Source organism: Planosporangium thailandense (genome assembly GCF_011947195.1).
GTDB classification, from domain to species: domain Bacteria; phylum Actinomycetota; class Actinomycetes; order Mycobacteriales; family Micromonosporaceae; genus Planosporangium; species Planosporangium thailandense.
Genome location: NZ_JAATVY010000015.1, coordinates 1 through 57,671 on the forward strand (window position 1 = coordinate 1; position 57,671 = coordinate 57,671).

Annotated in this window: 45 protein-coding genes and 1 pseudogene; 21 read left to right on the plus strand and 25 right to left on the minus strand. The window is 70.3% G+C overall.

Going from position 1 to position 57,671, the window contains the following annotated elements; all coding sequences use genetic code 11:
- Positions 1-424: 424 nt before the first annotated feature.
- Both HC031_RS19875 and HC031_RS19880 read left to right on the plus strand, forming a co-directional pair.
- Positions 425-970, plus strand: a complete 546-nt coding sequence (locus HC031_RS19875) for a PAS domain-containing protein (protein WP_167926874.1) — start codon at positions 425-427, stop codon at positions 968-970.
- A 5-nt stretch (positions 971-975) separates the two neighbouring features.
- On the plus strand, positions 976-1,929 hold the full coding sequence (locus HC031_RS19880; RefSeq protein ID WP_240942722.1) for a methyl-accepting chemotaxis protein: 954 nt from the start codon (positions 976-978) through the stop codon (positions 1,927-1,929).
- A 70-nt stretch (positions 1,930-1,999) separates the two neighbouring features.
- Here the strand turns inward: HC031_RS19880 and HC031_RS19885 are convergent, their stop codons facing one another.
- From HC031_RS19885 to HC031_RS19905, 5 genes are all read right to left on the minus strand, one after another.
- Positions 2,000-2,968, minus strand: a complete 969-nt coding sequence (locus HC031_RS19885; RefSeq protein WP_167926876.1) for an anti-sigma factor RsbA family regulatory protein — start codon at positions 2,966-2,968, stop codon at positions 2,000-2,002.
- On the minus strand, positions 2,965-3,795 hold the full coding sequence (locus HC031_RS19890; RefSeq protein WP_167926877.1) for an MEDS domain-containing protein: 831 nt from the start codon (positions 3,793-3,795) through the stop codon (positions 2,965-2,967). The genes HC031_RS19885 and HC031_RS19890 overlap by 4 nt, the downstream gene beginning before the upstream one ends.
- A gap of 32 nt (positions 3,796-3,827) precedes the next feature.
- Positions 3,828-4,193, minus strand: a complete 366-nt coding sequence (locus HC031_RS19895) for a ferredoxin reductase domain-containing protein (RefSeq protein ID WP_167926878.1) — start codon at positions 4,191-4,193, stop codon at positions 3,828-3,830.
- 29 nt (positions 4,194-4,222) lie between these two features.
- Positions 4,223-4,996 (minus strand): PHB depolymerase family esterase, encoded by a 774-nt coding sequence (locus HC031_RS19900; protein ID WP_205862985.1) that lies wholly within the window; start codon positions 4,994-4,996, stop codon positions 4,223-4,225.
- Positions 4,997-5,085: 89 nt separating this feature from the next.
- On the minus strand, positions 5,086-5,700 hold the full coding sequence (locus HC031_RS19905; RefSeq protein ID WP_167926880.1) for a CGNR zinc finger domain-containing protein: 615 nt from the start codon (positions 5,698-5,700) through the stop codon (positions 5,086-5,088).
- Between the two features lie 94 nt (positions 5,701-5,794).
- Here HC031_RS19905 and HC031_RS19910 point away from each other — a divergent pair, with 94 nt between their 5' ends.
- The 4 genes from HC031_RS19910 (at position 5,795) to HC031_RS19925 (ending at position 8,337) form a co-directional block, all read left to right on the plus strand.
- A complete protein-coding gene (locus tag HC031_RS19910) occupies positions 5,795-6,223 on the plus strand; it encodes a carboxymuconolactone decarboxylase family protein (RefSeq protein WP_205862986.1) in 429 nt (142 codons plus the stop codon).
- Positions 6,220-7,125 carry a phosphotriesterase family protein gene (locus HC031_RS19915; protein WP_167926881.1) on the plus strand — a complete coding sequence of 302 codons (906 nt, stop codon included), beginning with the start codon at positions 6,220-6,222 and terminating at the stop codon, positions 7,123-7,125. Before HC031_RS19910 ends, HC031_RS19915 begins: the two co-directional genes overlap by 4 nt.
- 158 nt (positions 7,126-7,283) lie before the next feature.
- A complete protein-coding gene (locus tag HC031_RS19920; protein WP_167926882.1) occupies positions 7,284-7,694 on the plus strand; it encodes a (R)-mandelonitrile lyase in 411 nt (136 codons plus the stop codon).
- Between the two features lie 28 nt (positions 7,695-7,722).
- Positions 7,723-8,337, plus strand: a complete 615-nt coding sequence (locus HC031_RS19925; protein ID WP_167926883.1) for a DUF4865 family protein — start codon at positions 7,723-7,725, stop codon at positions 8,335-8,337.
- Between the two features lie 77 nt (positions 8,338-8,414).
- On the opposite strand, the gene HC031_RS19930 is transcribed toward HC031_RS19925, so the two are convergent.
- From HC031_RS19930 to HC031_RS19965, 8 genes are read right to left on the minus strand one after another with little or no spacing between them, the layout of a single operon-like run.
- Positions 8,415-9,683: an FAD-dependent oxidoreductase gene (locus HC031_RS19930; RefSeq protein ID WP_167926884.1), complete on the minus strand. Its 1,269-nt coding sequence runs from the start codon at positions 9,681-9,683 to the stop codon at positions 8,415-8,417.
- Positions 9,680-11,137, minus strand: a complete 1,458-nt coding sequence (locus HC031_RS19935; protein ID WP_167926885.1) for an FAD-dependent oxidoreductase — start codon at positions 11,135-11,137, stop codon at positions 9,680-9,682. The genes HC031_RS19930 and HC031_RS19935 overlap by 4 nt, the downstream gene beginning before the upstream one ends.
- Positions 11,134-12,555 carry an FGGY family carbohydrate kinase gene (locus tag HC031_RS19940; RefSeq protein WP_167926886.1) on the minus strand — a complete coding sequence of 474 codons (1,422 nt, stop codon included), beginning with the start codon at positions 12,553-12,555 and terminating at the stop codon, positions 11,134-11,136. The genes HC031_RS19935 and HC031_RS19940 overlap by 4 nt, the downstream gene beginning before the upstream one ends.
- Positions 12,552-13,412, minus strand: coding sequence for a DeoR/GlpR family DNA-binding transcription regulator (locus HC031_RS19945; protein ID WP_167926887.1), 861 nt, complete (start codon positions 13,410-13,412; stop codon positions 12,552-12,554). The genes HC031_RS19940 and HC031_RS19945 overlap by 4 nt, the downstream gene beginning before the upstream one ends.
- Positions 13,413-13,453: 41 nt before the next feature.
- Positions 13,454-14,482, minus strand: coding sequence for an ABC transporter permease (locus tag HC031_RS19950; RefSeq protein WP_167926888.1), 1,029 nt, complete (start codon positions 14,480-14,482; stop codon positions 13,454-13,456).
- A gap of 35 nt (positions 14,483-14,517) precedes the next feature.
- Positions 14,518-16,011 carry a sugar ABC transporter ATP-binding protein gene (locus HC031_RS19955; RefSeq protein WP_167926889.1) on the minus strand — a complete coding sequence of 498 codons (1,494 nt, stop codon included), beginning with the start codon at positions 16,009-16,011 and terminating at the stop codon, positions 14,518-14,520.
- Positions 16,012-16,070: 59 nt separating this feature from the next.
- Complete coding sequence (locus HC031_RS19960; RefSeq protein ID WP_167926890.1) at positions 16,071-17,084, minus strand: sugar ABC transporter substrate-binding protein; 1,014 nt, start codon at positions 17,082-17,084, stop codon at positions 16,071-16,073.
- Between the two features lie 50 nt (positions 17,085-17,134).
- Complete coding sequence (locus tag HC031_RS19965) at positions 17,135-19,255, minus strand: N,N-dimethylformamidase beta subunit family domain-containing protein (protein WP_167926891.1); 2,121 nt, start codon at positions 19,253-19,255, stop codon at positions 17,135-17,137.
- 392 nt (positions 19,256-19,647) lie between these two features.
- Between HC031_RS19965 and HC031_RS19970 the strand changes: the two genes are divergently transcribed.
- The 5 genes from HC031_RS19970 (at position 19,648) to murA (ending at position 25,992) form a co-directional block, all read left to right on the plus strand.
- Positions 19,648-20,328, plus strand: a complete 681-nt coding sequence (locus tag HC031_RS19970) for a response regulator transcription factor (protein ID WP_167926892.1) — start codon at positions 19,648-19,650, stop codon at positions 20,326-20,328.
- Between the two features lie 14 nt (positions 20,329-20,342).
- A complete protein-coding gene (locus tag HC031_RS19975) occupies positions 20,343-21,815 on the plus strand; it encodes an ATP-binding protein (protein ID WP_338090748.1) in 1,473 nt (490 codons plus the stop codon).
- The gene (locus tag HC031_RS19980; RefSeq protein WP_167926893.1) at positions 21,812-22,363 is read left to right on the plus strand and encodes a hypothetical protein; all 552 of its coding nucleotides are present in this window, start codon (positions 21,812-21,814) and stop codon (positions 22,361-22,363) included. Before HC031_RS19975 ends, HC031_RS19980 begins: the two co-directional genes overlap by 4 nt.
- 213 nt (positions 22,364-22,576) lie before the next feature.
- A complete protein-coding gene (locus HC031_RS19985; RefSeq protein WP_338090749.1) occupies positions 22,577-24,565 on the plus strand; it encodes a transglycosylase domain-containing protein in 1,989 nt (662 codons plus the stop codon).
- A gap of 152 nt (positions 24,566-24,717) precedes the next feature.
- Complete coding sequence (gene murA / locus HC031_RS19990) at positions 24,718-25,992, plus strand: UDP-N-acetylglucosamine 1-carboxyvinyltransferase (RefSeq protein ID WP_205862989.1); 1,275 nt, start codon at positions 24,718-24,720, stop codon at positions 25,990-25,992.
- Positions 25,993-26,076: 84 nt separating this feature from the next.
- On the opposite strand, the gene HC031_RS34440 is transcribed toward murA, so the two are convergent.
- The 5 genes from HC031_RS34440 to HC031_RS20015 form a co-directional block, all read right to left on the minus strand.
- Positions 26,077-27,612 carry a glycosyltransferase family 2 protein gene (locus HC031_RS34440; protein ID WP_205862990.1) on the minus strand — a complete coding sequence of 512 codons (1,536 nt, stop codon included), beginning with the start codon at positions 27,610-27,612 and terminating at the stop codon, positions 26,077-26,079.
- A 354-nt stretch (positions 27,613-27,966) separates the two neighbouring features.
- Positions 27,967-28,992, minus strand: coding sequence for a cellulase family glycosylhydrolase (locus tag HC031_RS20000; RefSeq protein ID WP_167926894.1), 1,026 nt, complete (start codon positions 28,990-28,992; stop codon positions 27,967-27,969).
- 116 nt (positions 28,993-29,108) lie between these two features.
- Positions 29,109-29,750 carry an adenosylcobinamide amidohydrolase gene (locus HC031_RS20005; protein WP_338090750.1) on the minus strand — a complete coding sequence of 214 codons (642 nt, stop codon included), beginning with the start codon at positions 29,748-29,750 and terminating at the stop codon, positions 29,109-29,111.
- A gap of 681 nt (positions 29,751-30,431) precedes the next feature.
- The gene (locus tag HC031_RS20010) at positions 30,432-30,887 is read right to left on the minus strand and encodes a group I truncated hemoglobin (RefSeq protein WP_167926895.1); all 456 of its coding nucleotides are present in this window, start codon (positions 30,885-30,887) and stop codon (positions 30,432-30,434) included.
- A 169-nt stretch (positions 30,888-31,056) separates the two neighbouring features.
- Positions 31,057-31,914, minus strand: coding sequence for an MHYT domain-containing protein (locus tag HC031_RS20015; protein ID WP_240942732.1), 858 nt, complete (start codon positions 31,912-31,914; stop codon positions 31,057-31,059).
- 615 nt (positions 31,915-32,529) lie between these two features.
- Between HC031_RS20015 and HC031_RS33255 the strand changes: the two genes are divergently transcribed.
- On the plus strand, positions 32,530-33,324 hold the full coding sequence (locus tag HC031_RS33255) for a DUF6745 domain-containing protein (protein ID WP_338090751.1): 795 nt from the start codon (positions 32,530-32,532) through the stop codon (positions 33,322-33,324).
- A gap of 196 nt (positions 33,325-33,520) precedes the next feature.
- Here the strand turns inward: HC031_RS33255 and HC031_RS34830 are convergent.
- A pseudogene (locus HC031_RS34830) lies at positions 33,521-34,261 on the minus strand (SMP-30/gluconolactonase/LRE family protein); the annotation flags it as partial.
- A 470-nt stretch (positions 34,262-34,731) separates the two neighbouring features.
- On the opposite strand from HC031_RS34830, the gene HC031_RS20030 reads away from it, so the two are divergent.
- On the plus strand, positions 34,732-37,896 hold the full coding sequence (locus tag HC031_RS20030; RefSeq protein ID WP_167926897.1) for an amidohydrolase family protein: 3,165 nt from the start codon (positions 34,732-34,734) through the stop codon (positions 37,894-37,896).
- Here the strand turns inward: HC031_RS20030 and HC031_RS20035 are convergent.
- Positions 37,893-39,116 carry an ROK family protein gene (locus HC031_RS20035; protein ID WP_205862992.1) on the minus strand — a complete coding sequence of 408 codons (1,224 nt, stop codon included), beginning with the start codon at positions 39,114-39,116 and terminating at the stop codon, positions 37,893-37,895. The genes HC031_RS20030 and HC031_RS20035 overlap by 4 nt on opposite strands.
- A 146-nt stretch (positions 39,117-39,262) precedes the next feature.
- Between HC031_RS20035 and zwf the strand changes: the two genes are divergently transcribed.
- Genes zwf through eda form a run of 3 tightly spaced genes read left to right on the plus strand, consistent with a single transcriptional unit; the run spans position 39,263 to position 43,214 of the window.
- A complete protein-coding gene (gene zwf, locus HC031_RS20040) occupies positions 39,263-40,735 on the plus strand; it encodes a glucose-6-phosphate dehydrogenase (RefSeq protein WP_167926898.1) in 1,473 nt (490 codons plus the stop codon).
- Positions 40,732-42,588: a phosphogluconate dehydratase gene (edd, locus tag HC031_RS20045; RefSeq protein WP_167926899.1), complete on the plus strand. Its 1,857-nt coding sequence runs from the start codon at positions 40,732-40,734 to the stop codon at positions 42,586-42,588. The genes zwf and edd overlap by 4 nt, the downstream gene beginning before the upstream one ends.
- Positions 42,585-43,214, plus strand: a complete 630-nt coding sequence (eda, locus tag HC031_RS20050) for a bifunctional 4-hydroxy-2-oxoglutarate aldolase/2-dehydro-3-deoxy-phosphogluconate aldolase (RefSeq protein WP_167926900.1) — start codon at positions 42,585-42,587, stop codon at positions 43,212-43,214. Before edd ends, eda begins: the two co-directional genes overlap by 4 nt.
- Positions 43,215-43,310: 96 nt before the next feature.
- On the opposite strand, the gene HC031_RS20055 is transcribed toward eda, so the two are convergent.
- The gene (locus HC031_RS20055) at positions 43,311-43,535 is read right to left on the minus strand and encodes a hypothetical protein (RefSeq protein WP_167926901.1); all 225 of its coding nucleotides are present in this window, start codon (positions 43,533-43,535) and stop codon (positions 43,311-43,313) included.
- A 290-nt stretch (positions 43,536-43,825) separates the two neighbouring features.
- Between HC031_RS20055 and HC031_RS20060 the strand changes: the two genes are divergently transcribed.
- From HC031_RS20060 to HC031_RS20070, 3 genes are all read left to right on the plus strand, one after another.
- A complete protein-coding gene (locus HC031_RS20060) occupies positions 43,826-44,656 on the plus strand; it encodes a PIG-L family deacetylase (RefSeq protein ID WP_167926902.1) in 831 nt (276 codons plus the stop codon).
- Between the two features lie 418 nt (positions 44,657-45,074).
- Positions 45,075-45,842 carry a collagen-like protein gene (locus tag HC031_RS20065; RefSeq protein WP_167926903.1) on the plus strand — a complete coding sequence of 256 codons (768 nt, stop codon included), beginning with the start codon at positions 45,075-45,077 and terminating at the stop codon, positions 45,840-45,842.
- A 250-nt stretch (positions 45,843-46,092) separates the two neighbouring features.
- Positions 46,093-47,523, plus strand: coding sequence for a hypothetical protein (locus HC031_RS20070; protein WP_167926904.1), 1,431 nt, complete (start codon positions 46,093-46,095; stop codon positions 47,521-47,523).
- A 57-nt stretch (positions 47,524-47,580) separates the two neighbouring features.
- On the opposite strand, the gene HC031_RS20075 is transcribed toward HC031_RS20070, so the two are convergent.
- The gene (locus HC031_RS20075) at positions 47,581-48,678 is read right to left on the minus strand and encodes a C45 family autoproteolytic acyltransferase/hydrolase (RefSeq protein ID WP_167926905.1); all 1,098 of its coding nucleotides are present in this window, start codon (positions 48,676-48,678) and stop codon (positions 47,581-47,583) included.
- 132 nt (positions 48,679-48,810) lie between these two features.
- Positions 48,811-50,439 carry an alkaline phosphatase PhoX gene (locus HC031_RS20080; protein ID WP_167926906.1) on the minus strand — a complete coding sequence of 543 codons (1,629 nt, stop codon included), beginning with the start codon at positions 50,437-50,439 and terminating at the stop codon, positions 48,811-48,813.
- A gap of 327 nt (positions 50,440-50,766) precedes the next feature.
- Here HC031_RS20080 and HC031_RS20085 point away from each other — a divergent pair, with 327 nt between their 5' ends.
- Positions 50,767-52,218 carry a trypsin-like peptidase domain-containing protein gene (locus HC031_RS20085; RefSeq protein ID WP_167926907.1) on the plus strand — a complete coding sequence of 484 codons (1,452 nt, stop codon included), beginning with the start codon at positions 50,767-50,769 and terminating at the stop codon, positions 52,216-52,218.
- Positions 52,215-52,973, plus strand: coding sequence for a hypothetical protein (locus HC031_RS20090; protein WP_205862993.1), 759 nt, complete (start codon positions 52,215-52,217; stop codon positions 52,971-52,973). The genes HC031_RS20085 and HC031_RS20090 overlap by 4 nt, the downstream gene beginning before the upstream one ends.
- 146 nt (positions 52,974-53,119) lie before the next feature.
- On the opposite strand, the gene HC031_RS20095 is transcribed toward HC031_RS20090, so the two are convergent.
- Both HC031_RS20095 and HC031_RS20100 read right to left on the minus strand, forming a co-directional pair.
- The gene (locus tag HC031_RS20095; protein WP_338090752.1) at positions 53,120-56,038 is read right to left on the minus strand and encodes a M36 family metallopeptidase; all 2,919 of its coding nucleotides are present in this window, start codon (positions 56,036-56,038) and stop codon (positions 53,120-53,122) included.
- A 247-nt stretch (positions 56,039-56,285) separates the two neighbouring features.
- Positions 56,286-57,593 carry a heparan-alpha-glucosaminide N-acetyltransferase domain-containing protein gene (locus HC031_RS20100; RefSeq protein ID WP_167926909.1) on the minus strand — a complete coding sequence of 436 codons (1,308 nt, stop codon included), beginning with the start codon at positions 57,591-57,593 and terminating at the stop codon, positions 56,286-56,288.
- Between the last annotated feature and the right edge of the window lie 78 nt (positions 57,594-57,671).

Consider the following 57,671-nt stretch of genomic DNA (forward strand, 5'->3'; position numbering starts at 1 on the left):
AGCGGCCGGGCGCCACGCCCGGCCGCCGACGCGTACGGCCACCGCCGGCGCCGGCACCGGGACCTAAGACCGGGCCGATGCCCGTACGCCAGAGTCAATGAGGAGGCCGCGTGGGAGCCGATCCGAAGTGCGTCATCGACCGATCGCGACCGTGCGGAGCGTGTATCGCGCCGAGTCCCCACGAATGCCCATACGCCTATCTGCTTGACTCCGATGAGATGACCGAAGTCGTGACGGCTGACCGAGCCCGCCACCGCAAGGTTCCAGACGAGCCGACCGCGGCGGATCCCACCAACGGTTAGGCATCGGGGGTGGCCGCGCCGACCGGCGGTGACCTGCGCCATCACCGCTCCAAGATCACTCATGTGCCGGGCGGCGCCGCCGATGGCATCGGCGACAGCACAGAATCCGGCGTGGAGGCGGGATGCGACAGGGGTTGATACGGCCGAGCGGCGTGGAGCGGACCTTCGCCGACGACGAAATCATCGTCAGCAAGACGGACCCTGCCGGGCGGTTGACGTACGTCAACGACGTCTTCACCCGCGTCTCCGCGTACACCGAGGACGAACTGCTCAGCAAGCCGCACAACGTCATCCGCCATCCCGACATGCCGCGCTGCGTGTTCCACCTGCTGTGGGAGACGATCCGCGGCGGCGACGAACTGTTCGCCTACGTGGTCAACCTCGCCGGCGACGGCGCCCACTACTGGGTCTTCGCCCACATCACGCCGACGTTCTCGGCCAGCGGGCAGATCACCGGCTACCACTCCAACCGGCGGACCGCCGACCGGGCCGCGGTCGCCCGTATCGTGCCTGTCTATCAGCGGCTGCTGGCCGAGGAGCGCCGGCACAGCCGCCCGGCCGACGCCATCGCCGCCTCGGGCGCGCTGCTGGCGGACCTCGTCAGCGCGGAGGCGGGCAGCTACGACGAGTACGTGTGGTCTCTGGAACCGGAGAAGGTGTCCCTGTGAAGCTCATGCGCCGAAACGACAGCAGCCACCCGCGGGGCGGCGAGGGGATGCGCACCGACGAGTTCGGCGAGGCGTTGCGCGCCATCGCCCGCTTCTGTGAGCAGGCGGCAGACGGCGACCTGGAGGTCCGGTTGCCGCGGCTGCCCGGCGAGGACCACCTGGCCGACGTGGCCGCCGCCCGCCAGGGCCTGAACCGACTGATGGACCTGGTCGACGCGTTCGTCCGGGAGTCGACCGGATCGCTGGCCGCCGCGAGCGCCGGTAACTACCACCGCCGGTTCCTCCACCGCGGCATGCGTGGGGCGTTCCGGCGGGGCGCCGAGGTCATCGACGACGCCCGGCGCGCGATCCGACGGGGCGCGCGGACCCTCGAGGAGGCCAACCAGCGCCGGCTGGGGCTGGCCGACGAGTTCGAGACGGCGGTCATGTCGACGTCCGAGCACGTGGCGGCCGCATCCACGGAGCTGAGCGCCTCGGCCGCGAGCCTCGCCGAGTCGACCCGCGCCACCGTCGTGGCGGCCGACCGTTCGGCCGGGGCGATCCGCTCGCTGAGCGAGTCGTCAGTGCAGATCGACGCGGTCGTGCAGCTCATCAACAGCGTGGCGGCCCAGACCCGCCTCCTCGCCCTCAACGCCACGATCGAAGCCGCCCGTGCCGGCGAGGCCGGACGCGGATTCGCCATCGTCGCCAACGAGGTCAAACAACTGGCCGACGCCACCGCCCGCGCCACCGCGCAGATCAGCGAGCAGGTGGCCGGCATCCGCGACCAGACGAGCGAGGTGGTCACCGCGATCGAGACCGTGACAGCCTCGATGCGCGACGTCGAGAGCATGGTCGCCGGCATCAGGGTGGCGGCTGAGGGCCGACCGGAAGCGGGCGGGGCCGACCAGGGACTGTCGCAGATGGCCGAGTCGTTGCAGGCCCGCGCCGGCCAGTTCCTCACCGAGCTGCGCCGCTAGACCCCACAGGGCGCCATGGGTGGTCACGGTGGCCGGGGACGGCGCCACGCGGAGGTGTCGCGGGCATCGATTACGCCCCGGCAATCGAGGAGGTGGACAGTTTCACGGTGAATCCGGCCGGCGTCTGCGCCATCTCGACTCGGTCGCACAGCTGTCGCACCAGCCACAGCCCGGCTCCGGGACCGAACGGATCGCCGTCCGGGCGGAGGTATCCGGCGAGCGGGTCGTCGAAGCCCTCGCCGGCATCGGTGACAGTGCACACCAGCCGCCCGGGTGGGGTCCAGAGTCGTAGCCGTACCGGTGGCCTGCCGTGCATGAGGCCGTTGACGGTCACCTCGTGGATCGCGGCCACGACGTCGGCGGCGATCCGCCGATCCACGCCACGGGCGGCGAGTACGGCCGCCAGCCGCTGACGCAGGGCGTCGACCTCGCGGAGATCGGTGACCGGGGCGAACTCCGTCGGGAGACCGCTCTGCTCCACCGGATCCGGCCCGGTAGCCGTTGCGCGGCGAAGAAACGCCGCGGGGTCGACGTACCGTTCGTTGGGCGCGCGTCGGCCGGTGGGCGTGAGCACGAACGGGTGGGCTTCGGTCAGTCTCCCGGTCACCGACGCGGGCACGACCCGGGCGTCGTAGACGCAGGTGGCCGTCACCGGGAACGCGGACAGCAGGGCGTCGGCGGCCGCCTCGTACCGGCCGCACTCCGCCCAGCCGTCAGGGCCGGTACCGAAGCTCGCCTCGCCCACTATCCGGATCCGCCGGGCGCCGCCGGCCAGCTGCCGGGTTACCAGCCGGCGCAAGGCCTCGACGGCCGTGGCCGCCCGCGGGTACATGGTCGCGGCCCGGGCGCGGAGGATGCGCGGGGCAGGACTGACGGCGTCGGCCAGCAGCGCGTTGTACTCATCGCGGCAGGTCAGGATCACCCCATCGCCGCCGGCCAGCCCCGTCCGCACGGCCGGCACGGCCGCGGTGAGCAGCTCGTCCGGTGAGGCGAAGAACAGCACCTGGTGGACGTAATCGGCCGCGGTCCGCCCGCTCACGGCTCACTCACCCCGGCCAGCTCGATACCGGTGAACTGGTCGACCCCCAGCAGCCGCAGCGTCCAGGACACCATCCATTGGGGCGACGCCAAGACCACGTGCCCGCCAAGCCGTCGGAAGTCATCGGTGGCGTACAGCAGTTGCCGGCAGGCCGCCACGTCCATGAACTCCAAGCCGCTGAGGTCCAGCCGCAGCACCCGCTCCCCACCGGTAACCGCGCTGTCGACGGCGGTGGCGAACACCTCCGCGTTTCGGCGATCGATCTCGCCGCTTACGGTCAAGCCGCGAGGGTCAGCGGCGACGCTGAGGGCAGCGTTGCACAGTCGGTACCGGTGCACCTCGATCAGCTCACGCAGCATCGTCGGCTCGATCTTCGGATGCGCGTACTGGCACACCGCCGACACCGGACCGGTCCGGCACAGCCGGTCGATCGTTCGCTCGATGTCCAGGTGAGCAGGCCAGGGCTGGGTACCGAAGGCGGCGGTGGCGTCGGCGGCCAGCCGTACCGACGGGAAACCCTCGGCGAGGGCCTGCTCGACAACCGCCTCCTGGTCACCCTGCGGGTAGAACCGGTCCGACGGCAGCGCCGCCAACTGGCCGGACGCCACCGCCGCGGCGGCGAGGTCGGCTCCGTGGCCGTCTACGAGGTCAAGTACCGACCCACCCGCCGGCCGAGGTCCTTCGGCACAAATGACCTTGTCCCCGCGGTCCAGCCCACGCCGGATCCATGCCGTCAGGCTGGAGAGTCGCTCAGCCTCCGAGCCGTGCAACAGCAACAGATGCCCGTCCCACTCCGGTCCATAGGACTGAAGGCCGTCGTGCCCCACTAATAGAACGATACCGTGCGTAACGGCCCAGTTCACGCCATCGGCAGCATCCCGGGACCGAACACCGCGTACGCGATGTTCTCGGCCGGGACGCCGCGGGCGATCAGTCCGCTGCGTACCGTCGCCATGAACTCCAGCGCCCCGCACAGGTGCACCCGTACGCCGGGAACCAGGGGAATGTGATCGGGGTCGACCAGTCCGGCCTTGACCTGCGCGCCCGGCAGCCAACAGTCCGAGGAGACCTCCTCGTACCACAGGTTGACCGTGACCCCGGGCAGCTCGTCGATCAGCCGGCCCAGCTCCCCGCGGAGGGCGTGTGCGGACCGGGTGCGGTCAGCGTGCGCCAGGGTCACCTGCCGCCCCGCGTCGGTGACCGCGAGGTGCGTCAGCGCCGACATCGCCGGGGTGAGCCCGATCCCGGCGCTGATCAGCAGCAGCGGTCCGTCCCCGGCGGCGGCGATCTCCGGTGTGACGGCGTCGCCGAGCGGCCGGGACGCGTCCGCGGCGTGCGCGGTAGGCGACGTACGGGCGCCACAGGTAGGCCAGCGGCGCCGGTCACCAGCGCCACCGCACGGCCGTCGGGACACGCGGCGACGGACGTGGTGACCGGGGCGGCAGTGGTTGCCGTGGTCGGACCACAATGATCGACGTCACGCCACATCGCGACGACGTCCGTCACCGCGGGACCGTTGATCCTCGCCGGGCCGTCGCCCTGACCGCCGGCGTACGGGATGGTGTGGTCGGCCGTGCCGTGGACGTGGATGACCGATGTGGGCGCCGGGGAAGGGCACGAGCCGAGCAGGGTCGCCGAGTCCGGTCCGATCGCGGCGAACACCGTGGTGTCACAGGCCAGCCGGTACGCCATGAGGCCGCCGTTGGAGATGCCGGTGGCGTAGACCCGGGCCGCGTCCACCGGTACCTCGCCCGAGACGGTGCGGACCACCTGGGTGAGGAAGGCGACGTCGTTGACGCCGGTACGCCCCGGAGCGCCGCAGCACCCGCCGCCGACCGCCCAAGCCCGGTCGAGGCCGTCGGGGTAGGCGACCAGAAAGTGTCCGGTGTCGGCCTCGGCGTCCCAGCCGTACGACGACTCGGCCTGCAGGCCGGTGCCGAAGCCACCGTGCAGCACCACCACCAGTGCGGCCGGGCTCGCCAGAGCGGCCGGCCGGTAGAGGTGGAAGGTCCGCTTGACACCGTCCACTGTGATCGTATGGGTCCGGTGCTGCTGGGCGGGCGGCCGTCGCACTCGCGTGACGTCGGTTGATCATTGCCTCGCTGATCGTTCAGGCGTCATTGTCGCGTGCGACGGAGCCGCAGGGACTCCGGACCATCGTCCGCCTCAGGGGCGTCGGCGTTTCGGCGGGCGCGGAGCGCGCGGACCCTGCCCCGGCTCGCGCACGCCGGGGACGGGCACCAGCGGCGGCGCCCGGGCGGGTCGATGAAGACGCCCCGGCAGTCCTCTTCCGGGCAGCGCTTGAGAGCCAGCCGGTCCGCGCCCGTCATCTGGTCCACGGCCTGGCGGACGATGCGGGCAAGGGCGTGCGCCGTGGTCGCCGGGGGCTCGCGGCGCAGCTGGTCGGCGGCGGTCAGCCGGACCGGATCGGCGTGCTCGGCCAGGAATGCGGCCACGTCCGCCACAGCGTCCGCGGGCGGTGGCTGCTCGTCGACAGTGGCCAGCGCAAGCGTGCGCAGCGTCTCACGCAGCGCCCGGACCCGCTGCAGGTCGCCTTGATCGGGTGGCTGAACCGGAGACAGCTCGCAATGTCCCAGCCACTCGGCGAGGCGGGCGGGCGTACCCAGCCGCTCTATCGGGGCCGCACTGAACGTGCGGCCCTTGGTGGCGAGGAAGTTCAGCCAGACGGCGCCGCAGTCGAAGCGGAAGGCCAGCTTGTCCTCTTCAGGCATGCAGGAAATGGTAACGCTTCAGGCGTTACGTCTGCTAGCGTGCTTCGTAACGCCTTAACCGTTACGAAGCACGACGAGGAATGAGAGCACGACCATGACGACGAGCCGCGAACTGTCGGAGCAGCTGACCCCGGCGAAGCTGGATCGCGACGAGGGATACCGGATGCTGGACCTACTCCAGGACGAGGCCACCCAGCAGGCGACGCTGCCCGGCCTCGAGCAGGTCGCCCCCGGGTACGCCGACTGGATCATCACAGCCCTGTTCGGCGGCACCTACCTGCGCGACGGGTTGTCGCTACGCGACCGGCAGCTCATCAACCTGGCCGCCCTCACCGCGGTCGGCGGTGTGGACCCGCAACTGTCCGGCCACGTCAAGACCTCGCTGCGGATCGGGATGACGCGCCAGGAAGTCATCGAGGTCTTCGTGCACCTGGCGCCCTACATCGGCGTGCCCAAGGCGCTGGCCGGGCTGCGCGTCGCCGCGGCCGCGCTCGCTGACGCCGACCAGGAAGCCGGACGATGAGAGCGATGGTCCGCACCGTACTCGGGGACATCCCACCCGAGGAGCTCGGTGTCTGTGACGCCCACGACCATCTGTTCGTCAGCTCGCCGACGCTGCCGGGCCAGGAGTTGGACGACGCGCGGGCCGCGCTCGCCGAGCTGGACGCCTTCGCCGCGCTCGGCGGCCGCGCCGTGGTGCAGTGGACGCCATGGGGGTTGAGGCGACGAGTCCACGACCTGCCCGGTCTGTCCCGGCAGTCCGGCGTCCACATCGTCTCCGCCACCGGAATGCACCAGGCCAAGCACTACGGTCCAGGGGAGCTGGAACGTGTCCATGACGGGCTGGCCGACCTGTTCATCCGTGAGCTGACCAACGCTCCGGTGAAGGCGGGAATGATCAAAGTCGCCGGCGGCTATCACCGCCTCGACGACCACGCCCGGCACGTCATGGCCGCCGCCGCCGAGGCGCACCACGCCACCGATGCGCCCGTCGGCGTCCACCTGGAGGTCGGAACCGCCGCCCTGGACGTGCTCGACCTGCTGTGCGGGACCCACGGCGTCGCCCCGCACCGCGTGATCCTCGGACACGCGCACCGATTCCCGGATACGAGAACTCACCGGCAGGCCGCCGAGGCCGGCGTGTTCCTGGCGTTCGACGGCCCGTCCCGTACGCACCACGGCACCGACTGGCGCCTGCTCGACAGTCTCGAGGCCCTCGCCGACAGCGGCTACGCCCACCAGGTCCTGCTCGGCGCCGACACCATCACCCCTACCGCCCGGTCCAGCGCCGAGGGTCCGGGCATGCCGTTCCTGCTCAGCGGCCTGCGCCCGCGGATCGAGCGGGACCTCGGACCCGAACTCGCCTCGGCGATCCTCCGCGAGAATCCGGCCCGCGCGTTCGCGGCGCGATGGCGCCAGCCATGACCCGACACCCCTCGCCCGCGAGGACCTGGGCACCGCCCGCGCGCGGTGCCGCGGGGCGGCTGCCGCCACCGGCCCGTTCGACCGAGCGGTCAACGGCGTGGTGACTCCGCTCGCCTCCCCCAGCACATCTGCAAAGGACGACAAAGAGAGGGGCCAACATGCGAATATCGCGTACGCCGCCATCCACCGCTGTCGCACCTCCGGAGTGGGTCACCGGATCGGCCCGGGTCGGGGAGATCGCCACCCCGGAAAGCCCGTCGCGACTCCGCGTCGATACGGTCCACTTCGCTCCGGGAGCCCGTACCGTTTGGCACCGGCACCCCTTCGGCCAGGTGCTGATCGTCACTGCCGGGACCGGGCTTGTGCAGCGCCGCGGCGGCTCCGTGGAGGTCATTCGCGTCGGCGACAGCGTGCGCGTCGCCCCGGATGAGTGGCACTGGCACGGCGCCGCGCCCGACACCGCCATGACCCATCTGGCCATCCAGGAGGTTGCCGAGGACGGCACCGAAGCCGACCGCGGCGCCCTCGTCACCGACACCGAGTACCACACCCGGCCCCTGTCCCGCTGAGCACCGAACCGGAAAGGAAGCGTCCTTCGTGTACGCGAAACAGTACGAAATCACCCTGCCCGCCGACTACGACATGGAGATCATCCGCGAGCGGGTGGCCAAGGGCGGCCACGTGCTTGACGACCGCGCCGGGCTCGGGCTGAAGGCCTACGTCATCCGTGAACGCGGCATCGACGGTTCGCCGGTCAACCAGTACGCGCCGTTCTATCTGTGGAACGACACCGGCGCCATGGCTCACTTCCTGCTCGGGGGCGGCGGATTCCAGAACATCATCCGTGACTTCGGGCGTCCGGTCGTCCACCACTGGACCGGTGTCGCCTGCCATGCCGGCCCCGACCGGTCGGTGTCCCCCAGGGCGGCCTCGCGCCTGCTCACGTCCATACCTGTCGGGTCCGATCCCGACGCCACCGGTTTGGCCCTGACCTCATGGATCGAGCGGGAGACCGAGGCACTTCGTGAGCTGGCCCGCCGCGACGGCGTCCACACCGCCGCGCTGGCTGTCGACCCCCACCACTGGCAGGCGATGCGGTTCGTCCTGTGGACGAACGCCGTCGCACCGGACACGGCGGCCACCGAACGCTACGAGGTACTCCACGTGTCCGGCCCCGGCGTGAACGCCCTACCAGAGGGATACACCTGGTAGGGCACGGACGTACGCGGACCTCCCCCTCCCGTGGGAGGGGGAGGTCCGCGTACGTCCGGGTCGCTGACCCGACCGGTCTACTGATGCGTGCCGCGTGTCGCCGACTCTATGCGGACGGGTGTTCCGGCTGGGTCGACCCGGGCCAGCCATCCGGTCGGGATCGAGGCCGGGCGGGTGGGCACCAGGTGGCGTACCTGCCCTTCCCACAGACACCGGTCGGCCTGCATGACCCGGACCGGTGCCGAACTCGCGAAAACCCGGGGACGCAGGATGATCTTGTTGCGAGGAAGGTCGGCAGTGGTGCTCGCGCGCTGCGGATGAACCCAGGCGAAGCTCTCGTCGACCTCGATGGGTACGCCCGCCCGCCGCGCCGCGCGACGGCGGTCGGCAAGCCACCCAGCGATGGCGTGGCCGGCCGCGCGGCCGCTGAGGGCCGCCACGTCGGCGGTCTCCACCGGATGGCACACGTTGCCCGCCGCGAACAGACCGTCGATCTCGGTGGCGGCATCGGCGTCCACCGCGGGGCCGAGCGTACCCGGATCCATCACCAGTCCGCGCGCTCGCGCGAGCTCGTGGTCGGGGATCCAGTCACCGGTGAACACGACGGTGTCACACGCGATCGTGCGACGGTGGCCGGTCCTGATGTCCTCGACCACGACGCCGGTCACGCGCGGTCGGCCCTGGACCTCGACCACCCTGGTGTCCGTGTGCAGCGGTACCCGCAGCGCGACGCGGGTAGCCAGGGCGAACGCCGCATAGCTCTGGTGGTGCGGGCGATCGGTGACCATGCCGACGACGTCCACACCAGCGTGGCGCAGCGTCATCACCGCCGAGTAGCTGACGTGCTCCGCGCCGACGACGAGCGCGCGCGTACCGACGGGCTGTCCGAACAGGTACACGGACTGCTGGAGTTGGCCGGTGGTGAAGACGCCGGCCCCCCGGTCGCCCGGCACCATCCGGGCGGTACGCGGCCGCTCCCGGGCGCCGGTGGCTAGCAGCACCGCCGACGCGTGGAGCTCACGCCGCCCGGTCGGCGAGGTCAGCCACATACCGCCGTCGGCCGTCCACCCGGTGACCATGGTGGAGGTGAGCACCCGCGCGCCGGCCGCGGTGGCGCGGGCGACATAGCGCTGCGCGTACCGCGGTCCGCTCATGAAGCGGTGCAGGTCCCGGATGCCGTACCCGGTGTGGTGGCAGTGCCTGGGGATGCCTCCGGCGACGGCCTCGCGTTCAAGCACCGTGACTCCGGCGACGCCGGCCTCTCGCAGGGCGATGGCCGCCGCGAGCCCCGCCGGGCCGGCGCCGATGATCGCCACGTCGGTGTCTACTGGTCCGGTCGAGGTCACTTGGTCCCCTCATTGTTGCGTGCGGTGGGCGCCATGGTGGACGAGTCCGGCGCGGTGAGCAGCTGACGGATCTTGGCACCGCAGAAGAAGCCCTGGCAGCGCCCCATGGTGGCCCGGGTGCGTCGCCGCAGCCCTTCAACCGTGCGGGGCGGTACGTCGCTGTGCAGCGCGTCGCGTATCTCGCCGAGCGTCGTCCGTTCGCAGAAGCACACGATCTCGCCGTACGCGGGGTCCGCGGCGACCCGTGCCGCGTCCGCGTAGGGGCGCAGCGTCGCCTCACCGATGTTCGGCATCCGCGGCGGCTGCGGGTCGGCGTCGGGGTGCACCATGGGCTTGAGCGACAGCCCGAGCGCCTCCGTCATCGATTCGGCGAGGTACTCGGCGATCGCGAGCGACGAGGTGAGGCCGGTGGAGCGGATGCCGCCCGCGCAGGCGTAGCGCAGCTGCGGATGCACGCTGATCTGGTAGTCGTCGTGTTCGGACGCGGCCCGCAGGCCCGCGTAGATGGTCGTCGCCTCTTCGGCGAGCAGGTCAGGCATGATCCGCCGGCCGTGACTCCGCAGAAACGCCAGCCCGTCCTCGCTCGATCCGGTGGCGGTGCGGTCGTCGAGGTTCTCTGACGTGGGGCCGAGCATGATGTTGCCGTACACGGTCGGCGCGACCAGGACGCCCTTGCCCATCTTGGTCGGCACCGGCAACAGCACATGGTTGACCATCGTCCGGGCGAGCTTGTCGAAGACGATGAGCTCGCCGCGGCGCGGCGTGATGGTGAACCCCTCCAGCCCGACCATCGCGTGTACCAGGTCGCTGCCCAGCCCGGCGGCGTTGACGACGAGGCGGGTGGCGACCGGACCGGTCGCGGTCTCGACCACCGTGACGTCGTCACCGATGCTGACGCCGGTGACCGGTGACTCGAGCCGCAGCGCGGCGCCGTGGCGCACGGCCTCCGTGGCGAACGCCAACGAGGTGGTCCACGGGCAGATGATGCCCTCGTCCGGCACTTCCAAGGCGCCGAGCGCACCTGGGCCCAGATGCGGCTCGCGGGCGTAAAGTTCGTCGGCTCCGATCTGCCGGGTCCGGCGGTACCCGTTGGCCTCCGCCCGCGCGGCGAGCACCGGCAGCTCGTCAAGTTGCTCCTGATCCCAGGCGATGAGCAGCGCGCCGGGAACCTCGACCGGGATGCCGGCCCGCGCGGCGTACGCCGAGAGCAGCGTGTAGCCCCGGGCGACGAGGCGGGACTCCAGGGTGCCCGGCTTGGCGTCGAAGCCGGTGTGCAGGATCGCCGTGTTCGCCTTGCTGGTCGCGTCACCGATGTCGCTGCGAGCTTCGATGAGCACCGTACGGGCTCCGCGGATGCTCAACTCGCGCGCGACGGCGCATCCGACGACTCCGGCGCCGATGACGGCGACATCGTAGGGTTCGGCGTCGGTGGCAGGCGGGACAGCAAAGGTCACAAGGTGCTCCAGTTCGAGGTGAGGGTGACCGCGGTGCGCCAGCGCCCGATCAGCTCGGTGGCCCACCCGGCGCGGGCGCGGGGCTCGACCGCGGCCGCCGATGGAACCTCCGCGATGCCGTGGCCGTACGCGGTGCGGGCGGCGAGGTCAGCGACGCCGAAGGCGGTCGCATGCGGTGAATGGCACGCGACGACCGGCACTCCGGCGACATCGGCCTGCAGTTGCAGGAACGCGGGCGAGCGGGTCAGCCCGCCGTCCACCCGCAGCGTGGTCAGCGGTTGGCTCAGCTCTGCGGCCACGGTGCCGGCCAGCTCCGCGACATGCGCGGCGATGCTCTCGCAGACCGCACGGACCAGGTGCTCGCGCGTGGTCGACAGGGACATGCCGAGAAACGCGGCGCGCGCGTCGGGTTGCCAGTGCGGGGCCCCGAGGCCGGCGAGCGCCGGTACGAAGACGACGCCGCCGGAGTGTGGCGTGGCGGTGAGAACGGCCTCGATCTCGTGCGCGCCGGCGAGCAGGCCTAGCCGGTTGAGCCAGGCGAAAGCGGCCCCGACCGCGTACAGCTGCCCGTCGAGGCAGTAGCGGGCCTGCCCGGCCAGGCGCCAGGCGACCGAGGTGGCCAGCCCGGCCAGGCTGCGGGTCGGGGTGTCGCCGGTGTTGGCCAGCAGGAAGGCGCCGGTTCCGTAGGTGCATTTGCTCTGCCCGCGCTCGCGCGCTCCCTGCGCCCACAACGCGGCCTGCTGGTCGACGATGATCCCGCCGACCGGGACGGTGTCGCCGAACGCTCCGGTCGCGCCGATCGTCTCGTCGCTGCGCGCCAACCGGGGTCGCGCCTCGTCGAGGCCGAACAGCTCCCAGGCTTCGTCAGACCATTCGAGGGTGTCCACGTCGAGCAGCATCGACCGGGAGGCGGTGGACACGTCGGTGACGAACTCGCCGGTGAGCCTGTGCAGCAGCCAGGTGTCCGTGGTGGTCACCACGCCGTCGCCGGTCATCCGGTCGCGGATCCAGCGCATCTTCGGAGCCGAGAAGTACGGGTCCAGCCGCAGTCCGCTGATGGCGGCCAGCCGGTCGCCGGCGGGGCGCAGGTCCGCGCAGATCTGCGCGGACCGCCGGTCCTGCCAGACCAGGCAGGGGGTCAGCGCCTCGCCGGTGGTCTGGTCCCAGGCGAGTACGGACTCCCCCTGGTTGGCCAGCCCGACCGCTCGGACTGGTACGCCGGCGCTGGCGAGCGCGGCCCGACCGGCGGAGACCACCGACTCCCAGAGGTCGCCCGGGTGGATCTCGACCGCGCCGTCGCCGGTGGCGTGTACCGGGACGGGCTGTTCGGCATCGGCGAGAACGGTGCCGTCGACCGCGACGACGAGCGCCTTGGTGGCGGTGGTGCCTTGGTCGATGGCCAGGACGGCGTCGCTCACCGGGGTCCACCGCCGTCGTACCGGGTCGGCGACGTCGCCGCGGCCGAATCGCTCGTCGTCTGGTCGGAGACCGACGCGTCCTGGTCGGACGGCCGGCCCTGCAGGACCTCCACGCCGGCTTCCCGGAGCCGGGCCACCTGCGCGGGGTCGGCGGAGGAGTCCGTGATGACGGCGGTGATCCGGCCCCAGTCGCAGACCTTGCGGAGGGCGACATGTCCGATCTTGATGGCGTCCGCGACGACGTAGACCTGCTGGGCCGCGTCGATCATCGCCAGCCGCACCGCGATCTCGTCGAGGTGGTAGTCGGTGAGGCCGGCCTGGGGGTGGACGCCGCCGGATCCGAGGATCGCCTTGTCCGCGTGGAACTGTTTGAGCAGCGCGACGGTGTCCGGCCCCGAGCAGCTCAACTCGTCCGGGCGGACGTGGCCGCCGAGCAGGTGGACGTCCAGTCCGGACCGGGAGGCGAGCCGGGTCGCGACCGGGACGCTGTTGGTGATGACCCGGCCGTGGAAGCTGGGGGCCACCGCTTGTGCGCACATCTCCACGGTGGTTCCCACGTCGAAGATGACCGTGTCACTGTCCTCGATGATCCCCGCGACCAGCGCGGCGATCTCGGCCTTGGCGCCACCCTGAAGCGCGAGCCGTTCGGCACGCGACGGTTCGGTGCTGTGCGACAGCCGGGCCCGGGCGACCCCGCCGTACACGCGGTGCACCGCGCCCTCCTGCTCCAGCGAGACCAGGTCGCGGCGGATGGTCTCCACCGAGACCCCGGCCTGCTCGGCGAGGAAGGCAGGCCTGGCGACCTCGCGTTCTTCCAGCAGACGCAAGATCAGCTCACGGCGCTTGTCGGGGAGCATGTGCCGGCCTCCGGCCTTGTGTGGAAAGGATGGACTGTGGTTCAGCGTCGACGACCGATGGCGCGGATCAGCTGCGAGTGCTGGCTGAGTTCGTCCAGCCCAGCCCCGATGATGAGCGCGGCACCGGTGGCCATCTCCTGAGCGTAGTAAGGAACATTCATCAACGTCATGCCGTTGTTGAGCACGCCCAGGAACGCGACGCCGAGCAGGACTCCGAACATCGTCCCGCGACCTCCGCTGAAGGCGATCCCGCCGAGCAGCACCGCGGTCAGTACGTTGAGCTCGAATCCGACCCCGAGGGTGCCGGGCGGCGCGGAGTCGAGTTGGGCGGAGAGCAGCACCCCACCGATCCCCGCGGCGGCGCCGGTGGCGGCGTAGACGATGAGTGGCAGCGCGCGGGTGGCCACACCGGACAGGAAGGCGGCTTCCTTGTTGACCCCGATGGCGTAGACGTACCGGCCGGACGGGGTGCCGTAGAGCACGATGGCGCCGATGATGAAGACGACCAGCGCGATCCACACCGGAACCGGGACGCCGAGGTAGAGACCCCGCCCGAGCAGCTGCATGCCCTTGCCGAAGTTCGCCGGCGGGTTGCTGCGGAGAAACTGCGTGATGCCCCGGTACAGCTGGAGCGTGCCCAGCGTGACGATGATCGGGCTGAGCCGGGTGAACGCGACCAGCAGTCCGTTGACGAGGCCGGCCACCGCGCCGATGGCGATGCCGATGAGCGCCGCCAGCTGCCAGGCCATGCCGTGGTCGACGATGAGCAGACCGGTGACCACACCCGCCAGGCCGATCACCGATCCGACCGACAGGTCGACGACACCCATGATGACCAGCAGCGCCTGCGGAACGGCCACCACCATCAGTACCGCGCCGGACAGCGCGATGTTCTTGAGGTTGCCCGCCGTCAGGAACAGGTTGCTCTGCGCCGTGAAGAAGATGGTCAGGACGACGAGCCCGATGAGTAGCGCCGAGCGCAGCGCCACCGCGATGGGATCGCGCTTGGCGCCGACCGCAGGCGCCGAAGCCGATGCGGCGCTCGTCGTGGTGGAGGTCGTAGTGGTCATCGGATCAAGGCTCCAAACATCGAGGCACGGGAAGTTCAGGCGGTGACGCCGGTGAACTGGTGCGCGTGGTCCAGCAGCGACTTCTCAGTGATCTCGTCGCCGGCGAGCTCGGCGATGACGCGGCCGGCGTCGATCACGAGCGCGCGGTCGGCCAGCGCGGCCACCTCGTCGGCGTCCGTGGAGGCGAAGACGACGGCCACGCCGCGTTCGGTCAGCTCGCGACAGACGTCGTAGATCTTCCTGCGGGCGCCGACGTCAACGCCCTGCGTCGGCTCGTCGAGCAGGAGCACCGAAAGCTCGTCGATACGTGCCAACCAGCGGCCCAGAACCAGCTTCTGCTGATTGCCCCCGGAGAAGGCGCCACCGGCCCGGCGCGCGTCCGGCGGCTGCAGGTCGAGCGCCGTGGCGGTCCGCTGGAAGAGGCCGCGCTCCCGGCCCGGGCGTCGGAGCGCTCCGGCCGCCAGCCGGCCGAAGGACGGCAGGAGCAGGTTGTCGGAGGCCGACCGGGTGGCCCACAACGCCTGCCGCTGACGGTCGGACGGAACGAGGGCGACGCCGGCGCGCTGCACCCGCGCCGGGGACGTCACCGCCACGCGGGTGCCGTTGACGGTCACCTGACCGGCCGACGGCCGGAAACGTCCGGCCAGGGTCTCCAGCAGCGACGTACGCCCACTGCCGAGGACGCCGTACAGGCCGAGGATCTCGCCGCGGCGCGCCTGCAGGGAAACCGGGCCGAATCGTGGGCCCGCGAGCTGGTCGACGTCGAGGACCACCTCGCCGGCGGTGGCGGTGCGCTTGCCCGCCGCCTCCTCGTTGCCGCCGGAGATCGCCGCGACAAGCCGTTGCGGTACGAGCGACGCGACCGGCTCCTGCAGCGTCACCATGCCGTCGCGCAGGACGGTGACCCGGTCGGCGATCCGGAACACCTCGCCCAGCCGGTGTGTGGTGTAGATGATGCGGGCGCCCCGCTGCTTCATCCGGGCCACCTCGGCGAACAGCCGCTGCGTCTCGCTTTCCGACAGCGATGCGGTCGGCTCGTCGAGCACGATCACCTTCACGTCGGTGCGATGCCACGCCTTGGCGATCTCGAGCAGCTGCTTGGTACCGATGGGCAGGGTGCCGACCTTGGCGTCCAGCGGGACGTCGATGCCGAACTGGTCGAGCAGCTCGCGGGCGACCCGCCGCTGCGCCCGCCGGTTGATCAGGGGTCCCCGTCGCAGCTCGTGCCCCATGAACAGGTTGTCGGTCACGGAGAGCACGTCGACCAGGCTGAGGTGCTGGTGGATCACGGCGATGCCGAGCTCGAAGGCGCGCGTGGGCGTCAGATCTTCGACCGGTGCGTCGTCGAGGCGGATCGAACCGGCCTCCGGGTTGATCGCTCCGGCGATGCATTTGATCAGAGTCGACTTACCGGCGCCGTTCGGTCCGAGCAACGCGTGCACTTCGCCCGGTGCGACGCTCAGGTCGACTCCACGCAGCACTCGGAAGCCACTGTAGGACTTCTCGATACCGACCATCTGCAGGGTCATGGCTCTCCTCTTGGGTAGCCCGGCGCGCGAGCGGCTGGCTCACGCGCCGGGCCATCCGGTCAGCTGTAGTCGCTGAGGTAGTCCTTCAGCTGCGGGTTGTCGACGGTCAGCGCGACCGGCGGCACGTTGACGCCCTTGTTCGGCTTGCCCTCGAGCAGGTCGGCGGCGACGTCGGTCACGGCGAAGCCGATGTCGCGGATACGCACCGCGACGGAGACGCGGTAGATACCGCCCTTCTGTACCGCCTGCAGGCCTTCCTTGGAGCCGTCCTGCCCGCCGATGAAGATGTTCGGGTCGTCGGCGGCCTTGCCGGCGTTGAGGAACGCCTGCTGCGCTCCGATGGCGACGTCGTCGTCGTACGCGAGGACCATGTTGAGGTCCGGGTGGGCCTGCAGCACCGTCCGCGTGATCTGCTCGCCGTCGGCCCGGGTGCCTGCCTTCTGGGTCGAGACGATCTCGGCGTTCTTGGCGTCGCCGGGGAAGGTCGCCTTCAGCCCGTCGTCGCGCTGCGCACCGACCGCGAGGTCGCGGTTGTTGAGGATGAGTACCTTGACCGGGCCGGAGTGCTTGGCCGCCCAGTCGCCGGCCGCCTTACCCAGCGCCTTGCCGCTCTCCAGGCCGCTGAACAGGATGGAGGCATCCTCGTTCTGCAGCGGCGTCGCGTAGGAGACGAACACGGTGCAATTGGCGCGGGCCTGCTTGGCCAGGGGCTCCATCGACGCCGGCTCCAGCGGGTAGGAGACGATCGCCGGCAGCTGCTGGGTCACCCACGTCTGCATGTTCGCGTTCTGCTTCTGCAGATTCTCGTCGTCCGCGGTGTAGCGCAGCTCGTAGCCCCGCTCCTTGGCGCGCTGCTCGGCGAAGCGCTTCAGGTCGCCGTAGACCGCCAGCGACGTCAACGGGTAGTCGAACCCGATGACCTTGTCCTTCTTACGCTGGCAGCTGCCCGACTTCGCGCTGCCGGTGTCTTCCTTGACGCCGCCACAGGCGGCCAGCGGCAGGGCGACGGCGACGGCGACGAACGCCGCGGATAACCGCCAGCGGGCGGCGCGGCGCGTGGTGCGGTGAGACATTCGATCTCCTAGCACTGGTGGGATCGGCGCGGGAAACACGCCGGAGCGGGTTAGGACTTCTTGCTGTTGCGGTTACGGAAATTGGTCAGAACGTTGTGCACGAGCCGGGCCACGTTGTTGTCGAACCCGTTCCAGGGCAGGCATCCGGTGAAGCAGATGGAGCCGACCGAGAAGACCGCGCCGCCGCCGGCGTGCTCGACGAGCACCATGTCGGAGCGCACGTCGTCGCAGTCCTCACCGCCGAGCCCGGGCGAGAGCATGAGAGCGTCTTCCACGGCGAGCTGGTAGTAGTTGCTGTGCCGACCGGAGGTGGCGAGAACCGCGGTGTTCGGCGGGCTGCCCAGGGCCGGGTCGTAGCGGTCCAGCTCGTCGCCGCTGGCGCCGTTCATGATCAGTCCAAAGTCGCCGATCTCGTGGTCGCTGATGCCGTCGAACACCCACGCGTACTCCGGCGCATACGACAGCTCGCTGCGGATGAACGGCGGTGCTTTCTCGTCCCAGCCCTGGCTGCACATCCCGACACCGACGAGCTTGTTCGGCGACCGGCCGCGCCAGCGCCACAGGCCGCCGTGCTCCCCCGTCGTGCTGTGGTGGTGTTCGCCCGGCGCGGCCTCCCAGGTACGGATGCCGGCCGAGCGCCGCACCTCGATCACCTCGGGGCGACGCGGATCAGGCGTCGCCACCCAGTAGAAACCGTTGCCGCCGAGGTACATCAGGCATCCGCCGGCCTCGACATGTGCCTGGACCGCGTCGAGCATGGTCCCGCTGTAGTACTCCGGGTGCGAGCCGGTGACCACCACCTGGTACCCGTCGAGCGCGGCCGCGCCGTCCGCGTGGACATCATGGTCGGTGAGGACGTCGTACTCGATACCGGCGTGATCGAAGAACGCCACCGTGTACAGGTCGGCGGGAAGGTGACGTGGGGCGTTCTGCAGCCACATCCGGTAGTCGGGCCGGAGGTTCGGGATCGGCCGCAGGAAGCTGGAGTAGCAGACGCCGGAGCCGTCGCTGTGGTGGTCGTACAGGCTGGAGCCGAACTCCGGGTGCTCGGCCAGCAACCGGTCGTGGAAGCCCGGCACGATGGGGTGGTCGGTGATGCCGGCGGCCTCGTAATCCAGGCGGTGCATGAGCCGTTCGTTGGCGTAGGCGACGTAGGTGAACGTCGGCAGCACGAAAGCGACGCTCTTGCGGGGCGCGCCGACCGCCGGGAGCACCGCGAACGGGATGTGGTCGACGTCGGGCGAGGGAAGTTCGGCCGGAACCTCCTCCACCCGGCGCAGCCGGATGGCGTACACCCCGCTGGGCAGGTCGGAGGGGAGGGTCACGGTGGTGTCCACGTCCCACCCGGCGTCGATGAGGTCGTCGTCGTGGAAGTGGATCGCGCCGTACTGCTCGGGTGCCTGGCGGAAGTCGTCGACGTCGCCGGTCCAGTTCGACCCGGTCATCGCGCGGGCCGGCCCGTTGCGAAGCTCGCCGTGGTGACCGTGGCCCGACGCGTCGACGGCGACGGCCAGGTCGGTCAGATCCTCGAAGGCCCAGCGCGCAGCGATGGCGCCATCGCCGCGTACCTCGGGAGCTTCTATCTTGCCGTTGTAGAGGCCGGCGGGGACCTGGTGTCCCGACTCCGCGACCACGTCGAGCGCCGCTGCGACTACTCCGGAGGCCCGGTCCACGGGCACGCCGGCACCGGACTGCGGCGTACCGTCGTGGTCGCCCGGAAGTGGGTTCAGCGCGGTGACCGCGAGCTCACAACGGTCCGCGGCCAGGCTGGCGGTCACCCGGTACCAGCGGCGCTCCAGCAGCGGCTGGGCGGCGCGCACCACGACGCCGTCCGGCGTGGTCAGCACCGGAGTGCCGGCCTCGTCAAGTGCCAGTGCGGCTACGTGCCGGCCCGACTCGTCAGTCAGCGACAGCACCCCCTGGACGCGGCCCGCCCCGGGCGTGGTCGGCCATACCGTCACGCTGAGCCGAACCTCCCGCGCTCCCGCGACGACCCCGGTGGCTCGCATGTAGGAGCCGGGGTGGATGGGCTGCAGACGTCCGGGGATCCGCTGGGCGGCGACCGCTGGGACGTCGTCGGTGCGGAACCCGGGCCCGGCGGGGTTGACGTCGCCGTGGCGCAGTCGGACCAGATCCAGTGTGACCTGGTCTGCATCGGTACTGACCCGCACGTCGACTGTGTCCCCAGGCCGATAGCTGAGGCGGTTGAGGTAGCCCGTCAGGAGCACGTCTGCATCACCGAACCATTCGTGGACTCATGGCCGTTCTTCCACATTAAACGAGGAAGAACGGGCGTTGTGATGGCGTGAACCTAACAGGACGTGGGTTCCTCCACAAGAGGGTCCTCAATATTGCCCGTTCCGCCTCAACAGAGGAGGTTTTCTGCTAGCGACCGCTCGATGCCGTCGGCAATGCGCAACCGCCGCCAGGCGAGGACGAAAGGCCCGGACTGCGGCGAACGCGGCGGAGCCCGCCCGGCCGGTCACGAAGGCCATGCCGTAACGCGATGTCGCCCAGCGAACACGCGCCCGCGCTCAATTGACCCATCCGATACAAATAGATGATGGTTCATGTCTTGCTGATCGAAGACGACAAGGCTGTCCGCGACGGCCTGGAGTTTGCGCTGAGCCGGCAGGGTCATACGGTGCAGTGCTCGTCGAGCGGGGAGGACGGACTGACCCGCCTGCGGGGGTCGAGCCCCGACATCGTGGTGCTCGACCTGATGCTGCCGGGCATCGACGGGTTCGAGGTGTGCCGCCAGGTACGAGCGGCCGGCCCGGTTCCGGTGATCATGCTGACCGCGCGGGGCGACGACTTCGACGTGGTCAGCGGACTGGAGGCGGGTGCCGACGACTACGTGGTCAAGCCGGTCGAACCGCGGGTGCTTGACGCCCGACTGCGTGCGGTGCTCCGACGCACCGTCCGTGAGCCGACCCAGCCCGACACGGGCACCTATGGTGACCTCACGGTCGACCGCGCCGCGCTCACCGTGCACAAACGGGGACAGCCGGTCAGCCTCACCCCGACCGAACTGCGACTGCTGTTGGAACTGTCCGGTTCACCGGGTCGGGTGCTCACCCGCGAACAACTGCTGCAGTCCGTGTGGGAGCACGACTACCTGGGTGATTCGCGGTTGGTGGACGCCTGCGTGCAACGGCTGCGCATGAAGATCGAGGACACCCCGTCCACGCCGAGCTACGTGCAGACGGTCCGTGGCTTCGGTTACCGATTCGGTCCGGTTTGACGGTGAGCACGCACGTGTCCAGACACCGATCCCCACTGGACCGGCCGGTCCTCTCCCGACTGCTCGGTCTGCGCCCGCGACTGGTGGTGGCGTTCGCCCTGGTGGCCCTGTTCAGTGGGGCGGCGGTGGCCGCGGCCAGCTACCGGCAGGCGCGCACCATCGTGTTGGAGAAGACGCAGGACCAGGTCGCCGACCGTACCCGTAACAGCCTCGAAGAGCTGGACCCACCCCCGCAGCTGCCGCCCGACCAGCAGGAGCTGGAACGGATCGGCGACGCGATCAACGGCCTCGCCGTCTACGGCGACCGGCGGTCGAGCTTCCAGCCGGTGCCGCTGGACCGCGTACCGCCCCAGCTGCGCCGCGCCGTCCGGGAACGGGGCCGGGTGGTCGTCCAGCGGATCGTCCTGGACGGACAGCCGTACGTGCTCGCCGGCACCGAAGTGCAGGACATTCGCGGACAGCGCACGGGCATCGAGGTCTACGCTGTCCAGAAGCTGACATCGGAGCAGGAGACGATCGACCGACTGGCCCGATCCGCGGCGATCATCCTCGCGCTGGCCCTCCTACCCGCCGTCCTGCTGGCGCTCGGCGCCGCCGCCGGGGTGCTGCGGCCGGTACGGGACCTGCGACGGGCGGCGCGCCGGTTGGCCGAGGGCCGGCTCGACACCAGGCTGCGCGTCCGCGGCTCCGACGAGCTGTCCGAACTGGTCCGCACGTTCAACACGATGGCCGGCAAGCTGCAGCACAACGTCGGTGAACTGCGGCGGATGGAGGCGAACGGCCGGCGCTTCGTCGCTGACGTCTCCCACGAGCTGCGCACGCCGCTGACCGCGATGACCGCGGTGACCGACGCCCTCGAAGAGGAGGCGGCGAGCCTGGGCGGCGACGCCGCCATCGCCGCCCGCATCATGAGCACCGAGACGCGGCGGCTGCGGCAACTGGTGGAGAACCTCATTGAGATCTCCCGGTTCGACGCCGGAGGCGCGGTGCTGCGGCCGGAGCGAGTGGACCTGGCCGCGGTGGTGTCGGCGACCCTGACCGCCCGCGGCTGGACCGGCATCGTCCACACCGACCTGCCCACTGGCATCGTCGCCGAGCTCGACCGCCGCCGGCTCGACGTGATCGTGGCCAACCTGGTCGGCAACGCGCTCAAGCACGGCGCACCACCGGTCACCGTCGAGCTGCGCGCCGTCGACCGGGACCATGTGGTGGTCACCGTCACCGACCGTGGACCCGGTCTCGCTCCGGAGATCCTGCCGCACGTGTTCGAACGCTTCTACAAGGCCGACTCGGCCCGTGCCCGCTCCGACGGAAGCGGCCTCGGCCTGGCCATCGCGTGGGAGAACGCCCGCCTGCACGGCGGCGTACTGGAGGCGGGCAACGCGGCCGGCAAAGGCGCCCGGTTCACCCTGCGGCTCCCCCGCCATCCCACGGCGTCGGCAGCGGCGACCGCCGCCGACCGGGCCGGCACCGGGGCACCGCTATGACGGCACGTCGGCTCGTCGCCGTGCTGCTCGCGGCCGGCTGCACCGCTGGGGCCGCCGGCTGCGGGATCTCCCCCACCGGCCCGATCTCGTTCGCCGCGGCGCCGCGCGCACGGCTGTATGCCGAGCAGGTGTACTTCGTGCAGGACGGCCGGCTCCACTCGGTCGCGCGTTCGCCGGCGACATCACCCTCCGTGCGTGACACGCCGTTCCCCCGCGCCGTCGTCCGGGTCGAGGGCCTCGACCTGCTGGCGGCCGGCCCGCTGCCACCCGAGCAGGACGCCGGCATCACCACGGAGCTGCCGACCGGCATCCGGATCTTTCCGGCGGAACAGGCCGGCGACGAGCTCACGCTGTTCCTGTTCGGCGCGGAACAGCCGGCGGACCCGGACCAGCTGTCCGATCTCGCGGTCGCGCAGATCGCCTGCACCGCGACCGCCGCGAGGAATGTGGAGGCACCCGTCCGTCGGGTGACCCTGCGCGACAAGGTCAGCGGTCACGAACGTGGCCCGGTGTCCTGTCCGGTGACGGTACCGGAGCGCCGGGGGTGAGGCCCACGCGCCACCGCAGCACTTGTGACAAGGCTGTGACACGTCCCGGATCCACCCATGAAATGCGGCGTCCACCGTGGTCGGATGATCGATGGAGGCCATTCGACTCCCAGCCGCGCAGGCGTCGGAGTCCACCGGGCCGGGCGTGCGGGCGCGCGCCGACGGCGGGGGACGGGCCGCTCGCGGGCGCGCCGATGGCTGGCATACGGGCTGGTGACGGTACTGCTGCTCGTCTTGGCCGGCGGCGTCGGCGTGGCGGCGTACGCATCCTCGGTGCCGTTGCCGGCGGACCCCGTGGTCGCCCAGGCGTCGGTCCTGTACTACCGCGACGGGCGCACCGTGTTGGCCCGGGTCGGGGCGAACAACCGGACCGACGTCCCGCTGGCTCGGGTGCCGCTGGCGGTACGCCGGGCCGTGCTGACGGCCGAGGACCGCAACTTCTACCACCACGCCGGCATCTCCGTACGGGGTATCGGGCGCGCCGCGCTGGCCGACGTGCTCGGCGGCGACAGCCAGGGGGCCTCGACCATCACTCAGCAGTATGTCCGCAACGCGTACCTGACGCAGCAGCGAACGGCCGAGCGCAAGGCCAAGGAGGCGGTGCTCGCCGTGAAGATCGAGCGACGGTACTCCAAGGACGCCATCCTCGAGCGGTACCTCAACACCGTCTACTTCGGGCGCGGAGCGTACGGCATCGAGGCGGCCGCGTCGGCGTACTTCGGCACCACGGCGGACCGGCTCACGATCGCCCAGGGCGCGGTACTGGCCGCAGTTATCAAGGACCCCACCAACTTCGACCCCGCCATCAACGCGCAGGCGGCGCGGGACCGGTGGCGCTACATCGTGACCACGATGGTGAATCTGGGCTGGGCTGACCAGGCTGAAAGCGTACGACTGCCGTACCCCCAGGTGGCTCCCAGGTCCGCGGACGCCACCAGCGGTCCGCTCGGACTCGTGGCGGACCAGGTGGAGCGCGAGCTGGCCGGGCACGGCATTCCCCCACAGGTGCTGCGCACTGCCGGGCTGCGCGTGGTCACCACCCTCGACGCCGGCGCCGAACAGGCCGCCCTCAACCAGATCAGGTCGACGCTGGCGGGCCAGCCACCGCAGCTGCGCGCCGCGCTCGTCGCCGTCGAGCCGGCCACCGGTGCGGTCCGCGCCTACTACGGCGGCGCACAGGGCAGCGGCTTCTTCGACGACGCGGCGGCGGCGCGGCCGCCGGCCTCGACGTTCAAGCCGCTGGTACTCGCCGAGGGACTGCGCCAGGGAGTCTCCTACGCGTCGCTGTGGGACGGCAGCTCGCCCCGTACATTCGTCAGCCGTCGCGGCGTGCCGCTGGTCAACCACGACGGGCTGCAGTGCCCGGTGTGCACGCTGGACGAGGCGATGGTGGCCTCGCTGAACACGCCGTTCTACGCGCTGGCCGAGCGGGTCGGGCCGGCGCGGATCCGCAGCCTGGCCGTGGCGTCAGGCGTGTCGGAACGCTACGACGGAAAGCCGTCCATGGTCGACCGGCCGGGCGACGCGACACCGGGCCGAACCCGGGCCGATATCGCGCTCGGCATCTATCCGGTCACACCGGCCGATCTCACCAGCGTGTACGCCACGTTCGCCGCGGGCGGGACGCGGGTCGACCGCCGCTTCGTGGAGTCCGTTTCCGGGTCGGACGGCCGACAGTGGTACGCGGCGTCGCCTCGACACGTACGGGTGCTGCCGCCGGCCGTCGCCGCCGATGTCTCGGCGGTCCTCGCCGACGCCGTCGGCACCGATGGACCGGTACCCGGCCGGGCCGCGGCCGGCAAGACCGGGACCCAGCAGTACGGCGACACCGACGACAACTCCGACGCCTGGATGGTCGGGTACACGCCGCAACTGGCCGCGGTGGTGTGGCTCGGCCGGGCCGAACCCGGTCCGATCCGGGAGGCCTCCGGTGCGCCGATCCAGGGCGACGGGCTGCCGGCCAGGTTGTGGCGGGACTTCCTGACCGCCGCCCTCGCCGGTCAGCCGGCGATCGCCCTGCCACCACCGGCCCATGTCGGCAGCACCGACGCCGGCGATGCCCGGGCCGGCGATGACGCCGAGGGTTCAAGGAGCGCCAAGAGGACCGGAGCCGCCGGGGGTGCCGGCCGCTCCCTGGTGCCCTCGACGCCGCAGCCGGCCGGACCGGCGACGAAAGGTGCGACGCCGGCGGCCCACGCGTAGATCCGCACGGCGATGGCCAGGTGGTCCCCGGCCGGTACACACGGCGCACCGAAAGGACAGCCCCGCCTGCCCGGCCTGCCCGAACTCCTACGTCTACCCCGAGCTCCGGCTGTCGCTACCGCGCCCTGAGCTTCCTGGAAGGAAGGAACCTGATGACCGAGGTGCGTTTCCACGTGCGCGGCGGAACGGCGCTGCGCGGCACCGCCGTGATCCAGGGCGCGAAGAACGCCGCCCTGCCGATGATCGCCGCCGCGCTCCTCGCCACCGAGGGCCGGACCGTGCTGCGCAACGTGCCCGCCATCGCCGACGTCGCGCGGGCTGTCGAGCTCGCCCGGCTGGTGGGGGCGACCGTCGAGTACCACGCCGGGGACCGGCTGTTGATCATCGACGCCAGCGCCGTGGCGAACCCGCTGCTGCCCGCCGAGCTGACCCGGCGGTTCAGGGGCAGCGTGTTGTTCCTGTCCCCGGTGTTGCACCGCTGCGGGGAGGTCACGTACGAAGGCGCCGGCGGCTGCAACCTCGGCACCCGCGGCCTGGACTTCCACTACCGCGGCCTGGCCCGCCTGGGCGCGCACATCGAGGAGCGCGGCAGCGCCATCTGGATCAAGGCCGGACAGCTGCGCGGGTCGGAGCTCTACCTCGACACACCGTCGCACACCGGCACCGAAAGCCTCATCATCGCCGCCACCCTGACCCCGGGTCGTACCGTCATCGAAAACGTCGCCCTGGAACCGGAAGTCCTGGATGTGATCGCGTTTCTCAACGCGATGGGCGCGCGCATCACCGGGGGCGGCACGGGCCGCGTCGTGATCGACGGCGTCGACCAGCTGCGCGCGGTCGAGCACACGATCATGCCCGACCGCATTGACGCGGGGGTCCTGTGCATGGCGGCCGCCATCACCGGCGGGCAGGTGACCCTGGTCGGCGGCGACGTCATCGATCACTTCGGCGTGGCGAAGCACAAGCTCGAACAGATGGGTGTGCACCTGGCCTCCTCCGGCGCCGTGACCACCGCCACCCGCACCGGCCCGCTCCACCCGATCAACATCATCACCGACACACATCCCGGCTTCGCCACCGACCTCCAGCCATCGCTGATGGCACTCGCCACTCAGGCGTCCGGCACCAGCTACCTCCGTGAACGTATCCACGAAGCCCGCTACGCCCTCGTGTCGGAACTCGCCAAGATGGGCGCCGACATCACCGTCGACGGAGAGAAGGCCGTCGTGCGCGGACCGAGCACGCTGTCCGGAACGGAGGTGGTCGCCCGCGACCTGCGCACCGGCATCTCCCTCGTGCTGGCCGGACTGGTCGCCGACGGGGAAACCGTCGTCACCAACGGTTCCATGATCGAACGCGGCCACAGCGATCTCGTCAGCCGCTTCGTCGCCCTCGGAGCCGGCATCAGCCGCGAAGAACTCCCCTGATCGATCAAGGCCGGACCGGGCACGCGTCCTGGCCAGGTCGATCGTGTCGGCCTTCGGCTTCACGTTCGGCGAGAACTCGGGTACTCAAGACGGCTTCGCGATGACCGTGAACCTGTTCTCGGTGCGCCGGGCGAACTTCGCGAATCCGCGCATCCCGGGGAGGCTCTCCATCAGCCCGAAGACCGGTATCAGCAGGATCACGGCCAACGGCTCCCACCACCTGCGCCGGCCGTCACCGGACACCCCGGCATTGACCCGCAGGCCCTCCCAGTACATCCAGATCGTGTACGCCATGTTCAGTGCCCAGAGTGGGATGACGACGAGCGTCTCCGGAGATGTGTTGGAAGCGACGAGAATGCTGAGGAGCAGAACTACTCCGACATTCGTGATCGGGCCGAGGACCCACGACATCACCGAATATCCGAGCAGCAGCCGGTTTCGCAGCTGCAGCGACCGGTTGAATATCAAGGCGGCCAGGCCCCAGGACCAGCGCTCGCGCTGGCGGAAGAAGTCGCGGAGGCTCGCCGGCGACGCGCCGTAGCACCGCCCGCCGAACCAGGCGCTCCGGCCCCCGTAGCGAGCACTGAAGATCAGTGCGAACTGGGCGTCCTCGACAATGCTCCGAGGGCCGAAATCCCAGCCTATCGTCGCCTCGATCGAGGCCCGCACCAGCAGGAGTTCACCGTGCACGCCCGCGCGCGGCGTGCCGCTGCCGGTCCAGGCCGAGAAGCGCCCCACGTCCTCGGCGGGTCGGACCGAGTCCGCGAGCCAGACGAGCCTGCTCACGGCGTACTCGCGCGGGTACGTCAGGATGCCCTGAGCCAGGTGCTTGGCATCGCGGCCAGCCTGGAACTGCTCCTCAATGAACCGGGCCATGGCCAGGGCGGTATCGGGGCCCACACCGGTGTCGTCATCCATGTGCAGCACCCACACGTCGTCGCAATCCTCGTGCTCGCGGATCCGCAGCTCATGTGAGTAGTGGGCGGCACGCGCCTTGAATCTCGTGCCGTTGGCGGTGCGATACCGCCTCGGTACGGTGACAAGCCGTATCAGCTTGCTTCCGGCGGCCAGTCTGGCGATCCGGCCTGTCGCCTCGCAGCCCTCGTCGATGACGATGTCGATCCTGAGCCGGGGAAAACACCTGGGGAGATAGGCGATGTAGGACAGGACCGAGCGCTCGAGCGCGGGGTAGGTGTCATGCCGGCCGATGGTAGGAACGACGACGATGAGGAAATCCTCGCTTCTCGTCAGCCCGTGTCCAGACCACCGAGCCGCTGACTCGCGCAGTGCCTTACGAGTCCGTCGTATACCGACGATACCGGTGAGCGTGGTGAAGATTGGCCACGTCCACAGCAGCGTCAGCGGCCAGCCAAGCACGCCGGCTACCGGGGCGTTGGACCAGAAGTCACTCACCACAATTATCAGATAGGAGAGAGTCAGCGGCAGGAACGCTGGCCTCCAGTGCGCGAGCCTGCGGTGCAGTTCTCGCGCCTGCCGCGGGCCGAACAAGCTCAGCGCGACCCGGAACTGCCCCGTGCTCAGCGTTTCCCGGCCCGCGAGCCAGGCGTCCCAATCAAGCCAGGCGTCCCAATCCGGAGGTGCAGCTTTCGGTCCTCCCACTTTCGCTTCTCCCCTGCGTGCTCGTAGCCGCCGGGCAATGTGAGTGACTACCCGTAGACGGCTCGAGGTCGGCCTGGGTTGTGGTGCGGAACTCGGCCTTGCCTTTGGGGTAGTACTGGCGTAGCAGGCCGTCGGTGTTTCGTTGCTGCCGCGCTGGTCATTAGCTGTACGGAGCGCGGACGGAGACCGGGCGTCGGTGGCGACAGTGAACGTGCGCGAGGTCGCGGCCGCCGGGGGCGCTGTCCTTACCCGGCACCGGGTCGCCTTCCCGGTGCCCGGGCACCCCCGGGCCAACCTCAGCGCGATCTCCTCGCGCTCAGCGAAACAGGCATGCCTCCGGCCGAGGTCGCCGACCTACTCGGCGGCCACCCGGCCACCGTAGACGGTGGCTTCCTTCGAGGTCGCCCGGATGCCGTTGACACCGTTGAAGATGCGCTGACCCCACGAGGTCAGCTGGTCGGGGTTGAAGTTGGTCGTCGTGTCGAGGTACTCGACGCCGCCGCTGTTGCCGCTCCACGACCAGCCCAGGTAGCCGATACCGCGGGACTGCGCCTCGTTGATGATGGCGTCCTCGTCCACGTCACCGTCGGTGTGCTTCCATCCGAACTCGCCGACCACGAGGGGCAGCCCGGCGCTCCGGAAAGCGTTGTAGTAGTCGGTGACCTTGGAGGCGGTGCCGTACACGCCGTACATGTGGACGGAGAACACGGTGTTGCGCTGCGGGTCGCTGGTGAACACCGACGAGGCGGTGCTGCGCATGACGCCCGACCAGTCCTGTCCCCAGCCCGGCCCGTCGACCATGATCAGGTGCTTGAGGCCGGCGTCGCGCAGCTTCCTGATCGCTCCGCTCGTCGCGCCGGTCCAGGCGGAGGTGTCGGTGTTGCCGTACGGCTCGTTGCCGATGTTGATGACGACGTAGCTCTCCTGGCCGGCGAGCACGCTCTTCAGCCCGATCCAGTAGTCGGCGGCCCGGTCCAGCGTGACGGCGCCGGCGTTGTCGCCGTAACCGGTGGTGTCGTGGTCCTCCAGGACGCAGATGAGCCGGTTCTGCTTGCACATCGAGATGATGTTCTGCACCTCGCCGGCTCCGACGCCACTGTCCAGCACCACGCGCACGGTGTTGGCGCCCAGCTTCTTGATCTCGGAGAACGATTGGTTCTGGCCCTTGTGCCAGGCGTACGGGTAGCTGACGCCGCGCATGACGAAGCTGTTTCCGCTGGCTTCGACGATGTTCGTTCCGCTGACGTGCAGGCCGACCATGCTCCGCGCCGACTGAGGCGACCGTGCCGCCTGCGCCGACCGTGTCGCCTTCGCGGCGACGAACACGAACGTGATCAGTGCGGCGCAGACCAATCCCACTATAACAGCTGGTTTTCTCATGATCTCCCTCAGGTTCGGTCGCTGACCGTAACATGAGGGTGACTGCATGTATTCCAGCTGGGGCTGCCTCAAGTACCCGCAAGATCAGCTGGGCGGGGTCTCCGAGCGCTCTGCGACTACCGGAATGATCTACCCGTAGTCGGTTCGGGCCAGATGGTCGGATCCGGTACCCGAAGCCCGGCCGACACTGCCTGGTGCACGGTCCGCGCGAGTAGCGACCCGATCCGTGACCGCGGGCCGCCATAGGGCTCGGCGGTCCCGTCGGCCGGGCAGAGCAGCACGGTGGCGTCCGTGCAGGTCCCGGTGCCATCCACCCCCGCCTCACCGAGCGCCTGCGCCTTGGCCTCGGCGACCGTGGCCACTGCGTTGACCAGCGCGGCGTCGGAGAGCCTGACGGGCGACCAGCCGACCACATTGATCGTCCCTGGCTGACAGCCGACGGCTGCGACATCCGGACCGGCGGCCCAGACCGGTTGGCTCACCCCGGTCGTGACCTGCACCGTAACCCCGTGACTCGTTGCCGACACGACATGCCGGACGTCGACGGCGGTCAGCAACCCCGTACCGGCACCGGCCAGCCCGAGCCGCGTGGCCACCTCCTGTATGTGCTCGGCCGGGTCCGGCCGGTCGTATCCGGGCGGAACCGTGGCATTGAGCACCCAACTGCGAACGCCGAGCCCGCCACCGTAGGCACCCGACGAGATCGCCAACCACGGTCCGGCACAATGCCAGACCAGCACCGGTCGCTCGTCGGTCACGGCAACTGCGGTAACTCCGTGCGGCAGGTGGTGCGCCAGACCCGCGACTCCGTAGCGATACGGGCGCTCGCCCGCCGACCGGTGTGGCCGGCCGGGCACATGATCGGGCACACAAGCTCCTTTCCGGCTACCGGCGCCGGTCGGAGTGACGGCATTCAGCGTCGGCTGCGACCCGATGCGTACTGGGGTAGGTGCGCGCACGTTACCCGCTCTGCGCACCGGCATCAAACTCGCCACGTCCGAAGTGTGCCGAACCACGCCCTTGCCACTACTCGCGTCGATCACTTCGGCCCCGGCCGCGTGCTGGAGCGACATCCCGACGCGTGACACCTTCGCGAGGTGGGCGCGAAACTCAGCCGAACACACCCGCGCCCTCGGCCTGGGCACATCCTCTCCCGAGTGCGGTCACACTCGGGAGAGGATGTCCATGCGACCCGACCGGACACCCGCAAACCGCGCGACAGCGGTAGAGCGAGCCCCCGCCGACGTCGGCGCCTTCCCGGCGTGGCATCCGTCGTTTGTAGACTGTCCGCCACATTGGAACGCAATCACGGAGAGGCGAGAACGTCACTGCGTCGGCAGCGGGTTGCGGCGCGGGGCGCACCACATCGCACCGCTACGGCGTGCAACGACAGATGTGAAGGGCGGCCTACGAAGAGCGCGCGTGACGAGACGCCGTGGTCATACCGACCAGCCGACGCCCGTCCTCGGCGCGGCGACGATGACCTCCTCATGCGCCACCAGCACGTCCTTCACCACCTCCACGATGTCTTCCGGGACGTGGTGAACCAGCAGCGATGCCAGCACGTACCGGCCCACCCGGGCATAGTGCTCCGGCTCGATGCAGAGGTGACGATGTGCGTCGTCAAGTTCGCGACCCGTGTACTCCCGTGGCCCGCCGAGTAGCTGGCTGAGCAGCTTGACCATGTGCGCCTTGACCGACGGCAGGTAGGCCTGATTGAAGTATCGCTTCACTTGCTCGTCACGCATGATCAGGAAGTAGAGGTGATCGACGACGGACTGAATGGCCTTCACGCCGCCGACGCGCTCATAAGGGGACAGCGACTGTGCGGGGTAACCAGGAGTGGACATCACCCTCCTTCGATTCGAGTATTTAACTTCTTCGATCAGCAACATATACAACACGATTCGTCGGTCGCCGGATAGACCACCGGCCCTGTCTCCGTGTGACAGCAGTCACGCGTCCCGAACGCGAACTCCCGCCGTGACAGCCGGTGACACGAACAGACCCGGCCAGGCGCCTCCCCATCAGATCCCGGCTTAATCGCGGCTACCGCACCGCACGTCACCCGCTCCCCTCTCGCGGAAACGCATGAGGAGCTCGCCTTGACATGGCGAGGAGCGGGCCGACTCGAACGGAAGTCACTCCAGCCGAGCCGTCAGGCGGCCGGGGAGCGGCTGCCTGCGGCAGGTCGAACTGTCGTTCGTCGACCTCCGGCGGGACGAGAAACACGTAACCGAGCGCGATGAGCAGGGCGACCACGAACAACGCGATCGGGATCAGGAAGGTATCGGCGCCGATACCTCGCGCGGGGTCCGGCTGGGTGTGCGCGCCGACACGCATCGCAGCCATCGCGGCGTAGTGCGTCGCGCACATGCCCAGACCCATGACGCCAGCCGCGGCGACGGTAGCCGGCGCGCTGCTCACCCTGAGTGTGCACCACAGCGCAATCGTGGCGGTGGCGACGGCGATCGCCACGGATACTGCGACCAGTACCGGGCTCATTCCGACCGGCCCGTCCAGCCGCATCGCCCGCACGCCGAGGTGGTGCATGCCGGCCACCCCCATGCCGGTGAACAGGCCGCCGCCCACCACCTTCCAGGTCGACGGGCGGCCGAACCCGATCACGAAAACCGCGCCGCCCACCACGACGATTGCGGTGGCGAAGCTCGCGACGGTCAGCGACAGGTCGAAGCGGACCGGGGATCGGCCGACCGTGAAGCCGGTGAAAGCGATGAAGTGCATGACCCAGGACCCGGTGCCACCCAGCGCCCACGTCGCCAGCAGGAGCATGCTGACCTTCTGCCGCCGTTGGCCCGCCACGCGCGCCCGGGCCGTGCAGGCCAGTCCCAGCAACGAGCCCAGGAAGGACATCGCGTACGCGAAAACCGGTGTTACCCAGCCGTACGTGAAGTGGTCCATCTGGCTCAAGTCGTCCTCCGCTTCTCGGTGTGCGGTCCGCCCGTTCGGGCGGCGCGTTCCCGGCTCGGGCCATACGGGTCACCATTCACCGTTACCGTGACCTACGTGCGATCCCGGCGTTCCGTTCACCGCCAGCGGGCTTGCCGCGAAATAGTGGGCGGGATCTCACCGCGCCCACGAATTGGCCCATGAACACCTGACGCACGATCGTGCGCGACGGGCTCGTGGGCCCACCCGACGAGGACGAGGCGACGTGACCGCGTCGACCCCGGGTCCGCCTGCGTCCATCGCGACCAGAGGAAGTCCGATGTAGACGCTTCGTACCTGCGATACCGGCGAACCCTGATGGAAGGCAGGGGTTACCCCATGGTGGCCGCGCATGACTCGCGAATGATCCAGATCGTCCAGGAGCTGTCCGCCCGCGGCTGACCGATTCGCTCTGAGGGATAACGGGTTGCGAACACGGCACCCGTTCCACCATCATGGAATGATGATCGTCTACAGGAAGGGCGTGTACGCCCTCGCGCGGTGACCGCGCTCACGCGGCGGACCGCCGCCGCTCACCTTCGTCCTGTTCAGCACCGTGGACCTGCTGTCGAGCACTGGTCCCATGCGGTGAAGATCCGGCGGGAATGGCTGGCCCACGGACTGTGCACCCGGCCGGCCGACCGGGCCGCCGCCGAGGACAGCGTGGCCCGTATCTATGCCCGGCTCTCCCGGGGCCGCCCGCGGTTCGTCTGGGTGGCCTCGCCGCGCCAGGCGTTGCCCCTCGTATCCGGTCTGCCCACGCACGAGGTCCTGCACGCCTGGGCCAGGGCCACCCGGCCGCCCGGGGCACCGCCGCTGGCCAGTGACCTCGTGACGGCGGTGTCGCGACTGCGCGGCGCATTGGACGCATGCGTCACGCATCCGGATCTTGATCCGCCACCGTCGCGACGGACGAAAACGCCACGTGCCGGCAGAACAGCCTGGACCAGCCTTCCGCCCCTGGAGGCGCTTGATGCCGGTGTCCCGCTACGTGCGGTCCTCCGCCACGGCGTGTGGGAAGCGTTGCGGGTCAGCCTCGCCGACGGCCTCTACCTGCCCGTGCGTTCCGTCCTCGCCGCTCCCGGCCTGCTGCCCACGGCCTGGTACGGGCAGCAGGAGGCGTACTGGATCGCCTACTACGACATGGCGCGCCGGCTCGAGCTGGCCCGATTCGAGCGCACGGACAACGACCATCTCGACGACTGGGCGACCCTGGCCCGCTCCTGCGGGTGGTGGTGGCCGGGCGAGAAGGTGTGCGTCGTCGTGGAGCGGCCCGCCGCTGTACACACCGAGCCGGTACCCGGCGGCCGGCACGACGAGGTCCGGTTACGCCGCGACCGGCCGGCCGTGGAGTACCGCGACGGCTGGTGCCCGTACAGGTGACCGCGCACAGTGCACAGCACACCACCACGTACAGAGACAGGGGAGCCATATCCAACGCAACCGGTGACCGCGGGCCGCGCCTCCCCGCGGCTACCCTGCGAACGCGTACGCCCCGCTTTCCCTGGGCGACATCGGGGACGACGAAGAGGTTGCCGGCCATCGGCTCAACGTCTCCGAGATCACGACGCGCGGTGGTCACGTACAGGTCGGTCAGCGCCGGTCCGCCGAAAGCACACGCTGTGGTCAGTGACGCCGGGAAGGAGATCTCGCGGTCGAGCCGCCCGTCCGGGGCGTAGCGGCGCACCGCTCCTCCCCGGAACAGCGCCACCCAGACCCCGCCTGCGGAATCGGTGCACAGGCCGTCCGGCACCCCAGCGGTATCGGCGATCACCGCGAACACCCGCCGGTTGGCCGCCCGACCCGTAACGGCGTGGTAGTCGAAGACGTCGATGCGGCGGGTAGGTGTGTCCACGTAGTACATCCGGGTCATGTCCGGGCTCCACGCTATGCCGTTGCTCATGCGGACGTCGGCGGCCGCCACGTCGAGCGCGCCCTCCGATGACACGCGCGCCAGCCATCCCGGGGAGGACTCGCTGGCGATCGTGCCCACCCACAGCCGTCCCTCGCCGTCGACGCCCACGTCGTTTCCGCGCACCCCGTGCGCGGACCAGTCCACCAGCCACCGCAACGATCCGTCGGGCTCGGTCACCGCCACCCCGTCGCGGAGGCTGAGCACGAGGCCCTGGTGCGCACGGGGCTTCGCCGCAGCCACGGGCTGAGCGAAGGTCGTCGAGACGTCGGTCCCGTCGGCGGGGCGGTAGCGATGGACCGCGCACCGGCCGAGGTCCACCCAGAGCACGGTCCCGCTGGCCGCGTCCCAGGTCGGGCACTCCGCGAACGCGGCCCGAGCAGCCAGGGCGATCTCCACGCTCACCATGCGGATTCTCCCGCCGGGTGGCTCCCCGCCGAGCCGCAGTCACTTCCGTCAAGGACAATGACCAACAGTACCGTCGCGCACGCGGGTGGCGTGCCCGATCCTGAGCCGATAGCCTCGCAACAGGGCTCACTCTCATGGCACACCGAAATGCTCACCTCAGAGGGCCGTCGACCACTGCGGCGTCGATACCCGCAGAACCCCGGGTACCGACACACCATGACGACGCCGACCTACGGCGGTATCGCTCCCGGGCCGGCGCGAAGCGCCAGGGCAACGACGGCGAGGACGGTCGTACGACCGCACGGCCCGGCCCCGTCCCGATCCTGCCAACGCGTGGCAGAACGGCACCGTCGTGCCTCCGGAAGCCGCCCGTCATCGATCACACCCCCACCTCGCAGCCCTGCCGAATTATATTGATGGCGATTAATGTAGGTGGAACCACGGTCGAGCGTGATGCGACGGAGGGCCACATGACGGGAATCAGCAGGCGGGACCTGCTGGCTGGCATGGCCGGCGCGGCGGCGGTCGCGGGCACCGGGGTCGGCTCGACCGGGGCGGCGGCGGTCGCCGGCACCGGACTCGACTCGACCGGGGCGCTGTCGGCCGCGACGGCCGACAGCGCCGGTCGGATCATCAGCCTGCACGAGGGCACGAACCTCGCGGCCCAACTCTCCCCCGACGCTCAGACGATCGCGATGGACGTCGTCGGCGTGCTGTGGGTGCTGCCCGCGTCCGGTGGCCCGGCGCGCCGGCTGACCAGTGACCTGTTCGATGTCGCCCAGCCCGAGTGGTCTCCGGACAGCCACGCGATCACGTTCCAGTCCTACCGTGACGGCGCGTTCAACATCTGGTTGATCCGTCCGGACGGGTCGGGGCTACGCCGGTTGACCCGCGGCCCCTACGACCACCGGGAGCCACGGTTCGCGCCCGACGGCACGCGGATCGTCTTCTCGTCGGACCGGTCCGGAAGCTACGGCATCTACACTCTCGAGCTGGCCACGGGCGTCGTCACACCCGTCGCCGACACGCCGCTGGAGGAGTACGAGCCGGCGTGGTCGCCGGACGGTAGCCGGATCGCGTTCGTGGTTGCGAACACCCGCATCGACGTCGTCGAGGTGGCGACCGGCGCGCGGAGCACTGCCGTCACCGTTCCCGCCGGCCAGCTGATCCACAGTCCTACCTGGACTCCCGACAGCCGGGATCTCGTCTACACCCTCGTCGTGAACGGCCGCAGCGAGCTGTGGTGTTCCGGCGCGCCGCTGGTGACCGGCGAGGAGGTGTTTCCCTTCCGGGTCTCGTGGCTGTCTGCGCGCGAGTTCGTCTACACCGCGGACGGCGCGATCCGACGCCGTACGCTGGGCGGCGCGCCGCACGACATCGGCTTCAGCGCGCCGGTGACCGTCGTCCGGCCGGCGTACCGCAAACGGCAGCGCGACTTCGACTCCCCGACACCACGGCCGGTCAAAGGCATCGGCAGCCCGGTACTGTCGCCGGACGGCGAGCACGTGGCGTTCCGGGCCCTGGGCGACATCTACACGATGAGGATCGGACAGCCGCCGCTCCCGCTGACGCGCGACCGGTTCTGGAAGTGTCACCCCGCCTGGTCGCCGGACGGCCGCTACCTGTCGTACTCGACCGACCGGGCCGGAAAGCTCGACATCTGGATCCGCGACCTGCGCACCGGCACGGACCGTCAGTTGACCAACCTGCCGGACGCCGCCGCGGTGTCCGGCACCTGGTCGCGCGACGGTGAGCACCTGGCGTTCCTGGACCACACCGGGGCTCTCCACACCGTCGAGGTCGCCTCCGGGGACGTGCGGAAGGTGTTCACCGCGACCTTCGAGCCGGGCCGCCCGACCTGGTCGGCCGATGGCAACGTGATAGCCCTCGCCGCGATCAGGCCGTACTCGGCCCGCTACCGGGAGGGGCGCAGCGCGATCCTGCTCGTCGACCGGCGCACGGGTGCGGCCACCTACGTCGACCCGTTGCCCGACCGGTCCATCCAGACCCGCGGCGACGACGGCCCCGTGTGGTCGCCCGACGGCACGAAGATGGCGTTCGTCGTGGCGAGCGTCCTGTGGGTGGTCGACGTCCACCCCGACGGCACGTTCGCCGGCACCCCACGGCAGGTCACGCACGAGGTCACCGACGCGGTGAGCTGGAGCGGCGACTCGACCCGGCTGCTCTACCTCAACAACGGCCGGCTGCGCCTGGTCGACTGCGACGGCACCGGTACCCGGACCGTGCCCGTACCACTGACCTGGACCAACACCCAGCCGCGCGGCCGTACCGTCATCCGGGCCGGTCGGATGTGGGACGGCAGCAGCCCCGGCCTGCGCGACGACGTCGACATCGTCGTGGAGGGCCACCGGATCGTCGCCGTGGAGCCGCACCGCGCCGGCCGCGCGGGCCGCCTGGTCGACGCCAGCGACTCGGTGGTCGTTCCCGGGCTGATCGACATGCACAACCACCGGGAGATGCAGGGCTACTGCTACGGCGACCGCCAGGGGCGGCTGTGGCTGTCGCTGGGCATCACCACGACCCGGTCACCGGGAAGCCCCGCCTACCACATGGTCGAGGAGCGCGAGTCCGTCCAGTCCGGCGCGCGCCTGGCCCCCCGCTACTTCGCCACCGGCGAGGCGATCGACGGCTCCCGCATCTTCTACAACTTCATGCGACCGACCTTCGACGCCCACCAGCTCGCGCGCGAACTCGAGCGGGCCGGCGCGCTCGACTACGACCTCATGAAGGCGTACGTGCGGCTGCCGGCCGAGTGGCAGCAGCAGGTCATCGAGTGGGCCCATGCGCACGGCGTCCACGCCACGTCGCACTACCACTACCCCGCTTTCGCCTTCGGCGGCGACGGCATGGAGCACATCGGCGCGACGAACCGCTTCGGCTACTCGCGTACGGTGACCGCGCTCGGCACCGGGTACCGCGACGTCGTCGACATCTTCGACGCCGCACAGGCGGTGCGGACGCCGACGCTGTTCGGGTCGGCGACGCTGCTGCGTGAGGACACGTCGCTGGTGACCGACCGCCGCGTGGTGACGCTGTACCCGCGGTGGGAGTACGCCTCGCTGCAGGCTGCGGTGACCGCCGCCGGCACGACCGACCAGACGGTCATCCGTGAGAACCTGGCCCGCCAGGTGGCACAGGTCGCCGCGATGATCCGTGGCGGTGGGCGGGTCATCACCGGCACCGACTCGCCCATCGACCACACGGCGGTGAGCACCCATCTGAACCTGCGCGCCATGGTGAAGTACGGGCTGACCCCCTACGAGGCCCTCACCACCGCCACCCGGACGCCGGGCGAGTTCCTCGGCGAACCCGTCGGGCAGATCCGGCCCGGCGGGTACGCCGACCTCGCGTTCCTGGCCGGCGACCCGCTCGAGGACATCACCCAGGCGGCGAACGTACGCCAGGTCATGGTCAACGGCGGCCTGCACACCGTCGACGAGCTGCTCGCTCCTTTCGCCACGACCGCCCGGCCGGCTGCCGCCGTCGCCACCACCGTGCTCCCACCGGTCCCGGACCACCCGGCCAACGGCGGGTACTGGTGGCACGACCCGCACTACGTCGGCGAGAGCAGGCGGGCGTGCTGCGTACAGCCGGGGGACGCGCCGCAGCGTTAGGCCAGGTTCAGGCTCCTCGGCGCCGTGGTGGCGGAGTCGATCGCGGACGCGGAGGTTATCCAGTCGTTGATGAGGGTGGCGCAGCCGATGAGCCCCTGACGTTCGGCGAAGGTGCTGGCGACGATGCGCAGCTGGCGGGTCGCAAGCGCGGTTGAGCGCTGATAGACCGTCTCGCGCAGCCCCGCGACGAACGGTTCGTACGCGCTGGCCAGGTCGCCTCCGATGACGACGACCTCCGGGTTGAGCAGGGTGACGGCAGCCGCGAGCACCTCACCGACCCGGCGGCCGGCGTCGCGGATCATTCCGAGCGCCTCGGGGTCACCCTTGAGCGCGACCGCCACCGCGTCGCGGACGTGCTTGACGTCGCGTCCCAGCCCCTGCAGCGCCTTGGCGATGGCCCAGCCGCCGGCGACCGCTTCGAGGCAGTTGGTCTGCCCGCAGCGGCACAGCACGGGCGGTTCGACCCCGATCGGCACGTGGCCGAGCTCGCCGGCGGCGAACAGCGCGCCCCGCTGCAGCACACCGCCCAGCACGATGCCGATGCTTATCCCGGTCGAGGCCTTGACCATGATCATGTCGGGCACTCCGCGCAGCGGACTGCGGCGTTCGGCGATCGCCATGACGTTGACGTCCTTCTCCACCAGGACAGGTACGTCCAGCTCGCGGCGGAACAACTCGCGCAGTGGGATGCCGTCCCAGGACGGCAGCGCGGTCGAGCTGACCATGGCTCCCGAGTCGGGGTCGACGCAGCCCGGCACGCTGACCCCGATGCCGCGTACGTCGGCCAGGTCCCGCCCGCAGTCGGTGACCATCCGATACAGCTGGTCCACCACGGGCGGCAGACAGCGCTGCGGGCCGATCCCCTGGTCGACCTCGATGGAGCACTCGGCCAGCACGGAACAGCCGAGGTCGGCCACCGCCAGCTGGATCCGGCTCCGACCGACCGACGCGACCAGCACGATGCCGCCCGCGGCGTTGAACCGCAGCCGTCCGGCGGGCCGGCCACCGGTCGACTCGGCGCCCGACTCCTCCACCAGGAGCCCCTGTGCGAGCAGCTGGCCGACCCGGGCGGTCACCGCGGTCCGCGACAGACCGGTCATCCGTCCGATGTCCGTGCGGCTCAGCGCACCCTCGGCGAGGACCAACTGCATGATCTCGCCGGCGGTCGCCGGGTGGTCGGCAAGGCGGCGGCGGTCACCGGCGGCATCGGACAGCGTCACGGAGCCAGTACACCATCGCCACGTTATGTACGACAAGTTAACACCAGTGGGCTACTTAGGTCTTTCAAGTACCTAAGTTCTTGCATTAGCCGTCGGAAGTGCCCTACGGTGACCGAGGTCTCTTCGAACGAACCCGGGGTTGTGCAATGTCTTCCACTCCAGTCGCCGCCTGCGACTTCATCGTCTTCGGCGGCACCGGCGACCTGGCCATGCGCAAGCTGCTGCCAGCTCTGTACCTACGTGACATCGACGGCCAACTGCCGGCAGATTTCCGCGTCATCGGGGTCTCCCGCGCCGGTCTGGACAGCGACGGCTACCGGGACAAGGTCGCGGCCGAGCTCAGCACGCACGTCCCGCCGGCCCAGCAGTCGGCTGCGGCGGTGGACGCATTCCTGCGCCGGCTGCACTTCGTCAGCGCCGACGCCGACGGCAGCGGCAACTGGCCGGCGCTCGTCGACCTGCTGGCCGAGGCACCGCAGCGGATCCGGGTGTTCTACCTGTCCTGCGCGCCTCGGCTGTACGGTCCGATCAGCCGGACACTCGCGCGCCGGGGACTGGTCAGCGAGCACTCCCGGGTCGTACTGGAGAAGCCCATCGGCACCGACCTGCAGTCGGCCCGTGACATCAACGACCAGGTCGGCCAGGTCTTCGCCGAGTCGCAGGTCTTCCGCATCGACCACTACCTCGGCAAGGAGGCGGTGCAGAACCTGCTCGTGCTGCGGTTCGCGAACATGGTGCTCGAGCCGCTGTGGAACGCCTCGGCGATCGACCACGTCCAGATCACCGTGGCGGAGACGCTCGGCGTCGGGCAGCGGGCCGACTACTACGACGGCTCGGGCGCGCTGCGGGACATGGTGCAGAACCACCTTCTGCAGCTGCTCTGCCTGGTCGCCATGGAGCCTCCGGTGAGCGTCACCGACGACGGCGTGCGGTACGAGAAGCTGAAGGTCCTCCGCGCGCTGCGCCCGGTCACCGGGCAGCTCTCCGCGACGCACACCGTCCGGGCGCAGTACGAGGCCGGCGCGGTCGACGACCGACCGGTGCCCGGCTACCGCGACGAGCTGGACGGCGCCGAGAGCGCCACGGAGACCTTCGTCGCGCTCAAGGCGGAGGTGCACAACCTGCGGTGGCGCGGGGTGCCGTTCTATCTGCGGACCGGCAAGCGGCTCGACGCCCGCCGTTCCGAGATCGTCGTGGTGTTCAAACCGGTCCCCCACTCGATCTGGCCGGGGCTGGAATCCGCGATGACGCCGAACCGGCTGGTGATCCGCCTCCAGCCGGACGAGGGCATCCGGCTCCACATGCTGGCCAAGCAGCCCGGACCGGGCGGAGTCCGGCTGCGGCCGGTCAGCCTCGGGCTCAACTTCGCCGACCAGCTCCCCGACCGTACGCCGGAGGCTTACGAGCGGCTGCTGATGGACGTCGTGCGGGGCAACCCCACGTTGTTCATGCGCCGCGACGAGGTCGAGGCGGCGTGGCAATGGACCGAACCCATCCTGCACGCCTGGCACGCCGGACACGCCCGGATGCACCGCTACCCCGCCGGCAGCGGCGGACCGGACGCGGCGAGGGCACTGATCGAATCCGACGGCCGTCGCTGGAACGAGGACCACACATGAATGAGCCGACACACGGCACCGTGCACCCGGTCGTGCAGGAGGTCACCGCCCGGATCCGTCGGCGCAGCGCGGCGACCAGGGCGGCGTACCTCGACCGCGTCGCGGCCGCGGCCGAACAGGGGCCGGCCCGATCCCGGCTGGCGTGCGCCAACTTCGCGCACGGCCTGGCCGCGATGGGCACCCCGGACAAGGACGCGCTGCGCCGTTTCGTCAAGCCGAACGTGGCGATCGTGTCGGCGTACAACGACATGCTCTCGGCGCACAAGCCGTTCGAGACCTACCCCGCGCTGTTGAAGCAGGCGCTGCGGGAAGCCGGCGGGATCGGGCAGTTCGCCGGTGGCGTGCCGGCGATGTGCGACGGCATCACCCAGGGGCGCGACGGCATGCAGCTGTCGCTGTTCAGCCGGGACCTGATCGCCATGGCCACCGCGGTGGCGCTGTCCCACGACATGTTCGACGGGGCGCTGCTGCTCGGCGTCTGCGACAAGATCGTCCCGGGTCTGGTCATCGGCGCGCTCGCGTTCGGACACCTGCCCACGATCCTGGTGCCCGCCGGCCCGATGGCCTCCGGCCTGCCCAACCGGGACAAGAGCCGGGTCCGGCAGCGGTATGCCGAGGGGCTGGCCAGCTCCGACGAGCTGCTGGCCGCGGAGATGGCCTCCTACCACTCCCCCGGCACCTGCACCTTCTACGGCACCGCGAACTCCAACCAGATGCTGATGGAGGTCATGGGGCTGCACCTGCCCGGCGCCAGCTTCGTACATCCACAGTCACCGCTGCGCGACGCGCTGACCCGCGCCGCCGCGGCCCAGGTGCTGCGGCTGACCGCGCTCACCGACACCTACACGCCGATCGGGCATGTCGTCGACGAGCGGGCCGTCGTCAACGGGGTGGTGGCGTTGCTGGCCACCGGCGGGTCGACCAACCACACGCTGCACCTGCCGGCGATGGCGGCCGCGGCCGGTATCCAGCTGGACTGGGCGGACTTCGCCGATCTGTCCGCGGTCGTGCCGCTGCTCGCCCGGGTGTATCCCAACGGCGCGGCAGACGTGAACGACTTCCACGCCGCCGGCGGCACCGCCTTCCTCATCCGGGAACTGCTCGACGCGGGGCTGCTGCACCCGGACGTGAAGACCGTCGCCGGGCAGGGCCTGGACGCCTACCGCCTCGCGCCGGCCCTGGCGGACGACGAGCTGACCTACGAGCCCGCGCTGGCCGACAGCCTCGACCTCGAGGTGCTTCGGCCGGCCAGCACGCCGTTCGCCCCCGAGGGGGGCCTGCGGATGCTGCGCGGCAACCTCGGTCGCGCCGTCATCAAGGTCTCCGCCGTCGCCGAACAGCATCACGTGGTCGAGGCCCCGGCCGCCGTCTTCGACGACCAGTACGACTTCCTCGCCGCGTTCTCCGCCGGCGCGCTCGACCGCGACCTGGTGGCGGTCATCCGGTACCAGGGACCGGCCGCCAACGGCATGCCGGAGCTGCACAAGCTGACCCCGGCGCTGTCGGTGCTGCAGGAGCGCGGTCACCGGGTCGCGCTGGTCACCGACGGGCGGATGTCCGGCGCCTCCGGCACCGTCCCCGCCGCCATCCACGTCACCCCGGAGGCGGCGGCCGGTGGACCCATCGCGCGGATCCGCGACGGTGACCCGGTCCGCCTCGACGCCCGTACCGGCGTGCTCGAGATCGACGTTCCCGACGGCGAGCTCGCCACCCGCGCCGTCGCGGCGCCACCACCGCAGCAGCACGACCCGGTCGGCACCGGGCGCGAGCTGTTCGCCGCCTTCCGGCGCAGCGTCGGCCCGGCCGAGTACGGTGCCAGCGTCATCCATTCCCTAGCAAAGGCGTCCGCATGACCACCCTGACCTCCGCCGACCTGCTCACCCTGAGCCCGGTGATCCCCGTCGTCGTCCTCGACGACGCCGACCGGGCGGTCCCGCTCGCGCAGGCGTTGCTCGCCGGCGGCATCCCGGTCATCGAGATCACCCTGCGGACGCCCGCCGCACTGGCCGCGATCGCCGCGGTCGCCGAGCGCGTGCCGGACATGGTCGTCGGTGCGGGTACCGTCACCAGCCCGGCCCACGTCGACAAGGCCGTCGCCGCCGGCGCGCGCTTCCTCGTCTCCCCGGGGACCACGGACGCGCTGCTCGACGCCATGGCCGGCAGTGGTGTGCCGTACCTGCCCGGCATCGCCACGGTCTCGGAGGCGTTGCGCGTGCTCGAACGGGGACAGCAGGAGATGAAGCTGTTCCCCGCCGAAGCCTGCGGTGGCCGGACCTTCCTGCAGTCCCTCGCGTCGCCGCTGCCGGACGCCCGGTTCTGCCCGACCGGCGGGATCACCCCGGACACGGCGCCGCTGTACCGGGCCCTGCCCAACGTCGGCTGCGTCGGCGGCACCTGGCTCACCCCGGCGAAACTCGTCGCCGCCGCCGACTGGGCACAGATCACGCAGCTCGCGGTCGACGCGCGCCGCGAAGCATAGACGCCGACGCCATATCGGTGCGGGGCACTGGAGCCCACTGCCGTCGGGGGCCAGGGGTGCGGCGTATGCGATCGCGCCCCTGGCCCCCGACGGCTTTCAGCTCCGCTCAGCCAGACCCTGTTCGACCACATGGGCGTAGGAATCGGGATCATCGAGATCCGACTGGTGGAGCATCAGAATCGACCATGGGACCGGACAAGGCGGCGCGTGATCAGGGTCCGGACAGAGCATCCGCGAGATGCGTTCCTTGACCTCTTCGGCCTGTTGCGGGGTCGCATAGATGCCCAGCCGGATCTCCCAGATACTCGGTTCTTCCGGCACGGCATATCCCCAATCTGACCTGCGAATAGTACAGAAAGCGAGTTGGCCGCGCCCGCATGATCCATAATGGACGTTCTATCGTTCGCTTTCACAACAGCACGTGTGAATACACCAACCGCGGCAACGCGCTGTCATGCGCCGGGTACGGCGAAGCTACCCGGCTGTCGCCTACGATATTGGCATTTGTCGAAGGGTTTGGTCGGCAGGCGCGCTCGTGCCGGTCACAACAGCGCGCTCCACCGAGCGCCGGCTGACGTCACGAACGAGATCGAGGGTGAGTGATGGTAGACATGGCCGTACCGGACCTGACGCTCGTCGCAGTGCACGCCCATCCCGACGACGAGTCGACCAGCACCGGGGGAATCCTGGCCCATTACGCCCTCGAGGGCGTCCGCACGATCGTGGTGACCTGCACCAACGGTGAGCTGGGCGACAGCCCCGACGGTGCCAAACCCGGCGACAGCGGCCACGACCCGGAAAAGGTGGCAGCCACCCGGTTGGCGGAGCTCGAGGCCGCCTGCGCGCAGCTCGGGGTCTCCCACGTCGAACTGCTCGGGTACCACGACTCCGGCATGCTGGACTGGAACTACAAGGATCGCCCCGACGTCTTCTGCAACGTGCCCCTCGAAGTCGTCGCACGCCGCATCGCCGCCGTCTTCGAACGCTTTCGCCCACAGGTCGTCGTCACCTACGACCCGGAGGGCACCTACCAGCATCCCGACCACGTCCACGCCGCACGCGCGACGGCTCTCGCGGTACAGACGACACCGATCCCAGCGAAGCTCTATTTCAAAGCGAACGGCAGCACGTACTGGAAGGGGATTCGTGAGGCCCTGTCCCAGGCGGGCATCGAGCGTCCCGCGCCGACCGGCGAGCGGTTGCGCGTCATGGAGCTCGTCGAGCAACGGATCACGACAAACATCGACGTCGCCGCGGTAGCCCACAAGAAGCGGCAGGCGCTGTTCGCCCACGCCAGCCAGCTCAGCTCCTCACTCGCGGCGAAGGTCCCCGCCACCTTGTTCCAGGAGGTGTTCGGCACCGAGAGCTTCACCCGCGCGTACGACAAGACGGGTGCCCCGATCCCCGAAGACGACCTCTTCGCCGGCCTCCGACCGGATTAGCGGACCGTCCACCGGGGTGCGCCATGCGACGGGCGGCGAAGGCCGGACAGGCGACCTTCCACCAGTCTGCCGGATGGGTCTGCGCTCGGGACGATCCACGAAACCGGGACCGGGCGCGGCCCGAACGGGAACTCCGGTAGTCGTCAGGGGACGGAGCGGCGGGCCTGCCGCATATGGTCTCGGATCGAGCCCCTCAGCACCTCCCACCCGCTCCGCGCGCCGGGAGCGCGTCAGCCCAGCGACGGATACCGATCATCCCGTGGAAGGATGCGCAGGTCTCGCCGGGCCCATACGGTCTGATTCCACGCGGCCGGCGGCCAACTCCCATGTCCGGTCACCCGGGACATCCGTCCCTGGTGCCTGGGACGGTCACCGCGCAAGCATCGCCGGCGAGCGTTTCCGCACGAGAGGACCGTCAATGTTTCGCAAGCACAGGAGAGCCGCGCTCGTCGGCGTCGGTGTTGTCGCCATCATCGCCACCAGCGCGGGCTCGGCCGTGGCCGGCTCGGTGCTGTTGAATCCGGTCGACGCCGCCGGCGTCGTTCATGCCTGCGCCCAGCAGCACAGCGGCGAGGTCAGGGTGGTCGCCGCCGGTGAGTCCTGCCGGCCCAACGAGGTCGCACTCAGCTGGAACCAGACCGGACCGGCGGGCCCGGCCGGCCCCACGGGCGCCACCGGGCCGGCGGGCGCCGACGGGGCGCCGGGACCGGCTGGACCACAGGGGCCGGCCGGACCGGCCGGCGCCGACGGCGCACAAGGACCGGCTGGACCACAGGGGCCCGCCGGACCGCAGGGACCCGCTGGACCCAGCAGCGCGACGACCTACAGCGGTACAGCCACCGGTACCCACGACATCGGCCCGCGGTCCAGGGCGACCTTCCGGACCGCGGCGCTGCCGGGCGGAGACTGGGACGTCACCTGGTCGGCGCAGGGCAGCAGCCCTCGCATCACGTGCCAGTTGATGAAGCCAACCGGAGACCCTCGCGGGATCATGGGGTCGGTGACGAACGCGCTCCCACTCGACCAACTGCCGAACAGCTTCGAGTACCAGACCGGCGGCGGCGAGTCTCTGGATCTGTGGTGCGCCGGCGCCCCCGGTGACACGGTCACCGGGTTCACGATCACGTTGACCGAGCACACCCAGCACTCACTGACCGTGACCGAGGCGCCCACGAGCACGAAATAGCGGGCCGGCGGGGTGCGGCCGACGTCGGTTGGCGACCGCACCCCGCCGCGTCCGTCCATGTCGTACAAGGAGGTGATATATCCAGTTCGATGATTGACCTCAGTGCTCGTGCCCGACCTGCAGGCGATCACGGGTGCCTGTCCGGAGGGGTTGCGGACATTGACAGGCGGGATAGCGTGGGCTGTTCGCAACCGTACGTCTCGGAGGTTATCGGCGTTGTTGGCGAGTCCGTACGGCGGAGGCTGACAGCGTGGCGACCACCCGCGTGCATTTCGGCGTGGCGGTGGATGGGCCTTCCCCCGCCACTCCCCGCCTCCCCCGCACCCTCAAGATTGCGCTCGTCGACGACGGCGGCCGTCTGCTGGACCTACGCGACGCCGACGACGACGTCTACGGCTACGGCCAACTGCTCGCCCTTCTCGCCCGACACCCGGCATCGTCCGGGATCGCCGCGGACGCCGACGGCGTGGTGACCGATCTGCTGTGCACGGCGGGCCGACACTTGTCGATCACCGACCTCAGATCGGCCGAGGGTTATGCCGATCACTTCGCCGCGTCTCAAGCCCTCAGCGGGCATACCGCAGGCTCCGCGGACCGTCGGGCGGTCGGCATGGCACACGCGCTGCGAACCGGAATCCTGGTGCCCGTCGCCCAGCCGGTGCCCCAGCACCTGCGTGGACTCGAACACGTCCTGGCAGCGCACACGGCTGCACTCGACGGCCGCGACGGGGCAGCGACAGCCCTGTACGAGATCCTGCGCCAGCTGTATCCGGCGGTGCTGCGCGCCTTCCCCGACCCGGCCGCCGAGCTACCGCTCGCGATACTGGCGACCCTGCCGGATCTCCAACTACTCCTCGAACCCTCGGGCGAAGCCGACCGATGGGTCCGGCGACTGGTCGGCGACCTCAGTGAGAGCAGCGGCGCCGACCCCACCACGGTCGCCAGGGCGGTGGCCACTCTCGAGGAGGCGCTTCGGCGTACGCCGCAGCACATCGGGCCGGCGCGCCTGGCCCGTAGCCCGGCGCGAGCCGTCCACCAGGTCGCCGCCGCTGTGCGGGCCCATGACGACGCGGTGTCCGCGTTGCTCGGTACGCTCGCCGCCCGCCTACCCGACCCGCTCACCGCGCGCCAGCCCGACCCGCTCACCGACCGCCTGCCCGACCCGCTCACCGACCGGCAGCGCGAGGCGCGGGTCCAGCCACCGTGGCAGGCGGATGATCTGCTGCTCGCTGACCCGCCCGTACTGCGGCTGGTAGACCCGCTCCCGTCCGATCCGGTCGCGGATGACAAGTCGGATGACGAACTGCCGATATTTCAACAGGCCCGTTCGGCCTGGTTCGCCCGGTCCCCGCAGAACGGCGCGGACACTCCCGGCGGTTGGACCGGGCCGGCCGACGAGGGATGGCAAGCCGCCAACCGGGCCGCCCAGCCTCTGCTGGCGGGTTCGACGACAGTAGGCCTACCCAGACGCGCCCCGATGAGCAACCTCGTTCCCGGATCGGCGGCCCCCGGAGAGAACACCGCGGCGATCAGGCGCGACGCGGCATCGGTCGCGACGCACGCCGCCAGCTACTTCCGTGGCTCGCGGCGTGACGTCACCGGAGACCGTGCGTACGGCGACGGCATCGCCGATTCGGGACCGGTCCGCAACCGTACATGGGATCGGCCCGACGGCTTCTGACCGACCGGCGGCACCGGAGGGGTCAGCCCCACCACCAGGTGGGGCGGATCGACAACATCACCAATCCGGCGAACGTTCGCGGGCACCGCACGAGAACGTGAACGTCGTCCAGGAGTCGACCCCGATGTCACAGGGACGGCTGCCGGCCACGCCCATCGTGGCCGCAACCGGGTCGAGGACAACGGTGGCCAGCGTCGCCCAGCGGGAGCCGAGCGGCCCGCCCTGCGGGGCGTGGCAGCAGACAGGCCCGCCGTCGACGTCGTGCGCGCGCAGGAGACCGACCAGCGTGTCAGCGCGTACCGGCCCGGACGTCCGCGCGACGCATCTGGCCAGCAGGTGGTACCGGTCCACGCTGTCGGGCTCCAGCCCGACCCGCGTGTCACCGGCGGAGAGAACATCGTCGACGAAATGGTTCGTGTGCACGACCCAGTCGCCGACCTGCGGCGCGCGGGCGACACCGGCCGGTGACGCCTCGACGCACGCGATGCCCTGCGGGCTGACGACGGTGAAACAGGTCGAGGCCGCGAGTGGTGCCTCGCCGATGATGGCCAGCGCATGCTCGAGGCTGGTCGCGGTGTCCAGTACCCGGCGGGCCAGAGCGTGCACGGGAACGCCGGGACGGGCGGCATCGCTGCGGTGGCCGAGGATGTTGACGAGCAGGCCGACTCCGGCGGCGTTCATGCCGATCTTCCCGAGCACTCCGACCTCGGTCATGGTCGCGAACGGCAGCCGGGCCGATTCATGCCGCACGACGTCGAACGCGCCGGTGAGCTCGACATGCCAGTCCCAGGTCTGTGCCGCCAACAGGTTGTCGCCGCCGGCGTGGGCGACGGTCGAGCATTCGCCGCGGCGCGCGTTCGCGCCGGCCGCGAGGATCTCGGTGCGCGCGTTCAACGCATGGAGGCGCCAGGCCTCCACTCCGGCAGCGTCGGCGTACGCCTCGATCTCCTCCACCAGGTCCGGCGCCCACTCGGTCAGCGCGGCCCGGCTGGAGTCCGCCCACCGCCGCACCTCGCCGGTTCGCACCCCGGCACCCGCGAAGAGGGCCTCATACGTCGTCAGCGCGGCGTCCAGCCGGGCCGCGGTGGCCACGGCGAGCGTCCGCGCGCCGGCCTGTGGATCGGCCGGCACGGTGATCACACCGATGGTGCCCATGACATCCTCACTCGCGCACGGGGCAGGCCGCGCGCTGACGGATGATCATGCCATCCGGACGGACCGGCCGGAAGGTCGGCGCCCTCGACGGACCGGTCCCGGGCCGCGAGGGACCCGGGACCGGTGGGACGGTCAGCCGTCGTTGCGGGTGATCTCCCACAGAATGTTCTGGCCGTGCTGCTGGCTCCAGAACACGCGCCACCCGTCCTTGAACGGCTTGGGGTTCTGCGCTCCGAGGATGCCGGCCGGGCCAGGGTCTCCGTTGGAGACGTGGATACCGGTGATCTCGTTGTCGTCGTCGTTGTTGAAGCCCGGCGTACCGATCAGCAGCGCGTCCTCGGTCGCGGCCTCGTCACGCCCCTCGGCGAGGAACCGTACCGGCTGGCGGCCCGTACGGTAGTCGGCGCCGGCGTCGAACAGGTACGCCGAGTCCAGCGCGCCGCGCTGGTTGTGCAGCGTCGAACCGGCGTCCTCGACGGCGGCCAGGTGGTCGGCGTCGACGAACGCGATGTTGTCCAGACCTGAGTGGGCCTGGTCGCCGGCGTAGAACAGCCGCAGCTTGCCGTGGTCGGCCCGCGGGTCGTCCTGGGTGAGCTGGTACACGCCGCCCCAGCCGCCGTACGCGGCGTTGGCGTCGCTGGCCGCGTTGGTGTCACCGGTAACGGTGAAGTAGAACTCGCGGAACTTCGTACCCGGCCGGAACACGCCGTTCTCCGGCCGCTTGAACGGCGTCGCCCCGGCCTGCTTGGCCAGCGCGTTGGCGTCGAACGCCAGACCCGAGTGGTCGGTGGCGGTGTCGTGGACGGTCACCCACGCCGTGTCGAACACCTTCCCGTACGAGCTGAGGTCCGCCTGGTCGGCGGTGAAGACGCCGCCCGTCGGGTGGGCCGCGTCGATCCCCTGGAACGTGATCGGGGCGTGGCTGCGGTTGGAGACGACCTGGAGCGCCTGCAGCTTGCCGCCCTTGGTCAGGTCACTGCGGTCGACCGGCACGAAGCGGTACACGAAGCTGCCGGGGTTCTTCGCCTTGCTACCGGCCGGCGAGGCGCCGCTGGCGTCCTCGACCAGCCACACGTTGCCGGCGGAGTCGTTCTGGACGCCCTCGTAACCGGCCCGGCCGAGCGCGAAGGAGATGTCCTCCACCTTGCTGTTCACGTCCGGGGTGGCCTGCAGGACCGCACCCTTGTTGCCGTTCTCGGCGGTCAGCAGCAGCCGCTTGGCCCACGGGTCCCAGGTGGACCCGTCGATGTCCGGAATCGGCGTCTTGCCGTCGGCGAGCGTGGTGGCCAGCAGCGTCACCCGGTGTGCCGGGTCGGCGTCGAGGTTCACGCGGGTGAGGTACCCGGCCGGGCCGCCCTCGTGGCCCTGGAACACGAAGTTGCGGCCGTAGTCGTAGGTCGGGTCGGCGCCGTGCAGGCCGGACAGCCGCAGGTACGTGTTCTTGTCGGGCTCGGTCTTGCTCGCCTCGGCGAACCCCTTGGCCGGGTCCGGCGTGAGGGTCCCGTTGTTCAGGTACCCGTAGTACTTCACCAGGTCGGTCGGGTTCTCGAGCACGTTCGAGCCCTGCGCGACGATGTACTCGCGCAGCTGCGGCGACAGCGCGTTGGGCGCCGCGACGCCGCGGACGGCCGGGTTGGCCGCGATCGACGTCCAGTTGAGCTTCTCGTCGGCGTTGGCGGTGCCGGCGCTGAGCGCGCCGACCCCTGCGGCCGCGACGGCGAACACGGCGGCACCCGCGATCGACCGCTTTCGTAGAGCCATTTCCTACCCTCTCTCCGGGAATGGACAGCGGTAGTCAAGGCAGCGCAGATCACGACCGGGCGGGCGGGACACGACGCGAAATTGACCAACGGCTGAACAATTGCGTCCCCGCTACGCGGCCGGGCGACGCCGACGCCGTCCGTTCGCGGCGGCGCGCACGAACTGAGCGTGCCTGCCTGACCTGGGCATTGATGTCGCGGCATTGATCGCCGGCCGGCGCGGCCATGGCCTGGCCGCCGTCGTACATCAGGACGCCACCACTCGCATGCCGTCGTCCGAGCAACGCGTGTCCGTCAGTATGACCGGCCTCGCTAACTATCCATTCGGATGATGCCGTCCCGCCTCGCCATTGGAAAGATCTCGATCAATTTCGAGTCGATCAAGTCGGCGAGCGCTCAGATCTGCGGCATCGCCAAATCTGTTGAAATGGGGAGGATTTTGAAATCTATCGTTATCACGCGGCTGATACGGAGCCGCCTTCGCGTGGCGATGACGATCGCCGCCGCTGCCACTGTGTCCACTGTCCTTACGATCGCTCCCCCGGCAAGCGCGAAGGATGACGGCACGCCGGCACCGCTCCCGGACGCGCAGTCAACGGACAACCTCGACCCGACGCTGCTGGCGACGATGAGAAAACAGGAGGCACTCAATCCCGCTCTCACCGTGCTGACCGAGGAGGCGATGAAAACACCCACGGGCGGCTTCTCCAGTTTCGCCTTCGAGGGTGACGGCCTGTCGCTGTACTGGAAGGGGCCGCTGCCCACCGGAATGACTGCGGCCCTTGGGGCTGCCAGGAAGTTCGGATCGGTGCAGGTGAAGCCTGCCGCGTACTCGAAGGCGGAACTGGAGACCGCCGCCGCGAAGATCGAGTCGGCGGGGCAGGGCCGGTCGAACATCCAGTCGATCAGCTTCAAGGGTGACGGTAGCGGGTTGGTGGTGGAGAAAATGGCCCCGGTTGCTGCCGCGGCGCGGTCCGCCAAGCTACACCAACCGATTGTGGGCGCCGAGGAGGCTGTCGGTAAGGCGCTCGTAAACGTGCCGGTCGAACTGCGGACCGCCGCAGCGCCCACACATTTTCTCGGCTGTCCGAGTACGGGGTGTAACCGTCGTGACGATACGTCTCCGTGGAATTCGGGCGACTACATGTACGACGTGCTGGTGTCGCAGGGCAAGGCGAACCAGTGCACAACCGGATTCGGTGTGAGTAACGCGAGCGGAACGACCTACATCCTGACGGCCGCACACTGCATCACCTGGCATGCCGGTGGCGGCGATGACGTGTACGACTACAGCCGCGAGTACATGGGTCGCGCCTCCATCAACGAGGACTGGGACAAGGACCTCATCCTGGTCCAAGCCCGGGGCTTCCAGTGGATGTTCGACGGGAGCCCGACGACGTCATTCCACAAGACGGTGCACTCGTGGGGGTACTGGGCGAACGGCGAACTTCTTTGCCAGTCAGGGTCGACGAGCGGCACGGTGTGCGGCCTCAAGACCGAGAATGTCAACTACTCCAACTCGCAGTGCGACTCTGACGGTGACTGCTACACCATCCATGGACTGATCGGCGCCACCCAGGTCGACGGGCGGACGGCGGGTCTGCCCGGCGACAGCGGCGGACCGGTATTCTCTCTCGACGGCGATGGGGTCCGTGCCAAAGGCGTCGTTTCCGCCGGAAGCGGGACACACCTGCTGTTTCAAGATATGGCAGACGTGACCACGTCCCGGTCGGGGCCGGGTACCTCCGGTTGGAACGCGGTCTGGCCGCTGACCGGATGACCACGTTCGCTGCCCCGGCCCGGAATCCTCGCGAGGCCGGGGCAGCGAAGCTCGGCAGTTTTGGTTTGCTCTCCCGTGGACGGCCCGGTAGACCGGCCGACCGACAGTTGAAGAGGCGGGCTCTGGTGGAACACGAAGACAACAACACGACGTACCGGGCACGCAGCAGTTCTCAGCCGTCGCTACCTCTGATTGCCACGGCTGCCGTAGTGCTCGCCATCGGCGTGGGCGCCGGAGTCGCCGCGCTGCGGAGTTCGCCCGTGCCGGCCCACGCCACGGCAGCAGCCAATCGAGAGTCCTCCGCCCCTGGGCAACCGTCGTCGAGCACGGTGCCCACCCACGCCGACGACTGCCCGGCCTCGTTCCGCCTCGGTGCCGGTCCGCGCGGCGGGGCCCGGGCCGGGCAGCTGGTGCGGCCCGGCGCCCGGCGGGCGCTCCTGTGCACGTATTTCTCGACGGCCTTCACCGACCCGGTTCCGCTCGCCACCCAAAGCAAGCCGGCCGCTGACACCGCTGCGGTGACCGGATTCTTGAACGACCTGTCCGCCGACGCGCCGCCAGACCAGCATCCGGCCCAGGAGGCGACACCCGTCCACTACTGCGCAGCCGCGAACACCGAGACGTACAAAATTGTCCTCACCTACGACGACGCGCCGAACGCGATCGTCAGCGTCTACTCCTCGTGCGGCATCGTGGAAAGCGGCGGATCGGTCAGATTCGTGTCGAGTATGAAGAAGCTGCTCGCCCACTGGTGACGTGCGCGCGTGTGCCGCGACGACGAACAGCGCGGCCCCCGCGATCGTCCGCTTGCGCGTCGCGGCTCCCGGCAACCGCACCTGCGACGTGGGGCCCTGCGGACGGCGTCCGCAGGGCCCCACGCCCGTTAGTGGTGAACCGGTCGTCAGTTCTTGAACGCCTGGAACTCCGCGATCCGGACCTGCTGGGCGTACGGGCTGCCCGTCGTGCAGTCGGTCGTGGTGGCCGGGTCGGCGTCCTGCTCACCGGCGTAGTCCGGGCCGCCGGTGCACTGGCTGGCCAGTACCTGCAGCCGCAGGTGCGTGGCGACCACCGGCTTGAACGTGAACGACCGCAGGTTCAGCTCGGGCGCGGTCGGCCGGAACTTGCCGCCGGGGAACGCGTCCGGGTTGCTGACGAACACCTGGCGGTACGAGCTGTCCTTGGTGCAGTCGGCGACCTTCGCGTCGCAGGCCAGCACCGCGAACGACCGCAGGGCGCTGAACCGGTTCTGCGAGCCGGTGTCGGCGTCCCCGGTGATCGCCGGGCGCAGCAGCGCGCTCACGTTCACCCGGCTGATCTCCTCGGGCTTGTCACCGGGGAGGTCCACGGTGACCTGCTTGCCCGCGACGCCGGTCAGCGACGCCCAGTCGGTCGACTCGGTGTCGTCGGCGATCTTGTCGAGGTTGATACCGTCGCCGGTCACCGTCGCGCCGGACGCGGTCGACGCCAGGTTGCGGCGCAGGTTCGGCCGCAGGTCCTTGGCCTTGCCGGCCTGGAACGTGTCGCTGAACTTCTCGCTGCCGAACCCGGCGCCGGTCACCGTGAAGGTGAACTCCTTGCCGGGCACGATCTGGAAGGTGGCCGGCAGCGGCGTGGCCGGGTCGGTGTCCGCGACCGGTACCGCCCGCGCCTCGTAGTCGCCCACGTACAGGCGCACGACGGCGTCCTTGCCGTCACCGGCCGGCCGCAGGGTGACGGTGGCGTTGTCGGCGTACGGGGAGGCGAAGCTCGGCGTGGGGTCGGTGTCGTCCGGGCCGCTGGCGGCGTCCCGGCCGAGCCCCGACTCGGCGAAGGCGTGCCAGATCAGATCCTGGTCCGCGCCGCCGAAGCGGGCGATGTCGGCGGCGAGCATGTTGTCGCGCATGTCGACCATGCTGACCTGGCCGCTGGCCTGCAGCAGGAACGAGTCGAACATGAGCTGGATCCAGCGCCGGTTGCCCGGGCAGGACTCCACCGGCGTCGAACCGTCGGCGCAGCTCTGCTGCAGTTGCGGCGTGCCGGCGCCGTACCGCTTGACGAACGCGTCGCGTACCCGCAGGTTCGTCGCGACCCAGATCTCGCCGTCGGAGTGCACTTCCGGTCCGACCAGGTCGAACCCGATGTCGGAGAAGTTCAGCGGGCTCTTGCTGGCGTCGTAGTCGCGGATACCCGTCTCGTTGTTACCGGTGACGTAGGTGCCGATGACGAACGGGGTGGCACCCGGCGCGCGCAGGTTGTTCTCGTACAGGTACTCGGCGGCGACCAGGTCGCTCCACGCCTCACCCATCGAGCCGCCCTGGAACGAGGTGATCCCGGTGTCGGGGCCCGCGATCATACGGTTGGTGATCGCGTGCGTGTACTCGTGCCCGACGACGGTCATGTCGTAGTCACCGTCGACGCACGGCGGGTACGCGCTACCGGCCTGCGGCTGCCACAGGTACATGTTCGTGCTCGGCAGCGCGCCATCGCGCGGAGTCGACTGGTTCGCGTTGTTGCGGGAGCCGCCGAGGGCGTTGGACTGCGCCCGGCCCTGCTCGGCGTCGCCGCCCTTGCCGGCCCCGGAGAGGTTGACCGCCTGCAGGTTCCAGGTCACCTCGGTGAAGCCCAGGTGGTACGCGAAGTCGTGCATCCGGTTGTGCTGCGCGAACAGGTTGGTCACGGCGGCGTCGGCGTCGTTGCGCTGGGCCGACGTGAACCCGGCCGGGTTGCACTGCGCCTGGTGCCACTGGTCGGTGAACGGGTAGGTGTAGGTACGGCTCGGGCTGAGCGTCGCGGTCGGCGACGCGCTGCCGGCGCCCCAGCGCACGGTGTCGTTCGCGGCGTTGCCCACCGAGGTGCCGGTCGGCTTGCCGGTCGCGAGGTCGACGTCCCACGCCTTGCCGCTCACCGGGTCGCGGACCGTCTGCGTGCAGCCCGGCTGCGGGTTGAGGCACCAGTGCGTCCGCGGGTCGGTGCCCGGCGCGATGCTGCTCGGCGGGGTCGCCGGGAACACGGCCCAGTCGGGGTTGTCGGAGTCGAAGTTCACCAGGTCCTCACGGAGCAGGACCTCGCCGGTACGCCCGTCGACGTAGGTGGTGTACGCCGTCGGGTCGGTGGCGCCGTTCGCGATCAAGGTGACCGAGTAGGCCGCGCGCGGACCGTTGTCCGGGGTCGGCACCGCGACCTCGTAGACGTCCGACGAGGTGACCTGGCCGGCGGTCAGCCCGGCGTCACGCAGCGCCGCGTCGGTGGCTTCGGCGGGCATGAGGGTGGCCGGCTGCGGCGCACTGGTGTCCCGGGACAGCGACGAGCTGACCCGGAGCACCTTACCGTGGTCGACCAGTACGCTGACCAGGCCGTCGTGACCGGACGGCAGGTCACCGAAGCGCTGCCGCAGCTGTACCACCGAGGCGCCGCCCAGCGGCTGCACGAGGACGGTCTGCATCGTCTCGACCGAGGCCTCGTCGATACCGAACAGCTCGTGGTTGGACACGAGGAACTGCCGGACGGCGGATTCCGGGTCCGCGGGCAGGTCGGTCGCCAGGGCTTTGTCCGGGCCGATCGCCTCCGGCGTGCCCAGCTGGTTCCAGCGCACCGTGCCGAACCGGCCGGCGAGCGCGCGCTGCCGGGCGCTCGGTGACACGGTGCCCTTCCGGTTGTCCTTGCCGCGCGGGCCGTGGCCCTCGCCCAACACGTCTGACGCGTGCGGTGGATTCGGGCCGTGGCCGGGCCCGGCGTTCGCCGGCGTGACGCCGGCCATGCTGCCTGCGACCGCGACGGCCGCCAACAGGTAGACGGGCCGCAATCGCCGCCCGGCGCGCGTTGTCCACACAGGTCTGCGCACTGATTACCTCTTCGTTCCGGGGTTGTGAATGGGGGGTGTCAGTCGGGCTGACCGTGGAACGGCCGGCCGGGGTACGGAAAGTTGCAAATAAGTAAACGTTTGAATGTGGTCGGGGTTACTGCGACAGTCCGTAAGGACCCGACCCGGACGCCAGCCCTCACACTTTCGGGTAGTCGAGGGGGTAACGGGGACCCGGGGCCGCGCTCAAACGGCGGTCCGCCACCAGATCCACCGGCCTGGCGGCGCGCTACCGCTCGGGACGACGAACGCCTCGTCTCCCCGCGGAGGGAGATCGCGCGGAAGAGATCGCTCGGGAGGAGATCACGCGGTACGCGCGACCCGCTGCCGCCGTGACGGCCGCCTCCAGGGGGCCCCGCCCCGTCACCCGCCGCCACGCCGCGGCGAAGACGAGCGAGACGACGACCATGACGACGTACAACGCCGCCTGCTGATCGCTCAGGATGCCGGTCGCCAGAAACAGAACGTGCGTGGAGTACAGCGTCAGGGTCATGCTGCCCGCCGCCGCGACCGGGAACAGCAGCCGCGCGATGAGAGCGGCTCGGGTGACGAGCAGCGCAGCGCCGAGCAGCGCGGTCGCCGAGCCCAGCGTGTGCAGCAGGTCGATCGGCGTACTGGAGTGCGGCGCCCGGACCGCGAGCCACCACCAGGACGACGACGTACGGTCGGGATCCCACAGGATGACGCTGGTGGCCGAAGGGCCGTCGGCGTGGGCCGACGCGGCATCGCGCAGGTGACGCAGGCCGCCCAGCGGAAAGAGCAGCACGGACGACGTGAGCCAGGCGGAGACGGCCACGGCGAGCCCGGCACCGAACAACCACGCCGCGACCCGCGTCGAGGCCAGATCGAGCTGACCGATCGCCAGCCCCGCGCAGATGTAGGCCATCCACACCAACGCCGGGTAGGTGCCGGTGACGAGCAGCTTGTCGAGGAACCGGGCCGGATGCTCGACCAGTAACGGGAACGTCGGGTTGCCGGGACGGGTACCCAGCGGATTGCTGCCCGTGGCCTGCATCAGCACCGGCACGACCACCGCGATGCCGGCGGCGGCGAACGCGAGGACGCGCGGGCCGAGGCTCAGCAACGGGATCGCGAGCAGGAAGAACATCGCGTAGTACGGCAGGATCACGGCGACGTCGCCGACGAATCCGAGCGCCAGGCCGATGGCGCCGATACAGAGCGCGCGTGCCGCGACGGCGCCGGCGACGGCGATGCGGTTGCGCTCCCGGAGCGTACGCGGCCCGCCGGTGATCCAGCTCAGGCTGACCCCGGCGAGCAGGGCGAAGGTCGCCGCGGACCGGCCCGCGGCCACCACCGTCGCCAGCGAGGCCCTGCCGTCGTGGTCGAAGGTGTCGAACACGTGGACCGCCATCATGCCGACCAGTGCGAGGCCGCGGGCGACGTCGACGCCGACGATCCGTGGCCTCGCCCCGCCCGCGTGACCGCCCGACGGACGTCCGGCGGGCGCCACCAGCGCGCCACCGGTGCCGGTGGGATCCGCGTCGCCGCCGGCCGGCGGACTACCGCGCCACGTCAAACCCGAATCTCCGAAGTCTCGCGCGGGTACCGGCGCCCCTCCCCGGCCCGGAGCGTCCCACGTGGGACGCTCCGGGCC

What these genes read in the sequence shown, in the direction of transcription:
- HC031_RS19875 (WP_167926874.1), top strand. Translation starts at nt 425, where the DNA reads ATGCGACAGGGGTTGATACGGCCGAGCGGCGTGGAGCGGACCTTCGCC.
- HC031_RS19880 (WP_240942722.1), top strand. Translation starts at nt 976, where the DNA reads ATGCGCCGAAACGACAGCAGCCACCCGCGGGGCGGCGAGGGGATGCGC.
- HC031_RS19895 (WP_167926878.1), bottom strand. Translation starts at nt 4,193, where the DNA reads ATGTCGGCGCTGACGCACCTCGCGGTCACCGACGCGGGGCGGCAGGTG.
- HC031_RS19905 (WP_167926880.1), bottom strand. Translation starts at nt 5,700, where the DNA reads ATGCCTGAAGAGGACAAGCTGGCCTTCCGCTTCGACTGCGGCGCCGTC.
- HC031_RS19910 (WP_205862986.1), top strand. Translation starts at nt 5,795, where the DNA reads ATGACGACGAGCCGCGAACTGTCGGAGCAGCTGACCCCGGCGAAGCTG.
- HC031_RS19915 (WP_167926881.1), top strand. Translation starts at nt 6,220, where the DNA reads ATGAGAGCGATGGTCCGCACCGTACTCGGGGACATCCCACCCGAGGAG.
- HC031_RS19920 (WP_167926882.1), top strand. Translation starts at nt 7,284, where the DNA reads ATGCGAATATCGCGTACGCCGCCATCCACCGCTGTCGCACCTCCGGAG.
- HC031_RS19945 (WP_167926887.1), bottom strand. Translation starts at nt 13,412, where the DNA reads ATGCTCCCCGACAAGCGCCGTGAGCTGATCTTGCGTCTGCTGGAAGAA.
- HC031_RS19950 (WP_167926888.1), bottom strand. Translation starts at nt 14,482, where the DNA reads ATGACCACTACGACCTCCACCACGACGAGCGCCGCATCGGCTTCGGCG.
- HC031_RS19955 (WP_167926889.1), bottom strand. Translation starts at nt 16,011, where the DNA reads ATGACCCTGCAGATGGTCGGTATCGAGAAGTCCTACAGTGGCTTCCGA.
- HC031_RS19960 (WP_167926890.1), bottom strand. Translation starts at nt 17,084, where the DNA reads ATGTCTCACCGCACCACGCGCCGCGCCGCCCGCTGGCGGTTATCCGCG.
- HC031_RS19970 (WP_167926892.1), top strand. Translation starts at nt 19,648, where the DNA reads ATGGTTCATGTCTTGCTGATCGAAGACGACAAGGCTGTCCGCGACGGC.
- HC031_RS19980 (WP_167926893.1), top strand. Translation starts at nt 21,812, where the DNA reads ATGACGGCACGTCGGCTCGTCGCCGTGCTGCTCGCGGCCGGCTGCACC.
- murA (WP_205862989.1), top strand. Translation starts at nt 24,718, where the DNA reads ATGACCGAGGTGCGTTTCCACGTGCGCGGCGGAACGGCGCTGCGCGGC.
- HC031_RS20000 (WP_167926894.1), bottom strand. Translation starts at nt 28,992, where the DNA reads ATGAGAAAACCAGCTGTTATAGTGGGATTGGTCTGCGCCGCACTGATC.
- HC031_RS20010 (WP_167926895.1), bottom strand. Translation starts at nt 30,887, where the DNA reads ATGTTGCTGATCGAAGAAGTTAAATACTCGAATCGAAGGAGGGTGATG.
- HC031_RS20015 (WP_240942732.1), bottom strand. Translation starts at nt 31,914, where the DNA reads ATGGACCACTTCACGTACGGCTGGGTAACACCGGTTTTCGCGTACGCG.
- HC031_RS20030 (WP_167926897.1), top strand. Translation starts at nt 34,732, where the DNA reads ATGACGGGAATCAGCAGGCGGGACCTGCTGGCTGGCATGGCCGGCGCG.
- zwf (WP_167926898.1), top strand. Translation starts at nt 39,263, where the DNA reads ATGTCTTCCACTCCAGTCGCCGCCTGCGACTTCATCGTCTTCGGCGGC.
- edd (WP_167926899.1), top strand. Translation starts at nt 40,732, where the DNA reads ATGAATGAGCCGACACACGGCACCGTGCACCCGGTCGTGCAGGAGGTC.
- eda (WP_167926900.1), top strand. Translation starts at nt 42,585, where the DNA reads ATGACCACCCTGACCTCCGCCGACCTGCTCACCCTGAGCCCGGTGATC.
- HC031_RS20060 (WP_167926902.1), top strand. Translation starts at nt 43,826, where the DNA reads ATGGCCGTACCGGACCTGACGCTCGTCGCAGTGCACGCCCATCCCGAC.
- HC031_RS20065 (WP_167926903.1), top strand. Translation starts at nt 45,075, where the DNA reads ATGTTTCGCAAGCACAGGAGAGCCGCGCTCGTCGGCGTCGGTGTTGTC.
- HC031_RS20075 (WP_167926905.1), bottom strand. Translation starts at nt 48,678, where the DNA reads ATGGGCACCATCGGTGTGATCACCGTGCCGGCCGATCCACAGGCCGGC.
- HC031_RS20080 (WP_167926906.1), bottom strand. Translation starts at nt 50,439, where the DNA reads ATGGCTCTACGAAAGCGGTCGATCGCGGGTGCCGCCGTGTTCGCCGTC.
- HC031_RS20085 (WP_167926907.1), top strand. Translation starts at nt 50,767, where the DNA reads ATGATGCCGTCCCGCCTCGCCATTGGAAAGATCTCGATCAATTTCGAG.
- HC031_RS20090 (WP_205862993.1), top strand. Translation starts at nt 52,215, where the DNA reads ATGACCACGTTCGCTGCCCCGGCCCGGAATCCTCGCGAGGCCGGGGCA.